We start from the raw sequence: 47477 nt of genomic DNA on the forward strand, positions 1-47477 counted from the left end.
GGGTCAACCCGCTTGGGGGGTGCCTGCCGCTCTTGATTCAAATGCCAGTGCTATTTGCTCTCTTTGCCACGCTGCGGGGATCGCCGTTTGCAGCGGTAACCTATGACGTCAACCTGCAGATCTTGCCGGCGGAGGTGGCAGCTGAGGTGGTGCCCACCCCCTACGTCAGCCCCAGCAAGAACATCTTCGTTGCCGACTCAGTCCACAAGCCAGTGGTGCTGGTGGTACCTAAGGGTACCAAGATTGCGGTGGGGGAGCAGGTGCAGTGGAGGTTGCAGGGGCCGGGGGGCAAGCCCTTCGAGCAGCTGGTTACAGAAGCAGGGGGAGACCCCAAGCTGTTGCAGCCAACTTGGAAGGTGGTTAAGGGGGAGGAGCGGGTCCAGCTCCAGCCGGATGGCAGCCTGCTGGCGCTGCAGCCAGGGGAGGTAACGCTGCAGATCTCAATTCCTGGCTTGGCCTCAGATACTGGCTTTTTGTTTATCGATAAACTAGGCCGCGTTGGCGCCTTTGACCCAGATGGGACCATCCACTGGGATATCATTGCCATGATTGTCCTCTTTGGCCTTTCCATCTACCTAAACCAGGCCCTGACCAGTACCGGCCAGGAGGATCCCAGCCAGAGCTCGATGGCCCGCATTACCCCGGTGCTGTTTTCAGCGATGTTTCTGTTTTTCCCATTGCCGGCGGGAGTTTTGCTTTATATCCTCATTTCCAGCCTTTTCCAGACACTGCAAACTTTCTTGCTCTCGCGAGAGCCTTTGCCAGAGAGCTTGCAGCAGTTGGTGGAAGAGGAACGTCGCCGTACTGCCCAGGTCAGTGCTGACCGAGTAGCAAAACCCAAAGCAGCTGGGGGAGGTCGCGAATCTTTGCCCTTTGAGCCCTAAGCAATCCTCTGGCTGCTCAGGGGGTGGGCTTACAGTTGACTGGTTGATAGTCTCTCAGCAAGTGGAAGCTGTTCAGGATGAGCCACCCTGAGTCTTCTACAGGTTCCCCCAAAGGAGCCGCTGCCGCTAGGAAGTCCCACCAGCAGTCTGAGGGAACCGCTGCCCCTTCCCAGATTAAGCTTTCTCCCGCTGAGCAGCGAGAACGGGCTAGAGAGTGGTTGCAGCAGGTACTGGCGGCAATGGGAATACCAGCAGTGGTGCGGGTGGTGGGGGAGGTCATTGAAATTGAGGCCAGTTCTCTCACGCCTGCCCAAAAACAAGTTCTGCTTTCCAAGGTGCTCCCAGGGCCCCTCCCTAAGGAGACTAAAGTTGACGAAGAGCGGACTCCAGTCGTTCTAGATGCTTTGCAATATCTAGCCAACACAATTCTCAACCTCAACCAGCCAGAAGACCAGCAACAACCCTATATCCTGGATTTAGACGGCTATCGGGAGCGCCGTTTGCAGGAGTTGAAGGCTTTGGTTGCGGCAGCTGTGGAGAAGGTAAGAGGGAGCGGACGGGAGTATGAGTTTCCTGAGCATCTTTCGGCTGCCGACCGGCGGCAAATCCACACGCTCCTCAAGGACCCTGCCTATGCCGACCTGGAAACTTTCAGCCGCGGAAAAGAGCCGGATCGCCGCTTGGTAATCCGGCGGGCCTCGCGCCGAGGGTAGGCTGTGGAGCTCGGGGCAGCTAAGAGATCCCACTCGAGGGGAACAATGCCATGCTAAAGCCAATTCGTCTATCCGATCTGCGACAACTGCCTGGCCAAACTCAGGAGGTACGGTTTAGGCAGTTTTTTGCTGGCTTTGAGAGCCTGACACCGGTGGAGGGATCCCTGCAGGTCAGCCACCGAGGGCACTTTGTTGAGGTCAGTGCCCAGGCCCGCACCATCGTGACGCTAACTTGTCACCGCTGCCTGCAACAGTTTAACCACCGGCTGGAGTTGGACGTTGAGGAGATCATTCTCATTCGTGAGCCCAGCCCTGGCCCTCCCCCCCTGGAGCTGGAACTGCGGGATGAGGAGGATCTGCTGGAAAGCTTGCCTCCTGACGGCGAGCTGGATGTGGAAGACTGGATGTACCAATACCTGCATTTGGAGATGCCCAGCCAGTTGCCCTGCCGCCCTGACTGCCCAGGCATTGTGGTGGAACCGGCTGCGCCGGCAGGGGATCCCCGCTGGGCGCCGCTGGCAGCTCTTCTCAAAGAGATCTCCTAGTCCTAGACCTTTTGCTGGCCTGAGGCCAGAGCCCTAGAAATACCGCTTCATTTGGATGCGAAAGCGGCCTTTTTTTGTCTCGGCTACCTCTTCAATTTGCAGCCGACCGCGGCCGCGGATGGCAATCCAATCCTGGGGCCTAAGGAGGTAACTGGCTTGGGTAACCGGCTTCCAGTTGACCCGCACTTCTCCTTGTTGGATCTCTTCCACCATTTTGCTGCGGGAGATGCCGAATCCCGCCGAGGCCACTGCGTCCAGGCGCAAAGAGGCTTCCACAGTGGTAATGGACTTGACCCGTGGCGGTTGGACCTTTAGTTGACTAAGAGGGATGGGGCTGACCTTGACGGGCACGCTGCGCACTTGGGTCAGGTTGAGGCTGAGATAGTCCACCAGTTCGGGTACCACGATAGCCTGCGCGCCTGACTCCCCAATTACGAGGATGTCTCCCACCTTCTCGCGGGCAATTCCCGTTGCCAAAAGGGCTCCTAAAAAGTCGCGGTGAGTGGCGGGGTCGAAAAGAAAGTTCCCCTCAATTTCAATAGCGGCCAGGGGGATCCCTTCCGCCTCCACACCAACCTCGGGGCGAGCCAGGGCCAGGCGCTGGCGTTCTGCCTGGGCATAGCCCCCCCAGGCCACCACCTGCAGTTCAGCCAAGTTATGCAAGCGGCTTTGCACCTCGGCTACCTCTGGGGGGGAGAGAAAATCGCTGCAGACCACTTGCCAGGTTTTGAGGGCTTGCTCCCCCAGATCCAGAATGCGCGCCAAGGTTTCTCGGTACTCGGCACCTTTGAGGAGATCGGCTCTGGGCAGCATGGGAGAGCACTTCCAGCTCTAGGGTTTTGTTCCCTTTCTCCCATGCTAAGCTAGATGTCTAGAGCTTGGCGGGCGTAGCCAAGTGGTTAAGGCAGAGGATTGTGGTTCCTCCACTCGTGGGTTCGAATCCCATCGTCCGCCCTACTCCTCTAGTTGCAGCTTAAAACCAGGGTGCCCACGGCGTCGATGCTGCCCGTCCAACCCGGCTCGATTACGGCGGTGGCCTCTGGCATCTCGACAATGGCTGGTCCGCGCAGCTGAAACCCCACGTCCATGCACCGCCGATCGTAAACCGGTACTGGGCGCAGCCGACCGGCAAACCAGGCCTTGCGCTCTCCTTTGAAGGGATCCCCTGGCAGGGGGAGCGGCGCCTTTAAAGGCACAGGGGGCAAAGCTTGTACCGCCCGCAGACGCAGCTGGATCACCTCCACCTCTTGGTCGGGATCCTGCCAGCCGTAGCGCCGCTGGTGGGCCTGGTGAAACCGCTGCTCTAGGAGGGCAACTGGATCCGCCAACTGGGCCGGGATCTCCAGCTCAAAGGACTGGCCGCGGTAGCGCAGGTCCAAGCTAAAGTACAGCTCCGGCTCCTGCAGGTCGGCTTTCGCCTGGCGGATGAGGGGGGCTGCCCATTGGGCCAAAAGGGATCCCTCGGCAGCCGACTCCAGTTGCCGCAGCGGCTGCAGGAGGGCCCGCCGGTAATCCCGCTGTAGGTTGGCCACAGCCATACCTAGCGCGGAGAGGACACCGGCAAAGGCCGGGATCAAGATGCGGCGGATCCCCAGCTCCTCTGCCAGGGCACAGGCATGCATGGGCCCGGCTCCGCCAAAGGCCAGCAGGGCAAAATCGGCGGGATCCAAGCCCCGCTCCACGCTGATGACCCGCAAAGCCTGCGCCATGGCCCCATTGGCCAGGGTGCGAATGCCAACAGCTGTCTCCTCCAAACTCAAACCCAAGGGCTCCGCCAGCGTCGCAATGGCCTGGCCAGCCAGATCCCGTCGCAGGCAAACAGAGTCCCCCAGCCAGCCCCCATCCGGCAGGTAGCCCAGCCAAAGGTTGGCGTCGGTTACTGTGGGAGCCGTTCCTCCCCGCCCGTAGCAGGCCGGCCCAGGGTTGGAGCCGGCACTTTCCGGCCCCACCTGCAGCCCCCCGCCGGGTAGCAGGTAGGCCAGGGATCCGCCCCCGGCACTGACCGTGTGGATGTCAATCTGGGGCTGCTGCACCGGCAGGCCGCACACTACCGCTGACGAGGTAACCTGAGGGAGGCCGTCTTGAATGAGGGCCACATCGGTGCTGGTTCCTCCCATGTCCAGGCTGAGCAGATGGGAATAGCCGCTCAGACGGCCCACATAGGCCGCCCCGTAAACGCCGCCCGCCGGCCCCGAAAGCAGTGCCACCGAGGCGTGGGCTGCCGCCTGAGCAAGGGAGGTGACGCCGCCGGAAGATTGCATGATTAGGGGGGCGGGGATCCCTCTCTCCCGACAACCCTGGGCCAAGCGGTGCAGGTAGCCCGCCAGGGCCGGGCTGAGGTAGGCATCAATGGCTGTGGTGCTAAAGCGCTCGTATTCCCGAAACTCCGGCGCCACCTCGCAGGAGAGGGAAACGTGCAAGCCGGGAAAGGCCTTGCGCAAAGCCGCCCCCAGGCGCTGCTCGTGCTCCGGGTAGAGGAAAGAAAACAAAAACCCTACCCCCACGGCGCGGATCCCCTCCCGCTGCACCCGCTCTCCCACCTCCCGGATGACGCGCTGGATCTCCTCCTCCGTCAGCGGCTCCAACACGCCGCTTACGCTGCAGCGCTCCTTTACCTCTAGGCAGTGGTGGCGGGGCACCACTGGCTCCGGCTTGGGCTGGGTGAGGTCGTAGAGGGAGGGGCGGTTTTGGCGACCAATGGCCAGCACATCTCGGAAACCCGCCGTGGTCAAAAAGAGGGTAGGGGATCCCTTGCGCTCCAGGAGGGCGTTGGTGGCCACCGTCATGCCATGGCAGAACACATCCACCTTGACCGCGCCCAGCTTGTCCAAGGCGGCAAAGACCCCCTCTTCCGGGCTGGGGGTGGAGAGCACCTTGGCCGTCCGGATCTGGCCTTCCTGAAGGAGCACTAAATCGGTGAAGGTCCCCCCCACATCGATCCCCAGACGGACCAAGCCCTCCTGCCTCCAGTCCTGTTGCTCGGCTTGCTCGCTGCTGGTGTTGAACATTGCTCAATAAGGCTCTCCTGCAGGTCCGCCCCTGCGCTTCTCATTTCAACCCCTCCCTAGAGACGACGCCGGGGCATCTCTTCCGACTCAGTTGCCAGGGGTTGCTCCTGCTGCAACAGCTGGCGAAAGGCCGGCTCGTCCAGCCGGTAGTCCCGCTGCTCGATCAAATCCCGATCTGTAGAGTAGATGGTGTCCGCCTCCTGCACCACCTCTTGGCGGCGGAAGCGGCGGGCAAAGTCGAGCTTGCGCAGCAGCGCCTCGGAGGGACGCTTCAGCCGCTCTTGCCAGAACCGCCGGCTGCGGTTGCGCCGCTCCACCCCCTGGTTGCGAAATTGCAACGTCAGCCACCGCACCGCAGGCACCGCCAAAAACAGCGTGCCATAGAGGAAGAGGAAGCCAATCAGCGGGTAGATAAACGCCAAAAAGGCGTTGCTCCCGGCGGCGGCGGCCACCTCCTCCCGCGCCCCGTAGAGAATGGCTGCCAGGAAGAAATTGAGCACCCCTAGGCCAGCAGCCAGGGTCAGTTGCTCAGGGGTGGCGCGGCTAAACACCCAGGGTTTTTCCTGCAACATCCCAGGAAGCTGCTGTTGGGGGCTTTCTGTGGCCGTTACCTGCAGCTCTGGGAAACGATAGACGATATCGCCGTCCTCGCTTACCTCCGGCTGGCCGTCGAACTTGAGCAGAATCGGCAGCATGTAGTCTTCATACTCCAGGGCCGGGGATCCCGGCTCCACATCCAGGTAGGGCAGCACCTGCTCGGCGGCAATCACCCCCCCGTTGGCGCGGATAAGCTGGCCAATCAAGGCATAGCGCTCCTCTTCCAGGTTGGCGTTGGGATCCCCGTCCCCAAACAGGAAGCTGTACACCGCTTCCAAAAAGTTCATCTCGGATTTTTCCCGGCGGGGTCGCGCCTGACCGGAATAGCCCCCGTAGGGACTCCAGAAGGGGTTGCCCACCCAGAGGTCGGGGAAATAGAAGAAGACCCCCCCTCCCCGCGAGCGGCTGCGGTTGTCCTCCTCACGGCTGCTGGCCATCTGCAGAGCCATCAACGCTAGGGTGATGAGGACAATCGACACCACCAACAGGATGCCGAAGGAGATGCGCAGCCCGTAGAGAAAGCCGCCCCAGAGCTTGCGTCGCAGAACCGCCAGCCGATCCTGCTGCTCCTTGCGCTTGAGAATGTCGCGAAAGTCGGGCGGAAAAACGTAGGCAATCTCCCCCTGCCGCGAAACCTGGAGATGACCCCCCGCCTTTTGGGCTAACTTCAGCACCTCCTGCTTTGCCTCCTCTAGGGCCAGGCCAGTGCTGGAGGCAATGTCTCCCAGCGTCACTCGCAGGCCCAACCGCTCCACTGCGTCTATAACCAAAGTCTGTGCCGCCACCGTTAACCTCCGCTTTTGCCTGCTGTAAACTCCCATCCCGCTAGGAGGGATCGCGGGGGATCTGCCCCTGTTTCCAGTATCTCTCCTCGGCTGGGCAGCGACGAGAGGATCCCCTGCCTTGGTGGCCCTAGGGTAGCCAGGCCATCACCGCCAGCAGGGCGAGGAGGATCCCGATCAATCCCCACGTCAGCCGTTGGGTATTCAAAGGGGGAGTAGCCTCGCGGCGGATAGGAGCAGTAACTTTTGGCAGGGAAGCTGGACGGCGGAGGCGCTCATAGACCCGGCGGCGTTCCCCTGGCTTGGCCTCTTCCAGGTGGCTGAGATCTGGGATTTCGAGCAACCACTCCGCTGGCCGCTGCAGACGAGGTGCCTGCCAGATGCCCAACACGTAGCGGGCCTGCTGAGCGACCTCCGGATCCGGGTTGCCCAGCAAGGTTTGCACCAAGCGGATTGCCTCCTGGGTCTCTCCAAGGGCATCCTGGGCTAGGGCCTGCCAGAGCCGCAGCTTGCTTGCTTGCGGGTAGCGGCTCTGGGCCTGTTTCACCTGTTCCAGAGCCTGGCGGTAGTGTCCCCGCTCAAAGCTGGCCTGAATCCGGGCCAAATGCTGGGGCAAGCGCAAGTCTTCAGAAGGGATCAACTCTGGCTCCACCGATCAACTCCCCTAGGTAAGCTTTTGTTCCACCCCGAACCCCACCAGAAGCACCTCCTGCGGCGGCTGACCGTGAGGGGGGCGTTGGTAGGTGAGGATCTGCCGCAGGCGCAGGCGCGGGTTGAGCAGAGTGATGGTATCCACGGCAACGACGCGCGTGTAGGTGGTGGTCATCACCAGTTGCAGGGATTGCGGATCGAAGCGGAAGTCGGCCACCATGGGCCGCTCCTCTTCATAGGCGCGATCGCGCAGATAGTCGCCTTCAAGACCGCGGGCGCTCTCTCGCCGGGGCACAAACAGCATGTTCAGCTCTTGCCCCACCTCCTCTCCCTTTTCGGAGACAGTCTCAAAGGCAAGGTGGAAGCCCAAGAAGCCGTCGACGCCGTGGTTGGGGTAGTTGTTGTCCCTCAGCACCTTCTCCTTAAGCTCAGGGGTGAGGGTGCGAATGGTGAACTCCGTGCGGGAGCGCTCCACCTCCCCGCGATCCAAGTAGTGGTAGGTGCGCTCGGTGTGCCAGGCACCAATGCAGCAGTTAAAGAAGTAGTGAAATTGCTGAAGGGCATTCATGCCAGAGGGATCGACAGCAAGGCTGAGTTGACAGCTAAGCCCGATCCTAAAACGAATCGCAGACAAACAGGCACCCCAATTCAGACCTCCTGCCCCTCTTCCCTACCTCAGGTAGTGGCTGCCGCTGGGATCCCCTGGGCCACGGCCAAAGTTGACCCCAACACCTCCAAAGCCCGCTGCAACTGCCCATCCTCAGGGCCGCCCAGGGTTTCTGCCGTCAGGGGAACAGGGCCCTCGGCCACCACCACATCGGGCTGGATCCCTTGGCGGTGGATATCGCGACCGTTGGGGGTGAGGTATTTGGCAGTGGTTACGGCCAGCCCGGAGCCGTCTGCCAGCTCCAGCAGGGATTGGATCAGCCCCTTGCCGAAGGTGCGCGTCCCCACCAGTTGCGCCCGCCCGCTGTCCTGCAGGGCTCCTGCCAAGACTTCGCTGGCACTGGCGCTGCCCTGGTTGACCAAGACCACCAGCGGCGCCTGGGTGAGGATGTCGCCGGTGGCGGGAATGCTCTCTTGAATGCCGTGGCGGTCTGTAACCAACACGATGTCGCCTTTGGGGATCCAGAAGCGGGCAATTTCAATGGCTGCCTGCAGCAACCCCCCTGGGTTGTTGCGCAGATCAAGGAGGTAGCCCCGCACCCCTCGCGCTTCTGCATTCTGGATGGCCTGGCGCACTTGGGCGGCGGCGTTGCCGTTAAACTGGCTGAGGCGAATGTAAGCCACTAAGCCCTGGGGCAGCTGGAAAAAGGCGGTGCGCACCGGGTTGATGAGAATCGACTGCCGCACCAGCTCCACCTCCCAGATGCGATCCTGCCGCCTTAGCCGCAGGCTAACAGTGGTGCCGCTGGGGCCCCGCATGCGCTCTGCTACCTCGTCTAGGCTCAGCCCTACCACTGGCACCTGATCCACTGCCAGGATCTCATCCTGGGGTTGGATCCCAGCCCGTTCGGCAGGAGTCCCCTCCATCGGGGCAATGACCCGCACTGCTCCCTGCTCGTCGATGGCAATCTGCAAGCCGACACCACTCAGCTCCCCAGCCGTAGAAGTCTGCAGGCTAAGGTAGTGCTCCCGATCCAAAAAGCGGGTGTAGGGATCCCCCAGGGTTGCCAGCATCTCCTCAATGGCCCGGTAGGTTTCCTGGCGATCCTGCAGGGGCCGAGAGAGAAAGCGCTGCCGCACTTGCCACCAGTTTTGTCCATTGAACCCTGGATCCACGTAGGCCCGATCCACATAGGCCCACGCCTGCGCCAACAGTTGCTGCTCCTCCCCCCAACGGCTGGCCTGCACCTGACAGGCGCCAAGGCTCAGGCCTGCCCAGAGCAAGCAACTCAGCACGAGAACGCGCAGGGCCCAGCGGATCCCCCACCCCTTGCGACGGATTTCTCCTTCTCTCGACTGCTGTGCCAGCATTGCCTCCCAAAATGCTAAGAAAAATTAACAAAGCGCAATATTAGAAGCTGCTTTGCCGGCGGAGAGGCGGATCCCTGAGCTGCAGCTGAGCCTGGTTTGAGGAGGGTGTTAACAAACTGTGTTACAGTGCTGGTGGGAGTGGGCTTGTCCCCTCCTGGATATCCAGCTTCAAACTCTTTAAAGATTGCAGGTATCATGAGCAAGGTTTACGACTGGCTAGACGAGCGGCTAGAGATCACGCCTTTCGTCGACGACGCAACCGGGAAATTCATTCCGCCCCACGTTAACATCTTCTACTGCCTTGGCGGCATCACGCTGGTGTGCTTCCTCATTCAGTTTGCCACCGGCTTTGCCATGACGTTTTACTACCGTCCGACGGTGGCTGAGGCTTTTGAATCGGTTAACTACATCATGACCCAGGTCAATTTTGGCTGGCTGCTGCGCTCCATCCACCGCTGGAGTGCTTCCATGATGGTGTTGATGATGATCCTACACACCTTCCGGGTTTACCTAACCGGTGGGTTCAAGAAGCCCCGCGAGCTGACCTGGGTAACCGGTGTAATCTTGGCGGTGCTGACGGTTTCCTTTGGGGTTACGGGTTACTCGCTGCCCTGGGATCAGGTGGGCTATTGGGCGGTCAAAATTGTTTCAGGAGTGCCCAGCGCTATCCCAGTGGTGGGTGATGCCCTGGTCCAGCTTATCCGCGGCGGCGAGGCGGTTGGCCAAGCCACCCTCACCCGTTTCTACAGCCTGCACACCTTTGTGTTGCCTTGGCTGACGGCGGTCTTCATGACTATGCACTTTCTGATGATCCGCCGCCAGGGCATTTCTGGACCCTTGTGAATCCTAGCCGGTTCGCTCCCCAAGTTTCTCTTCTAACCCTTTTCCCCCAGACAAGGAGAACGGCTATGCCTGTCTCGAAGCAAGTAATAGCAACTGAGGTCATTACACGCAAAGTTGACCTGGACAACCCCAAAGTTTTGGCCAAGCTGAAGAAGAACATGGGCCACATGACCTACGGTGAGCCCGCTTGGCCCAACGACTTGCTCTTTATGTTCCCGGTGGTCATCCTGGGTACGATTGGGGTGATTGTCGGCCTGGCGGTCATGGATCCGGCGGGGGTGGGCGAGCCGGCGGATCCCTTTGCCACACCGCTGGAAATTCTGCCGGAGTGGTACCTCTACCCTGTCTTTCACATTTTGCGCGTGGTTCCCAATAAGCTCCTGGGCATTGCTCTGATGTTAGCTATTCCCGTAGGTCTCCTGTTTGTGCCTTTCATTGAAAATGTCAATAAGTTCCAGAATCCACTGCGCCGTCCAGTGGCAACAACGGTGTTTTTGCTTGGCACGTTGGTAACCCTCTACCTAGGCATTGGTGCCACCCTGCCTCTGGACAAGTGGGTTACTCTGGGCTTGTTCTAGAGCTGCGGGTAGGTTGACACCGCACAAGTGCAGCAGGCCAAAGGCTGGGCTGCACTTTTTTGTGGGTACTGCTGGGCCGAGTGGTGGTAATATCGCTACGCATTCCTTTTACCGCGATCCCGCATGAGTACTCCCCCTCCTGCTCCCCGCATCTACCGGATTACTGCTCTAGCCGGCGATGGCATCGGCCCCGAAATCATGCAGGTGGGGCGGGCGGTTTTGGATGCAGTGGCCGCTCAGATGGGGTTTTCCATCCAGTGGCAGGAGGGCCTCATTGGTGGAGCAGCCTACGAAGCCACTGGGGATCCCTTGCCCCCAGAGACCTTGAAAATGGCCCAGGAGAGCGATGCTGTTTACCTGGCAGCAGTTGGCGACTTCAAGTACGACGCCCTGCCGCGGGAGAAGCGCCCTGAGCAGGCTTTGCTGGGCTTGCGGGCTGGCTTGGGGCTGTTTGCCAACTTGCGTCCGGTGAAGATCTTTCCGCCCCTGGTGGAGGCCTCTTCCCTCAAGCCGGAGGTGGTGGCCGGGATCGACCTGGTGGTGGTGCGCGAGCTCACCGGTGGCATCTACTTTGGTCAGCCCCGCGGGATCTTCGTCGATGCCCAAGGATCCCGACGCGGCGTAAACACCATGGTCTACACTGAGGCCGAGGTGGACCGCATTGCCCGCATGGCTTTTGAACTGGCCCGCAAGCGGCGGCGCAAGCTCTGCTCGGTGGATAAGGCCAATGTGCTGGAAGTGTCGCAACTGTGGCGGGAGCGGGTCAATGCCGTGGCAGCGGAATACCCTGACGTGGAGCTGTCCCATCTGTATGTTGATAACGCCGCTATGCAGTTGGTGCGCTGGCCGAAGCAGTTTGACGTCATCCTGACAGAGAACCTCTTTGGGGATATCCTCTCCGATGAGGCAGCCATGCTAACTGGCTCCATTGGCATGTTGCCTTCCGCCTCTTTGGGAGCTGCCGGCCCTGGTCTATACGAGCCAGTCCATGGCTCAGCTCCCGATATTGCCGGTCAAGACAAGGCCAACCCTCTTGCCCAGGTGCTCTCTGGGGCAATGCTGCTGCGCTACTCTTTGGATCAGCCCCAAGCTGCCGACCGCATCGAACAGGCCGTTGAGACAGTTTTGGCCCAGGGCTACCGCACCGCCGACATCTACTCGGAGGGGATGACCCTTGTAGGCTGCCGCGAGATGGGAGAAAAGATCCTGGCCGCCTTGGCTCAACAGCAAGCCTCTCCCCAAGAACCGCCCTCAGCCGCCGGCGGTTAAGTAGGGGTTTGCTTGCTGCTGCCTCCCTCTCCTGCAGGGAGGGATCACCCCGCCAACCAGTGGTGCGGCCATTCCCGGAAACGGCCGTGGGGCCAGGTCCTCCTCCTAGGCAAAGCGATAGCTTAGCTGGATTGGGTCGTGGACAGTGATCTTTTTCTTGTGGATGGAAATGTAGTTCTTCTTGCGCAACTCTCCCAAGAGACGGGTAATGGTGACGCGGGTTGAGCCAATGGCTTCGGCAATGGCCTGGTGAGAGAGCTTGAGGTCGATGGTCACGCCATTGGGACCGGGCACGCCGAAGTCGCGGCAGAGGATCAGCAAAAAGCTAACCAGCCGGGAGGCCATGTCGCGGTGGGCCAGTGTTTCAATCATCATCTCTGTCTGCAGGATGCGAGAAGCCAAGCTCTTGAGCAGCAGCATGGCCAGCTCAGCGTTCTCCCGCACAGACTTTTCCACCTGCTCGATGGGCAGAGAGAGCAGCTCGACGCGAGTGAAGGCTACGGCATGATAGAAGCGGTCGGAGCGCTGCCCGGTAATGAAGGAGAGCACCCCAAAAATGCTGTTTTCCCGCAGGAGGGCGACAGTAATTTCCTCCCCCATTTCGTACACCCGCGACAGCTTAACAGCTCCCTTGACCAAAAAGTAAACCCGCTCCGCCGGATCGCCGGGGAGGAAAATGGTCTTGCCACGTTCAAAGGTTTCGATAACTGGAGGATGGTGAGGCCCTCCTAGCTGTTTAAAGGCTGCAATGAGAGATTTTTCTGCAACGGCCACCACGGGATTCGACAACCTCTCAAGGTCAGTTTATCTCTAGGATCAACTCCTAAACCCAGATCAAGCTGCCTACGATTCGAAGACTACCCTAGACTCTGGATATCTTTGTAGCAATAGCTACATTTCTCTTGTTGCGGTAGGGGAAGATCGTATGGGGATTGCCACCCTCTCTCGCCATAGCCGCCAGCACTTTACAGTACGGATGCCAGAGCCAGCCAACCACCTTTTGGAGGTGGAGCTGCAGATTCGCGAAGTGGAACCGGAGGTGCCTCTGCGGCTGCGGCTGCCAGTGTGGACGCCGGGATCCTACCTAGTGCGGGAGTATGCCCGCCATGTGCAGGAGTTTCAAGCCCTGAGCGAGCAAGGGAGCCCTTTGGCCTGGCGAAAGGTTGATAAAAACACCTGGGAGGTCAATCCAGCGGGGTGTTCGGCGGTCACCATCCGCTATCGGGTCTATGCCTATGAGCTGACGGTGCGCACCAACCATCTGGATCTCACCCATGCCTATTTCAACGGGGCAGCGCTCTTTCTCTACGTGCTCGGCCGCGAGCGGGAACCCTACACCTTGACGGTGATCCCTCCTCAACCCGACTGGCGTGTCGCCACCAGCTTGCAGCCCTTGCCCGCCGCTGAGGATCCCAATGCCGGCTGGTCGTTCCTGGCGGCAGACTACGACGAGCTGGTGGATAGTCCGGTGGAGGTGGGCCTGCACCAGTTGCGGTCGTTTGCAGTGGAAGGGATCCCGCATTACTTCGTGGTCTGGGGAGCAGGCACCCTGGATTTGGAGCAAGCGGTGGCCGATGCTGAGAAAATTGTCCGGGCCACTGCAGCGTTTTTTGGCGGGTTGCCCTACGACCGCTACTGGTTTATTGTGCATTTGTCCCCAGGGGGATTTGGCGGCCTAGAGCACAAGTACAGTGCTACCCTCAACTATTCTGGCCTGGAGCTGCATCAGCCCCAGTCCTACCGCCGCTTTTTGGCGCTGCTGGCCCATGAGCTTTTCCATGCTTGGAACGTCAAGCGGCTGCGCCCTCTGGCTTTGGAGAAAATTGACTACAACCAAGAAAACTATGTGGACTGTCTGTGGTTTTGCGAGGGGGCGACCAGCTACTACGAAAACGTGATCTTGCTGCGGGCAGGGCTCCTCACCGCCAAAGAGTTTTTACAGATCCTATCTGAGCGAATTGGCCAGCTGCAGCGTACTCCGGGTCGGGCCGTGCAATCGCTGCAGGAGTCCAGTTTCGACGCTTGGATCAAGCTCTACCGTCCCCACGAAAATAGCCTCAACAGCCAGGTTTCCTATTACCTAAAGGGCGCTTTGGTCTGCTGGCTGCTGGATCTGCACATTCGCCACCTTTCGGGGGGCCAGGGATCCCTGGACACAGCCATGCGGGATTTGTGGCAGCGCTTTGGCCGGTTTGAGAAAGGCTACACCCACCAAGACCTGCGGGAGGCCTTCGAGCGGGCAGCCGGCGCCGATCTTGGCCACTTTTTCTCTGCCTACGTGGAAGGTACGGAAGAGCTGGACTACAACGCTTACCTCCACCCTTTTGGCCTCACCCTTAAAGCCCACTTCAGCCGCCCCAACCCTAGCCCTTACCTGGGTCTCCACTTCAATGGGGAAGGCAACCGCATCAGCGCCGTCGAGATGGGATCCCCCGCCCAAAAAGCAGGCATCTGGGCTGGCGACGAGCTCGTAGCCCTAGACGGCTTTCGGGTGAGCGCCACCACCTTGCCGGAGCGCCTGGCAGCCTACCAGCCCCACCAGGTGATCTGCCTAAGCGTCTTCCAAGGTGATCAGTTGAAACACTTCTGGATCCCCCTGGATCCACCCCGCCCGGATGTTTACACCCTCGAAGCTTTGCCTGAACTTACCCCTGAACAAGAGTCTCTCCAGCGAGACTGGCTGGGATCCCTTCTGGCTCAAGAGTAAGCAGGAGGTAGCAATGCTTTAAAATCTTCCTAGCTGTTCTGCTTTTAGGTCTTCTAATTGGATCGGCTATTGGTTTCTCCCTGGGCGTTTATACCTGTAGGCGATCTGAAGTGAACCGCTACGAATCGAGGTTTGAGAAAAGAAACTGAGAGGGCAATAGCTTTGCAACTTCACCGGTTCACTCAAAGAGCTAATAGTCAGTTACTGGATGAGATTCTAAGAAAGTTACAAGCTGACCTTGAGGGCTTCAAACTTCATATCTCAGAAAGTCTGTCCGAAAGTTACCAAAACTTCCTTCAGCATTTAGCTGAGTACAGAAATCAGCTAGTTAAGAACATAAGTAACCAGCAGAATATCCTGAGCAGGTTAGAAAGTACAGAAAAAATTTCCCAGAATCTAAGCTCAAGTTCTAGCCTTCAAAAGACGAAGGAAACTAACGAGCGAACTGCTGACGCGCGACTCAAGAGTTTGCCGCCAGAGACGATTAGCCGTGAACAGGTGAAAATAGGGGTATTTCTGTGGTCTAGGAACATAAGGATGAAGAACCTGATCCCATCTAGTAAAAAAGCCGATGCAGAAGGAGAACTCGATAACAAGCTGAACTGGATATCAAACCTTATGGGTCAGAGGTACTCGCTGATCGAGAAGCTTTACAAAGAAATTAAATCTGGCATTGGAGAAGAAAAGGCCTTAAATCTTTGCTTAAAAGGCAACCCCCCGGAAGTGATAAGTTATAGCTGCCAACTTGCTTCCACTCTACATAAGGTTAATTTCTTAGAGGAATATAACTACTCAAAATCCTCCAAAACTCTGAGGGTAAAGCTAAGCAAGTCTCCAGAGGCAATCAAGTTCCTATCTGGAGATTGGCTGGAGAGATATGTCAAACAGCAACTGATCAAGTTTGCTAGAGAGCAGGGACAGAAGATCGATTTTTCCTACATCGCAAATGCGGAAGTTACTTTGCCCAACGGTAGCGACTTTGAGATCGATCTCTTCTTCCACATTAACAACCGATTCTACTGGATAGAGTCGAAGACCGGCAGCTACAGGGACTGTATAGAGAAGTACTCTTGGCTCGCCTCCGAAATGGGTCTCGGCCCAGATCAAGTCTTCCTGGTCTTGGCAGATGCTGATCAAGAGACGAGAAGTAGGATCTCCTCGTCCTATAATCTTTCAGCAATTAGTGTCGAGGAGGTTGAGTCTCTGCTGTACAGAATTGTGAGGAGGTAGGCCCAGTCTAAGCTACCACTTTGACAGCCTGCTCCATACACCACCAGGGATCCTCGGCAAAAGCCGGCATGGGCGTGCTGCCTGCTCTACCCAAAATGGCCAGCCGAACTTCCCGATCCAGACGGGATCCTGATCCATAGGGATCTTCGGAGGGGGGCTCCAGTCTTTGCCCTAAAGGGGGCATTGCCATGATGCCGGGCTGCATGCCAGTACTGCTGACCCAGATTTTGAAGCGATCCACCGTTGTCTCGGCGTCTTCGGGCAGTTGCATCTGCAGCAGATAGCGAGGGCCAGAGCCGACTAACACGCTTTCGCCAGGGCGCAGGCGGGCAGGAAAGTCCGGCTGGTAGGGATAGACTAAACCGACGCTGCACTGCCGTTCGTCAAAGACTGTTACATAGACATGCACCGGGGTGAGGGCCCTATTCCGCAAGGCAATAGCCAGGTTGCGTCCTGCCTGGATTTGCACTTGGCCCTGAGGATCCCGCGGCAGGGGGCTAACTTCGGCAGGCCTGGAGCCGCTGGCTGGCGTTTCCAGTTGCAGAAACTCCACTTCCAGGACGTTGCTTAAGGCATCGCTGGCAGGTTGCAGGTTGAGGAGGTTGTCGAAGGCAGCCACGTGCTCCAACAGCCGCACCAGCTTGCGGGGCAGAGCCTGCGGCTTTTTCACTGGGATCCGGAAAGCAGCCAGAGCCACCGCCTCTCCGCGGCGGTAAAAGTAATAAGTGGCATCCGGCAAAATCTCCACCCGCAGAGCTGCTGTTTCCGGCTCAGTATAGGTCAGAAGTGGCGAGGCCGGCAGAGCCGTTACTAACTCGGCAACAGGGATCGGCACTTGACTGGAATCTGCGCAGGTGAAGGCCACCCGCAACGGCTGGAACTGGAAGGATGACATGGGCAATAATCCTAGAACTTCGCTCCAGAACCTCCAGAGGGCAGGCTAAGCTTTATGCTACCTGTTTAAAAGCCAATCCTAGCCGCTGGGGATCCTGAACACCTCCCAGAGAATCCCGCCTGCAAGTGATCCCGCAATAGTCTATCCTTAGATCCTGGTGGCGGGTTTGTCACTGGAGCAGAGCCGACTCCCTTTCTTTTTGAGGTCATTGATTGGTGGAGAACCATGTTTAGCAAGTCCTTTTCTTTCCAGAAGGCGCTGGTGGCAGTGCGGCGGTTTTTGGCTTGGATCCTGGCTTTAGGGCTGGCTGGGTTTGCCTGGGGGCCAGCCCTGGCAGCCAGGCAGATCCCTCCGGTTCCCCTGTCGCCCACTGAAACTATTACTTTTACCGAGGCGCAACTGGCCCGCGGCAAGCAGCTCTTTAACAAAACCTGTGCCCAGTGCCACGTAGGAGGCCAGACCCTTCCCAACCCAGATGTTACCTTGAGCCTTTCGGATCTAGCGGGGGCAACACCTCCTCGTGACAACGTGCTGGCAATTGTGGACTACATTAAAAACCCAGTTACCTATGATGGAGTAGAGTCCCTGGTGGAATACCATCCCAACACCCAGCTCCTAAGTGAGTATCCTCGCCTGCGCAACCTCACTGATGAGGATCTAAAGTTAATTGCCGGCTACATCTTGGTTCAAGCTAAGACGGTGCCCGGTTGGGGCGGCACTAAGAGTGAATCCCACAGTGATCTTTCGGCCTATCTCTGATGTCTAGGCAAGCTCAAGTGGCAAACCGGTGGCGGATCCCGAGCTGGAGATAGGCCGGGATCCTGCTTTTGGTATGGCTAGGGCTAGCTAGCCTAGTGGCAGCCCGTATTGATCCCTACGTGAGCCAGTATCTGCGGGCCACTGAGCCGGTGGTAACCCTCCGTCCCGCTAGCGCGATTTGTACAGGGCGGAAAAGCCCGCTTGCGTTAGCGGGACGTAGTCCTTGAGGGACTTGAGTCGTTCGCCAATGCTCAAGCACCCACCCCTGTGAAAGAGCCGGACAGTGCTAAGCGGAACCTTGAGACTTGGTTCCAAGGAACTGTCTAGGTGTGGCTTGACACAGCGCCTTTACGAGTTCGTCGGTGGACTGCGTTAGTCGGTGGGCATGCTCTCGTGGAGTACCCCGCAGCTACGATGGCAGCGAGCCCAGCTACGGCTGCCGTCCTGTACCTTCCTCCTGGATGGATGAGGAAGCTCTGCGTAACCTAGCTGCCTTTATCCTTAGAGCTGCTCAAGTGGCCCCCACCTGGGGCTCCAACACTTCAATTGACCCTGGCTGGAGGCTCTCTGCCCCCTGCTAGGGGATTGATGGTAGCCTAAGGGAGAGGAAAGGTTGAGGCCATGCTCCAGAACATCCGCTCCCTGCTCCTAGGCCTGTGGATCCTGGCCTTGCTCATCTTCCTTGTCCAAAACTGGGGATCTGCAGCGGTGGTTATTGTCGCTGGGCAGGCCAGCCCAGCTCTGCCCCTGTCGCTGGTGCTTTTGACTGCCTATGGAGTAGGAGTGGGCTTGGGATTTCTGTACGTGGGATCTTGGCAGCTACACCAGCGGGCGTTGGAGCGACAGGCAATCCGCAAGCTTAATCAACTCCTCGAGCGGGTGCGTTTTTTGGAAGCGCAGCTGCTTCCCCCTGACCACTATTTGCCCCCAGATCTGCCGGATCCCCAAGCAGGCCGCTATTCCTATTCCAATATCCCGCCGGAACGCATTCGCGATCCCGCCCCCGAACCCAGTGAAGCTGAGGACGACACCGCAGCTCCCAGCTGGCGGATCGTCCGGCGGCCTTACGCTGCCGAGGAGGAGGAAGAATGGGATTCCTAAACTGGTGGAGAGCATCTGCAGCCCCTGCCTCTGAGCCCACCCCTCGCCCCGAGCCTCAAGGGCAGAATAACTACCTGCTCATCGTGCTGGACAGTTGCCGCTTCGACAGCCTGCTGGCGGCTAAGCCCAAGCACTTGCTGAAGTTAGGCCCTCTGGAAAAGCGCTGGAGCTACGCTTCCTGGACAGCTCCTGCCCACTACAACCTCCTCATGGGCCTGCTGCCCCATACTAGCCCCACCCACGTCTTTGCTTCCGAACACTACAAGCAGGAGTATTTGCGCTACAACGAGCGCCTTGGCACTCGGCAGCCAATTGAGTTCAAGCATCTGCTGCCGCACCTCTATTTGCCAACGCTACTGAAGCATCAACTGGGCTACACCACCCACGCCCTAGTCTCCATGCCGGTGCTCAACCCCAGCACCCTGCTCAATCGCGACTTTGATTCCTACCGTCTCATGCCCCGCCACAACGACATGGCGGCTATGGTGGAGCAGTTGCGCTTTGATCCGGATCGCCCTAGCTTTTACCTGCTGAATGTGGGCGAAACTCACTATCCCTACGCTCTGCCCGACGAGGACCCCAGCTCGTGGCCCCACCTTTCGGGGGTCAATGGGGTGCTCAAGCGGCTGGATGAAGGGGAAGAGGACGGGATCCCCTTTTTCAGTGCCGCCCAGGTGGAGGAGCTGCGCCAGCGGCAGATTGAGGCAGTGCGCTACCTAGACGGGGTCTTTGAGCAGCTGTTCGATCTGGTTCCCAAAAACACCTACATTACAGTGACTGCCGACCACGGCGAGTTGTTTGGGGAAGGGGGCTACTTTGGCCATGGCCCCATCCAGCACGAAAAGGTGCTGGAAGTGCCTTTTATCGAGGGAAAAATTCGCTAACAACGCCCCCAGCTTCTCTCTGTTAGGGACAGGAAAAATGGGGATCGGGGCTAGGTTGCTGCCTGAAAGGGCCGTCTCTGAGAAAGGGGTTAGACTTGCTGAGTCTCTGGCTTGGGCAGGGTGGGATCCCGGCGAGTTTCCCTTTCGCCATCTTCGGCGGCCAAGTCAGCGGAACGGGCCACCTCGTAGAGACTTTTCACCACGCTGCTGAGGGGAATGGCAACAATCACGCCCAGGATGCCCCCCAGCTGGGCTCCCACCAACAGGGCAATCAAGATCCACACTGGGTTAAGGCCAATTAGCTCCCCCATTAGCCGGGGAGCGATGACCCGATCCTTAATCTGCTGCACAATCAAGGAGACCAGCACCACCTTAAGGCTAAGCCAGATATCTTGGAAGGCCAGCAGCACTGCTGCCGCACCAATGCCAATGAAGCCCCCCACCAGCGGGATCACCTCCAGCAGGCCAATCAAGAGGCCAAACAAAAGCCCAAAGGGCACTCGCAGGAGCCCAAACGCTGGCACCAGCATCAGGGCCATAATGAACCCCAACACCAACTGGCTGATGAGAAAGTTCTGAAAACTCAGCACCAGGGCTTCGCCAATGCGTGGCCCCCAGGGCTTGGGAAAGAGGCTGAGCAACCCCTGCCAGAACTGGCCCCCGTAGAGCAGCATGTAGAGGGCCAAGACCAAAACCAACACCAGGTCAACCACCTGGTTAAAGGTGCCCAGGAGGAGGTCCAGGGACTGGCCGGCAATTTTTTCGGCACTGGCCTGCAGGCGGTTAAGGAGAGTGTTCACCAGCTCCGGCTGCCCAAGGTTGATGCCGCGCTCGGCAGCCCAGAGGCTAATCTGGTCAAGCCAGTGTTGTAAAGTATCCACCCACTCCGGGATCCGCGCTCCCAACTGCACCACCTGCCTGGCTAGGATGGGCACAACGGCGATCCCCACCAAGACCAGCAGCACCACCGAGAGGGCAAAGACTAAGGCCACCGCTACAACGCGGTTGACCCGATAGCGCTGCAGGACCCGTACCGGGTAGTTGAGCAAAAAAGCCAGTACCGCCGCCGTCAGGAGGGTGGTGAGTAGATGGCCAAACAGCCGGCCCACTTGCAGGGCCAGCCAGCCGCTAATGACAATCAAAATCCAAGTCAGCAGCAGCCGCTGCAAGGGGGAGAAGCGGTTCATGCCAGGGGGATCCCACTGAGCTTAAAAACCTAGGATGCTATATCCACTATCTACGTAGATCACCTGGCCGGTAATACCACTGGCTAGGTCGCTGGCCAGAAAAGCAGCCACATTCCCCACCTCAAGCTGCGTGATGTTGCGCCGCAGCGGGGCTTTCTCCTCGACGGCGTGCAGCATGGCATGAAAATCAGCAATGGCCGAGGAAGCCAATGTACGGATGGGCCCAGCAGAGATGGCATTCACCCGGATCCCGGCGGGGCCCAGCTCGGCCGCCAGGTAGCGAACACAGGTTTCCAGGCCCGCTTTGGTGACAGCGGCCATGTTGTAGTTAGGCACCACCCGCACACTCCCCAAGTAGGTGAGGGTAAGGACGCTGCTGCCAGGTCTTAGAAGAGGCTTGGCGGCTCGGCAGAGGGCAATGAGGGAGTAGGTGCTCACATCCATGGCCAGGGCAAACCCCTCCCGAGAAATATCGCTAAAATTGCCGCTCAGCTCTTCTTTTTTGACGTAGGCTAGGCAGTGAACCAAGATATCGACCTGACCCCATTTCTGGGCTACTGCCTGAAACAGATCGTTGATTTGCTGATCGCTTTGCACGTCGCAGGGGAGGAGAAAATCCGGCTGCAGGGGCTCCGTCAATTGCTGGACTCTGGTTTTGAAGCGATCCCGCTCGTCGGGCAAGTAGGTAACCCCCAACGTAGCTCCCGCTTTGTGCAGCTGCTGGGCAATGCCCCAGGCGATGGAGCGCTCGTTGGCAATGCCGGTTACCAAGGCTTTCTTTCCGGTCAGATCTAGCATAGGGAGACCCAAAGGTAGGGGTACATGCCTATCCATCCTCCCACACAGGTGGAGGGATCCCTTAGCTGGGCTGATAGGTGGAAGCCACGTGCAATTCTTTGAGCTGCTTGGGCTCAACGCCAGAGGGGGCGCCGGTGAGCAAACACCTAGCCTGCTGCGTTTTGGGAAAGGCAATGACATCGCGGATGGAATCTTCCCCTGCCAGCAGCATGACCAGCCGGTCCAGGCCGTAGGCAATGCCGCCGTGGGGCGGCGTGCCGTACTCAAAGGCTTCTAGCAAAAAGCCAAACTTGTCCCGCGCCTGCTCAGGGGTAAGGCCGATGATCTGGAAAACCTGCTCCTGGATCTCCCGCTGGTAGATGCGCAGGGATCCCCCGCCCACTTCCACGCCGTTCCAGACCAGGTCGTAGGCCTGGGCCCGCGCCGTTTTTAGGTCGGCCAAGTCCTCCGGATGAGGGGCGGTAAAGGGGTGGTGCAGGGCTTCCAGGCGGTTTTCCTCGGCGTTGAATTCAAACATGGGGAAATCGGTGATCCAGAGAAGATTCAAGGCGTTCTCCGGGATCAAGCCTAGCTCCTGGCCCAGGTGCAGCCGCAGGCGGCCCAGCGACTCGTTGACCACGGCAGCTGGCCCCGCCCCAAACAGCAGCAGATCCCCTGGCTTGGCGTTGGTAAGCTGCAGCAACTGCTTCTCCTGCTCAGGGCTAAGGCTTTCCTTGAGGGCACCAATGGTGTCGAGGCTGTCAGGCCGCACCCGGATGAAGGCCAGGCCGCCTGCCCCGTACTGGGTGACCAGCTTGAACAGGTCGCCGCCGGGTTTGATGCGGGTGTTGGAGATCCTCTCGTCGCCGCCGGGTACCGGCAGAACTTTGACTACTCCTCCCTGCTGCAGGGCTTTGGCAAAGACTTGAAAGCGAGATCCCTGAAACACCGTTGAAACGTCCACCAACTCCAGCCCAAAGCGGGTGTCGGGCTTGTCGGAGCCGTAGCGGGCCATGGCCTCGGCGTAGGTTAACCGCGGGAAAGGACGGGGGAGGTCGATCCCTTTGACGGTTTTGAAGATGTGGCAGAGGAGCCGCTCGTTGAGCTCCAGGATTGCCTCCTGATCCATGAAGCTCATCTCCATGTCCAACTGGGTAAACTCCGGCTGGCGATCTGCCCGCAGATCCTCATCCCGAAAGCAGCGGGCAATTTGGTAGTAGCGATCCACCCCAGCCACCATCAGCAACTGCTTAAAAAGCTGGGGCGACTGCGGCAGGGCAAACCACTCGCCAGGATTGAGGCGGCTGGGCACCAGGTAGTCCCTGGCCCCTTCGGGGGTGGAGCGGGTGAGGATGGGGGTCTCCACCTCGATAAAGCCTTCCTCATCCTCCAGGAAGCGGCGGATGGCCTTGATGACCTGGTGGCGCAGCTGCAGGTTGCGAGACAAGCGCTCTCGCCTCAAGTCCAAGTAGCGGTAGCGCAGGCGGATCTCCTCCCGCACCTCTTCCCCTTCCTCCCCAGAAACACTAAAGGGAAGCTGCTTGCCCACACGGCTGAGAATTTCCAACTCCTCCGCGTAGACCTCCACTTCGCCGGTGGCCAGGCGGGGGTTAAAGGCGTCTTCAGGCCGCCGCTGAACCCTGCCTGTGACCCGCACCACGTATTCATTGCGCACCTCCTTAGCCAGCTCATAGGAGAGGGGGGTTTTCTGGGGATCAGCCACCAGTTGTACGATGCCAGAGCGATCCCGCAGATCCAGGAAGATCACGCCCCCGTGGTCGCGGCGGCGGTCGATCCAGCCGTAGAGGGTAACCCTCTGGCCGATGTGGGCCGGGCGCACTTGGCCACAGTAGAGGGAACGGGGAGGACGACGGATGGCAGCAGGCATGGACAACGTGAGAAAACGAGGGTCTGAGCCCCTATCATACAAAACTCAGCCCCCTTGCCTGGAATCCCCTCCAGCTTCCAGGCGGGGGCCTAGCTCCCCCAGACAGCTCCCAGGCGGCCACCCGTTGGACGACCAGCGCTCCGTCGGGCTAAGGACTACTCCAAGCGGGCGCCACGGCAACTTGCCGCTGCAAGACCCACCTCATGGCTGTTTTGGGGCTCAACCGAGCCAGCAAAAGTGGGGAGCTACCCAGCTATCCTTCCGGTACTCCAGAGCGGCTCTCCTGCTCTTCCTTGGTTTGGCTGAGCCTGTTGAACCCCCACCTTTGGGGTTGAAGCTAGGGATCCCCACCAGCGGTGCAGCAACCTAAGGATCTAGAAGCGAGCGGAACGATTCCCTCGGCTACTGCTTGTGCTAACCTGCCGCGGCAGGGCCTTGTTGACTCTTAGATCGCGGCCCATCCAAGTGGCCCCATCCAGTTCTTCGATAGCCTTTTGCTCGTCGGCTTCGTTTTCCAGCTCCACAAAAGCAAAGCCCCGCTTGCGGCCCGTTTCGCGATCTACTGGCATCTTGATTTGCTTGACAGTGCCGTATTCAGCAAAAACCCGCCGTAGGTCTTCTTCACTGGCCTTGAAGGACAGGTTGCCGACAAAAATGGTCATAACCTAGCGAACTCCGAACTTTACCCTTTAGCGCTCAGTTCGGAAGCTCGCCTGGTTAGACCCTTGGCTTGATCCGAAACTGATGCCCCCACCATCATAGTCTTGGCAGCAGCATTTGCAAACTCCCCCTCCTCGATTTTCTGCAGACATCTTTGGGGAAGCTTGCTCCGCCCTAAGGGTTGGCGTTGGGGAACGCCAGGCGGGCGGGGATAGAGAGCCGGTGTGGGGGCCACTTTCTCTAGCAGCAGACAGTGGCGCACGCTGTGGCTGTGGGGAGTGGTGAAGGCTTCAACGTGAACCAATTTCCCTCCTAGAAGGGAGAGGGCCCGCTCCAGGACTTGGGCTTCGGCCTGGGTCCAATGGCCGCGGTAGAGGATGGCGCGTCCCCCCACCTTGAGGAGGGGCAGACAATACTCGGCGCAGATCTCCGCGGCGGCTAGAGCCCTGGCTAGGGCCAGATCATAGCTGCCGCGTTCCTGCGGGTCTTGCCCCCAAACTTCCGCCCGCTGAGCCACTGGCCGTGCCTGGGGGAGGGAAAGCTGCTGCAAAACGCCTTGCACAAAGGCAATCTTGCGCTGGGTGCTATCTAGCAGGGTAAAGCTGGCTTGGGGTAGGGCAATTTGGGCTGGGATCCCTGGGAAGCCTGCTCCCGTGCCAACGTCGATCCCCCGCCAGGGCTGGGTTTGGATGACCTCCCAGGGACCCAGGAGGCAGAGGCCCCGCAGCGAGTCCCACAGGTGTTTTTCCCAGAAGTCGATGGGGTCGGTGATGCGGGTGAGGTTTTGGGTGCGGTTGCCGGCCATCACCAGGGGGTAGAGTTGCTGCAGTTGCTGTTGCTGGCGCTCCGTGGGTTGCCAACCGAGATCTGCCAGCCACCTTGCCCACAGCGCTTTGAGATCTGGGGGCTCCGGTGGGAACAGGGGGGTCTGCTTGGCTTTGGTCATCCTGGCAGGCCCAGCTTCAAGGCAGCAGGGATGGCTTTTTCGGCCCAACCCTTGAGTTCCTGGGTTAAGCCCTGCAAAGAGCGATCCGCCCCCACCAGTTCCTGATTCAAGCAAACCAGCTCCTGCAAATCCAGCTCCTGATAGGGGATCCCCTCCTCCAGCCAGAGGTTAATGGGTTGCGACTGCGCCGGGAAGGGCTGACGGGAGGCCAACTCCAGTTCCACCTCCAAAAGCACCTGCTCCAGCCGCTCGACCTGCTCTTGCATCCGCGCCAGCAGGGCTGCTAGCTGCTGACAACAGTGGTGAACCCGTTGGGCGTAGACTTTGAGGGGTAAGGTCAGCGGCAGCAGGGATTCAGACAGCAATTGGATCAGGTGCTGGGCTTCCAGCTCTTCCAGTTGTAGGTCTTGCCAAATAGCCTGGTAGAGCTGCAACGCCTGGCGACAGGCCTCCAGGCGGCGGTAGCAGGGCTGTAACAGGGAAGCCCGCAACTCCTGCAGGTAATCGGCCCACAGTTGTCCCACCTCCCCCATCGAGGTGGGACGCAGAAAACTCCACCCCTGGGCCACCAGCCAACTAATCACCAGGCCGGCCAACAGTTGGTTTCTTTGGCCTAGTAGGAAAGGGGAAAGCTGCTCTCCCCAAGTAGCCAGCCCCAGCCAGATCAGGGCGGCCAAAGCCAAATGGGGCAAGCTAATCATCTCGGCCAAAAGCTGGGTAGACCAGCGCTGGCGCAGTCTCCAGATCATCGCGGCCCCTAGGCTGTAGAGCCCTCCCCCCAGCAGCGGGATCGCCACTAACCACGGCAGCGGCAGCAGTTTATTCTTGCCCAGTACATCCCAACTGAGCAAGTACAAGGCCAAGAGAGCCAAAACCACAACCCATCCCTGCTGGTGCTTGAAACGGCGGGCCAGCAAACGACGGCGGCGACGTAGGTAGGTTTGGAAGGATTCGGCAACCATGGACACACTAGGGCCCCCTGTCGCTCTACCCACTCCTTTGGAGCCCTATCATCATTCTGCCTACTTCTCTAGGGGGAGGGTTGCCTAGCCGGGGGCCAACTTTTCCAGGGATCCGGGGCGCGGTTTGTTTCCAGAAAGGCCTTCCTGCTACGATGGAAGGATACTTAACGTTTCTTATCCACAGCCAAGTTTTGGCCCTGCTTTCTCTCCGGCCCTGGGTGAGGCTTGGGGGTCTCTTCTGCTTCTCTCCTCCCTTCCGACAGTGCCCGATGATCGTCATTCTTGATTTTGGCTCCCAGTACTCGGAGCTGATTGCCCGCCGTATTCGCGAAACCCACGTCTATTCGGAAATCCTTTCCTATCGCACCACTGCTCAACAACTGCGGCAACTGCGGCCCCAAGGCATTATCCTCTCCGGCGGACCCAACTCGGTCTATGAGCCGGGCGCTCCTACTTGTGACCCTGAGATCTGGAAGTTGGGGATCCCCATCCTGGGCGTGTGCTACGGCATGCAGCTCATGGTGCAACAGTTGGGGGGCAGGGTGGAGCCAGCCCAAAAAGGCGAATATGGCCGTGCTGCCCTCCACATTTTGGATCCCACCAACCTGCTCACCAACTTGCCGGAAAACAGCATTATGTGGATGAGCCATGGGGATGCGGTTACTGAGTTGCCGCCAGGCTTTCACACCCTGGCTGCCACGGACAATACCCCCTTTGCCGCCATTGCCGATCCCGTTCGCCGTCTGTACGGAGTGCAATTTCACCCAGAAGTGGCCCACTCCGAGGGCGGCGCCTTCTTGATCCGCAATTTTGTCTATCACATCTGTGGCTGCGAGCCCACCTGGACCACGGAAGCCTTTTTGGAGCAAGCAATTCGTGAGGTTCGCGCCCAGGTGGGCAACAAAAGGGTGTTGCTGGCCCTTTCTGGGGGGGTGGACAGCTCCACCCTGGCTTTTTTGCTGCACAAGGCCATCGGCGACCAGCTCACCTGCGTGTTTATCGACCAAGGGTTCATGCGCAAGGGCGAGCCGCAGCGGCTGCTGCGTCTTTTCCAGGAACAATTTCACATCCCCGTTCACTACGTAGATGGCCAGGAGCGCTTCCTCCAACAGTTGAAGGGAGTCACCGACCCGGAAGAAAAACGCAAGCGCATTGGGGCAGAGTTCATTCGCGTCTTTGAGGAAGAATCCCAGCGGCTAGGCCCCTTCGAGTACCTAGCCCAGGGCACCCTCTACCCCGATGTCATCGAGTCGGCCAACACCAACGTGGATCCGGTGACTGGAGAGCGCATCGCTGTCAAGATCAAAAGCCACCACAACGTCGGTGGCCTGCCAGAAAATCTGCGCTTTAAGCTGGTAGAACCTTTGCGCAAGCTCTTCAAAGACGAAGTGCGGCAACTGGCCCGCTCCTTGGGTTTGCCGGAAGAAATTGTTGGCCGCCATCCCTTCCCAGGACCGGGATTGGCCATCCGCATTGTAGGGGAGGTTACCAAGGAGCGCTTGGAGATCCTGCGTGAGGCCGACATGATTGTCCGCCAGGAGATCAACCGCTCTGGCTACTACTCCCAGCTCTGGCAGGCCTTTGCTGTGTTGCTGCCGGAGGTGCGCTCAGTGGGGGTAATGGGGGACAAGCGCACCTACGCTTGCCCAGTGGTCGTGCGATTGGTAACCAGCGAAGATGGCATGACAGCGGACTGGGCCAGGGTGCCCTACGACCTCTTGGCCACCATCTCCAACCGCATTGTCAACGAGGTGCCAGGCGTCAACCGTGTGGTTTACGACATCACCTCCAAGCCGCCGGCCACCATTGAGTGGGAGTAAGAGTCTCCTGCCCTGGGGGTGCGGAGCGGGACAAGCCTTGTCCTTGTAGCGTCAGGGCCGGGATCCAGACACCCCCGTGAAGATAGGGTAGGGTGCTCCCTTCGATAGCTGCCAGCTTTGGGGGAGCAGGAGGCTACAGCCTTTTTTCCACAGAAACTTGGGTGTTCAGCAGCACCCGCTCCGGCTCAAGGTAAGTAAATGTTACCAAAACAACTTCGTCGACTGTCCTGATGGCAACTGGGCAGGTGGCTCTTGGCGGTTCCACTCGCTCGTGCCGTACTCCCACAGTGTACTTTCCAATAGGCAGGTCATCAAAGCCGGCATCGGCGTAGATTAACTCGATGGTTTCTTCCGCAATCTGTTTCCCCTCCTGTTCCAAGAAGGCGACAAAAGGGATCCCCTCAATAGAAGCGAGGGCGTTGTTGGCCTGGTTGCGGATCATCACAAAGATGTCGGACATAGGTGGAATGGCCTCTCTCGAGGCCCCCCTTGGGAGGCTGCTCGGGAGCAGGGCCTAACTCTTCCTAGGCTGCCACCCAGCCCTTAGCCCTGGACGGGGGCAGGGACAAGACAGGCTTCCAACTTTTGCCGCAGCTTGACCGTATCGAGGTGCTGGCCGATGAGCACCAACTGGTTTTTGGGCTGGCGAGGCCACTCATCGCTACTGAGGGTGTAGCGTCGACCGCTGAGGTGGAAGATATACCGCTCTGGGCTTTCTTCAAACCACAGGATCCCTTTGGCTCGAAAGACCGCCTCGGGCAACTCATTGAGAAAGTTTTGGAAGGCATCTAGAGAAAAAGGCCGATCACTCTCAAAGGAGAGGGAGTTAAAGCCATCGGCCTCGATGTGGCTGCGGTGCGAGTGGTCATGCTCGTGGCCGTGTTCGGGGTCGTGCTCAGGCTCAGTGCCGTGAGTCTCCTGCTGGGGCAGGGAGCTGGACTGAAACAGATCCGTATCCAGGATGAGCTCTAGGGGAACAACACTGTTGACCGTGCGCAAGATGCGGGCATCTTCCTTGATCTCGCGGATGCGTTTTTCCAAGCGCTCGACCTCTGCCGGCTCGACCAGGTCGATTTTGTTGAGGAGGATGACGTCTCCATAGGCAATTTGGCTGTAGGCGACGTCGCTGTCAAATAGGTCAGGGGCGAAGTTACTGGCATCCACAAGGGTGATGATCGAGTCCAGTCGTGTTAGATCCCGCAGTTCTGGCCCCAAAAAGGTGAGGGCAACCGGCAAGGGATCCGCCAGCCCTGTGGTCTCCACCACCAGGTAGTCGATTTTGTCGGAGCGCTCCATCAGGCGCAGCACGCTCTCGACAATGTCATCGCGGATGGTGCAGCAGATGCAGCCGTTGTTGAGCTCTACAAGGTCTTCTTCGCTGGAGACAATCAGCTCGCCGTCGATGCCAATCTCGCCAAATTCGTTGACCAGTACCGCCGTGCGCATCCCCTTTTGATTCCTGAGGATGTGGTTTAAGAGGGTGGTTTTCCCACTCCCCAGGAAGCCGGTGATGATGGTGACGGGTAAGCCTCGCTTAGGTACTTCAAGGGTGGTGGTCATAGCGCGCCGGTAAAGTGGATCCCCTCTTTCTATCTTACTCTCCGCGGGGCTGCCAGGAAGCTAAGCGGCTAGGCGATGCAGTAAGCTGGCGCTAAGCTAAGTGAGGGCGGTTGCAGAGGCGGAGGCTATGGCTTTACTGCGCTTTTGGCTGGAGCAGTTGGGGCTAAGTACCTTGGGGTTAGCCCTGCCGCCGCCTCTTGTAAGCTTTGCTCCTGAGAACAACTTGGCGGAGGGATCGCCGCTGCAACTGTGGCTGGTAACCTTTTTAACCGTTTTTGTGGCGGAAATGGGCGACAAGACTCAGTTGGCAACCTTGCTTCTAAGCGCCCAATCCCAGTCTCCCTGGGCAATTTTCTTGGGCTCGGCCAGTGCCCTGGTTACCGCCAGTTTGCTCAGCGTATTGTTGGGGGGGTGGCTGGGTCAGGTGATCCCGGCAGCCTGGATAGAATGGTTGGCGGGTGTGGGTTTTCTGATGATTGGAGTCTACGTGCTGTGGCGAGAATGGCAGGGTGCTCACCTTCGCCAGGGCTAGCTTTTCTAGACAACCACCCCCAAGTTCGGAGGATCAGCCAAGGAACGTGGTGAACCAAGAAAACAGTAGCCAGGCCTCCTCTTTTTCCCTCAGGCAAATAGCCAGTCGGGCTGCTCTGGTCAGCTTTGGCTCAATCCTGCTGGCCGAAATGGGCGACAAAACCCAATTGGCTACCCTGCTCCTCAGTGCCCGCTCGCAAGACCTAACGGTGATCTTTTGTGGGGCTGCCGCTGCCCTCATTAGCACCAGCTTTATCGGGGTTTGGGCAGGGGCCTGGGTGGCGCGGCTTATCCCCCCGCGTTGGATGAAAACCTTGGCCGGCGTGGGGTTTGTGCTGATTGGCCTAGGCTTGCTGGGAGAATCCCTAGCTGCCGGCAGCTAAGAGGCTTGGAACGGCCCTACCCTAGGAGCGCTCTGCCCTCTGGGTGGCAGCCTGGACGCTGCCCAGGGAGCTAGCCGCGCAAACCTGCTATTGTATTGCAGGGGTGGGCTGGAGCGGACGAGTATGAAATACCGACGGATTCTCCTGAAGCTAAGTGGCGAAGCCCTGATGGGGGAGCGTTCCTATGGGATCGACCCCAAAGTTTTGAACTTCATTGCCAACGAGGTAGCCGCGGTAGTGCAAGCCGGGGTCCAGGTGGCCATCGTGGTGGGAGGGGGCAACATCTGGCGCGGGCGCCAAGAGGCGGCTGCCCAGGGAATGGATCAAGCCTCTGCGGACTACGTGGGCATGTTGGCCACTGTCATCAACGCCCTGGCCTTGCAGGATGCCATCGAGCGGGCCGGGATCCCGACGCGAGTGCAGACGGCCATTGCCATGCAGGAGGTGGCCGAGCCTTACATTCGTCGCCGTGCTATTCGTCACCTGGAAAAAGGGCGAGTGGTGATTTTCGGGGCAGGCTCCGGCAACCCCTTTTTTACCACTGACACCACGGCCGCCTTGCGGGCAGCCGAGATCGAGGCAGAAGTCATTTTCAAAGCTACCAAGGTGGACGGGGTTTACGATGCAGATCCCAAAACTCACCCTCAGGCTCGCCGCTACGATGTCCTTAGCTACCAAGAGGTGTTGACCCGCGATCTGCGGGTGATGGATAGTACTGCCATTGCCCTCTGCAAGGAAAATCAACTCCCTATCGTTGTCTTTGACCTGACCACTCCTGGCAACATTTACCGTGCAGTGCAGGGGGAGCCCATTGGCACCTGGATTGGCCAAAGGGGTTCTGGAAGCAACGGCATCCCTGTTTGCCAGCAGGAGAAGTCATGAGCAAAAGGGGCAAGAGTCCCAGCGCTTCGCGCCGCTGGTGCAGGCAGAGCAGATAGCACGTACGATGGTTTTGCTGCCAACAACCAGAGAACGGGGTACTCTTCCCACCTCTCAGGGCAGGGAGGATGTCAACCCAACGCTCACGCCAGCGCCTAGAGTTTACGCCATTGGAAGATGACAGATTGGCTTCACCGGGATCCCCTCTCTGCTAGGCAAAGCGCTAGGGCACCCCGAGTGGCTGGGCAGCGCCTTTGCCAGAGCTTGATGGTTCTGCTAGTGCTGGCAGCAGGATTGGGCTACTGGCGATGGCAGACCTGGCTCCAGCCAGTAGGGGGTTTAGAGCCAATCCAAGTGACGATTCAGCCGGGCAGCAGTAGCCGCCAGATTGGGAGACAACTCCAGCAGGCGGGAGTGATCCGCTCGGCTCTAGCCTGGGAGCTGTGGAGCCGCACCTTTGGGCGCAACTGGGTGTTTCAGGCAGGCACCTACGCTCTGGATCCCAACCAAGACATGCTGGCAGTGGCTCAGCAACTGCGGCAGGGCCGCATTCTGCAGCGGCGGCTCACCATCCCGGAGGGCTGGCGGATTCAACAAATTGCAGAGGCTTTGGCGGAGCGCAACTGGGTGTCAGCTGAGGTTTTCATTGCTACGGCTCGCGTGATCCCTCCCCTGGATTGGCTGCCTCCCAACCTCAGCTCCCTAGAAGGCTACCTCTTCCCCGACACCTATTTCTTCCCCGCTGAGCAGCTGGAGGGATCCCTGCCGGATCGCCAGAAGGCTGAGCTAGTCATCAACGCGATGCTGCAGCGCTTTGCCACGGTGGCCCTGCCCCTGTTTCGGCAGCACGTCACCCCTCTCTCGTTGCACGAATGGGTCACCCTGGCCAGCATTGTGGAGCGGGAGGCTGTAGTGCCAGAAGAGCGCGCCCTAATTGCAGGCGTCTTTTTGAACCGCCTCAAAGCGGGAATGCCCCTGGCTGCCGACCCAACCGTAGAATATGCCCTCAACATCCGGCAAACGCCGACGCGCCGTCTTACCCTCGCCGAGGTGCGCACCCCCTCCCCCTACAACACCTACCTTAACCGCGGCCTGCCTCCCGGCCCCATTGCCAACCCTGGGCTGGCCAGCCTGAAGGCGGTTTTGGAGCCTGAGGAGACTGACTACCTCTATTTTGTGGCCCGCTACGATGGCACCCACGTTTTCAGCAAAACCCTAGCGGAGCACGAGGCGGCCCAACGGCAAATTCTTAGCCAGCTCTCCCAGCCCCCCTCGCCAACAGGTCCCTAGAAAGATGGTCCGCAAGCCTTGGTTTAAGCTGCTGCAGCCGGATGTGGTTGTGAAGGGCACTGTCCTGCAGCTGCGGGCGGAAGAGCTGCGGGCTTGGCAGGTGAGGGGCATTATCTTTGATGTGGACGACACGCTGGTGCCGATCCGTCAGACTGAGGTGGATCCAGCAGTAGCTGCTTGGCTAGAGCAGTTGCGCCCCCACTTTCAAATTTGGCTGGTGAGCAACAACCTCAACGGCAACCGGATTCGGCAAATTGGCGAGAGCTTAAACCTCCCTTTCATTCACAGGGCGGGCAAACCCTCACGGCGCGCCCTGCGGCGAGCTGTGGCGCAAATGGGCTTGCCGGTGGAGGCGGTAGCCATAGTGGGCGATCGCCTCTGGACGGATATTCTGGCAGGCAACCGGCTGGGCTTGGTGACCGTGCTGGTCAATGCCCTCTGGCCTGGCCCAGGGGAACGGCAGCAAATCCTGCCAAGCTGACCCCTTGGCCCCTGTTTTTTGTAAAGTAACGAGGTGAGCCACCCCTGGCTGGCGGTGAAGAGCAGTGTGAAAGGCAAAGCCGACCATGCGATCCCTTTCTCTCGTCAAATCTGCCCTGCAACGGGTAAAGTCAGTTCCCCACCGCTCCAAGTCCCAGGGACGGCGTTGGCTGAGCAGCCTGCTGGCTGTGCCCTTGCTGGTTGTGGCCTGTCCTGGCTGGGCCTTGACCCTGGTGGCCCGCCCTGATCTGCGCAGCCTCAAACGGGCAGAAGTCCTTCGGATAGTGAACTCCAACACCCTGGCTGTGCAAATCGAAGGGGACTTGCAGGTGCGGCTAGTGCAGCTGATTGGGGTTGATCCCTTGCCGGCGGGGATCAACCCCACTTGGACGAAGCTGCGGGGGCAAACCCCCTTGCCAATCGACAACGCCGGCCAATACCTGCAGACAACTTTGCTGGAGCGCGAGGTGTTCTTGGAGTTGGATCCAACCCTGGCTCCTGGGCCGACCCTGCCTGCCTACGTCTGGCGGGCCCATACCCTCATCAACCAGGAGATGCTGTTTTTGGGGCATGGCCTGCTAGCCCAGCAAACGGATGGCCTCAAGTACGGACCTATTCTCAGGGAAGCCGCCAATGCCGCAAAGCAACAAGGTCGCGGCTATTGGGCGCCCTATGGCCCCCGCTAGGAGTTTCTTTGCCAAACAGAGGGCGGCTATTTACCTGCCCTAGCCACTGATTACTCTGGCTTATGGGTCGCATATAGTGGGATCTCGAGGGGGCTCTTGGCGCCGACAGCCAGGTTCTTAGAGGATCCACGCCGGCATTTGGAGTTCTCTATGGCCGATGGATTGCCGTTTACCCTAGATCAGCTTCTCATTCTCCAGGCCATTGCCCAGGAGGGAAGTTTTCGCCGGGCGGCTGACAGTCTGTTTATCTCCCAGCCAGCGGTTAGCTTACAAGTGCAGAACCTAGAGCGCCAGCTGGGGGTAATGCTGTTTGACCGGGGCGGGCGTAGGGTGGAGCTGACGGATGCGGGACAAGTGTTGCTGCAGTACAGCGAGCGCATCCTCAAGCTTTGCCGGGAGGCCGTTCAGGCGCTGGCAGAGGTGCGGGAGATGGGAAGGGGGCGCTTGGTGTTGGGGGCTAGCCAAACGGTAGGCACCTATGTGATGCCTTTTTTGATTGCCCAGTACCACCGCTGCTACCCCGGCATAGCTGTGCAACTTTTGGTGCAATCCACTCGGCGAATTGCTCAAAAGCTGGTCGACGGGCGCTTGGATCTGGCCGTAGTTGGGGGGGAAATCCCGTTTGAGTTGCAGCAGCATTTGAAGGTAATCGCGGTGGCGGAAGATGAATACGTGTTGGTTGGTGCCCCCGGCTGCACCCCTGCCGCTGCTGCCCTAACAGAGCTGGTGACGCTGCCTTTTATTACCCTGGATCCCCAGTCCTCCACGCGGCAGACTATCGACCGAGCCCTCAGTCGCCACGGCATTAACCCTGCCCAGTTGCAGGTGCGCCTAGAGCTCAGTTCAATTGAGGCCATTAAAAATGCCATCCAGGCAGGCTTAGGGGTGGCCTTTCTGTCAATGGTGGCCGTGGGATCTGACCTGGAGCAGGGGCGGCTGCGCAAGCTAGAGGTGGAAGGGCTGCAGATACGGCGCACCCTTTGGCTAGCCTACAACCCTGAGCGCTACCAGTCGCAAGCAGCCACCCGCTTCCGCGAGGGTTTGCTGGGCTACCAGGACTGGCTAAAAACGCCTCCGCGCTACCTGCAGTTGCTGGCTTGAGGTGTAGCGTTTTCCAAGCGGCTCAGGGGGATCGAAGCGGATGAAAGAGCAGGAGCTGTTGGAACGACTGCCCTTGGCGCGGCGTTTGGCGGAGTTAAGGGCCTGCATTCAAGAAATACCGCTGCAGAGGGTGAAGTTGGAGGGACTCAAGATTGCGGGAGCAGAGTCCTGCTGGGCTGCCTATCGGGAGTGGGGAGAAGGGGAACCCCCCCTGCTGTTTTTACATGGCTTCATGGCCACCCACGCCAACTGGTGGCCGCTGATGCAGGGACTGGGCGAACAGTACCACTGCCTTGCCCTGGATTTACTGGGGTTTGGACAGTCCAGCCAACCAGCCCTGCGCTACGATATTGCCACCGAAGTGGAGTTTGTGCGGGGGTTTGTCCAGGCGCTGGGTTTGCCCAAGCCCGTATTGGTGGGTCATTCTTTTGGGGGGTGGGTGGCGGCAGCCTATGCCATCCGCTACCCCCTGCGGGGGTTGGTCTTGCTGGCGCCTGCCGGGATCCGCGACGACAGCTTTGTCAAACGCTACCGCCACCTACGACTTTTGCTGCGGGAAGGCGCCTGGGTTGATAGGCTGCTGCGGGCTGCCATCCCCTTGGCTCACTGGGGACGCTGGGAACAGAAGCTGGCTTGGCTGCTGTGGCTGCGGGGATCCCTGCGCCAACAGCCGGTGGCCCGCCAATTTCTCCGCCAGCGGCTGCGCCCCCAAGCGGCTCTCGATACGGTCGAGCGTCAGCTGCAGGCCATTCAGGTTCCCACCCTGGTGGTGGCCGCCGAGCGGGACGAGACCATTCCCCTTTGGCACTGCCAGACCTATGCCGCGGGGATCCCTGGCGCCCAGCTCCGGATCCTGCCAGGGGCCAGCCACGCTATTCCTGCTCTCCATGCCGAGCAAGTTCTGCCTTTGCTGCGAGAGTTTCTGGAGGGCCTAAGCAGATCTCAGGAGTAGGCCCCACCTCCCCTCCGGCTTCCCCCAACGGACAGCTCTAGGCAGGGCACGGTCTGCCGCAGGGGAGATGCCTGTAGACTTAAGGGGTAGATGAACGGGCCTAAAGGCTGCAGGGAGAGCGGATTGGTGAAGAGACGCATCTGGCTGCAGGGTGTGAGCTATGCTACCTACGGCTTTCTCTACCTGCCGATTTTGCTCATTGCCATCTATTCCTTTAACCGCGCCCGCTTTGGCCTGGTGTGGACGGGCTTTACCTTCGATTGGTACCTGGCTCTCTTTCGCAATGCTGCCATCTGGCAGGCAATGCAAAATACCGTTGTCTTGGCGGGGGTCAGCACCCTAGTTAGCACCCTACTGGGATCCCTGTTGGGCTACGGCCTCTACCGCTATCATTTCCCCGCCAAAACGATGGTGCAAGGGCTGCTGCTGTTGCCGGTAGCCATCCCCGATATTGTGATGGCCGTTGGGCTGCTGCTGTTTTACCAGCTAGTGCGCGCCTACACTGGCTGGTTTGAGCTGGGCCTGGGAACGATGATCGTGGCTCACATTACGTTTCAGATTGCCTTTGTGGCCATTGTGGTGCGCAGCCGCCTCCAGCTTCTGGATCCCGCCTTGGAAGAAGCTGCCTACGACCTCTACGCCAACACCTGGCAAAAGCTGCGCCACGTTACCCTGCCGTTGGCCATGCCAGGGATCCTAGCTGCCGCTTTGCTGAGCTTTACCCTTTCGATAGATGACTTTGTTATCTCCTTTTTCACCAGTGGCCCCGAAAGCCAGACTCTGCCCATTCTGATCTACAGCATGGCGCGGCGGGGGGTAACGCCCGAGATCAACGCCCTCTCCACCGTGATCATCTTGGTAACCTTAGTTGCGGTGATAGGATTTCCCCTGCTCAACCGCTCGCGCCAGCAGCGAGGCCGCTAAAGAGGGGCTACAGCACGCGGCCAAGAGCGCTGCCTGGCCCCTGAAAGGCCAGCCAAGAGATAAGGAAGTTGGTTACAAACACTCCCAGCAACGCCGTCACCACTGCATCGGTGGTGGAGCGCCCCACCCCCTTGGCCCCCCCGCTCGTGGAAAGGCCCCAGCTGGAGCCGACGATGGCAATGAGAGCGCCGAACACCATCGCCTTCAAGCAGCAGACAATTAAATCCCAAGCATTGAGGAGGGTCTGGGCCGAGGTCAGGAAGACGGAAGAAGAAATGTTGTAAACCGAAGCGCAGATGACCATTCCCCCAAGCAGCCCCGTCAGGAGGGAGAGGATGGCGAGCACCGGCAGCATCAGCCCCGCTGCCAACACCCGTGGGATCACCAAGTAGTCCACCGGATCAGTGCGCAACAGGTAAAGGGCGTCGATCTGTTCAGTTACCTTCATCGTGCCCAGCTCAGCAGCAAAGGCAGACCCCACTCGTCCGGCTAGAATTACCGCCGTTACCACTGGCGTCAGCTCGCGGGCAAGGGCAATGGCCAAAACCCCCCCCACTAGAGAAGAGGCCCCAAAGTTGAGGAATTCTCGAGCTACCTGGATGGTGAAAACGCCGCTAATCACCACCGCCGTAATCAGGACAATTAGCAGCGACTCCAACCCCACTGCTGCCAGTTGCTCTAGAGTGTTGCGGCGATGGATACGGCCCTGTAGGAGGTGCAGGGTCACCTGACCAGCCAGAAGAAAACTGCTGCCGAGCCGCTGGAACCAATCCATTCTGCCTGGAAGGGGGAAATGCCTTGCTTCAGCTTAGTCACAGAGCTGCAGCTGGGACTGCAGCTGCCGCACAGCAGGATCTGGCTCATAGATTAGCTCAAAGTTAATCACTCGCCAGCGCTGCGGGGAGCCGCCTGCCCCTTCGGGGAGCTGGGAGCTAAAGCTGACCGGCAAGCCGTAGAGGCGAGGGGGGCCGGGGCGACGCTGGGATCCCTGCTCCAGGTAGGGGGTGAGGAGGGGACGGTAGCGCTCGGCTACAATGACCTGGGTGGCCCGCATTCCCTGCATGCGCAGGCGATCCAGCTCCTCGTGGATCTCAAAGCGAATCCCATCGGCGTGGGTGTGTTGACGATACCAGCGGCCTTCCCAGAGGCGCCAACGCCGCCCTGACTGGAGGTGGATCAGCTCCTCCTGCTCAGGGTCTGCCTCAAAAGCGCCGTGGCGATGGCAGAGGTAGGTATCGGTCAGGGTGAGGGCCGCAATCGTCTGCCCACAGTGGGGGCACTGGATGCTAGGGCCAAAGATGGGATAGGAAAAGGCAACTGTCATGAGAAATTCCCCCCCGTGGAGGGTTGGGCACATACGGGGCTGTCCACATTATAGAGGTTGCCCTTTTGCAGATCTGGCCTCGGGGATCCCAATGGCAGAATTGGATGAGATCGCCTAGAATGGTCCTAGGGAAAAAGCCTGCCGAGCTCAGGAGGGGGAGTAGGCCTTTCCCGGGAAAGCTCCGTGAAAGAACCGGGGAGTGGGTTGTGCCCACTTTTTTGCTTTTTCTAGGGAAGATTCTCCCTACCAGCTCCTCCAAGAGGCTGGCCTCTGGCTGTTTACTGAGTTAGCGAAAGTTGGCTATGGTTCATCCTCTGATTCCACAGTTGGAGAGCTTGGCCCGTCCTCTGGCCGCGCGACTGGGGTACCAACTGGTGCAGCTGGTTTTTCAAACAAACCAGTATCCGCCAGTTCTGCGGGTAGATATCCGCCCCTTGAACCCAGAGCAGGAAACCAGCCATGCCGATTGCGAAGTCATGAGCCAAGCCCTGGAAGTGGAGCTGGATCGGGTGGATCTCATCCCTGGGCACTACATCCTGGAGGTCTCCAGCCCGGGTATCAGCAACCTCCTGCTCAGTGACCGCGACTTTACAGTTTTTAAAGGGTTTGCGGTGGAGGTGACAGTAGATCCCCCCTACAAGGGCAAAACCCTCTGGGCAGGGCAGCTGGTGGGTCGGGATGAGGAGAAGGTTATCCTCTCCCTCAAAGGGCGACGCGTCCAGTTGCCCCGCGCCTTGGTGCAGCGGGTTGTCCTTTCTGAGGCGGAAACCGAGTGAGGTCGTAGAGCTGTCGGCTGGACCCTTGCTTTTCCCCTGCAAATGGCGGAGCAACAGCCAGAGTCAGTTGGATTCTTTCAGGAGGACAGTCTATGGCAATGGTGCCTCTGCCAGGTTTGGCAGAAATGGTGGAGATGATCTCGCGGGAGCGCAACTTGCCCCGCCACGTGGTTACTGAAGCCCTGCGAGAGGCGCTGCTCAAGGGCTACGAACGCTACCGCAAGACCATTCAGCGGGACGTCGTTTTCCCAGAAGACCACTTCCGCAACTTCGAGGTGGAGCTGGATGTGGAAGCAGGGGGCTTCCGCATTTTGGCCACCAAAACTATCGTCGAGCAGGTACGGGACCCGGATCACGAGATCTCGCTGTACGAGGTCCGGCAGGATTACCCAGAAGCCGAAGTTGGCTGGGAAGTCACCAACGACGTCACCCCCCAACAGGCGGAGTTTGGCCGCATGGCAGCTATCCAAACCAAGCAGGTGCTGGCCCAGAGGTTGCGCGACCAGCAGCGCCGCCATATCCAGGAGGAGTTTCGCGACCTGGAAAAAACGGTGTTGCAGGCGCGGGTGCTGCGCACAGAAGGGCAGACGGTGATCATGGCAGTATCTAGCGGTTTTGGGCGGCCCGAGGTGGAAGCCGAGCTACCCAAGAAGGAGCAGCTGGCCAGTGACCGCTACGTCCCTAACGCCGTGATGAAGGTCTATCTCAAAAAGGTCTATGAGGGATCCCGAAGGGGGCCCCAGCTTTTGGTTTCCCGGGCTGATGCTGGCCTAGTGGTCAACCTATTCGCCAATGAGGTGCCAGAGATTGAAGAGGACATCGTGCGCATCGTGGCAGTGGCCCGAGAGGCCAACCCCCCTTCCCGCAACGTGGGGCCGCGCACCAAGATTGCCGTCGATACCCTAGAGCGAGATGTGGATCCGGTGGGGGCCTGCATTGGCGCAAAGGGATCCCGCATCCAGGCGGTGGTGGCGGAGCTGCGCAACGAGAAAATTGACGTTATCCGCTGGTCGCCGGATCCGGCTACCTACATTGCCAACGCCCTCAGTCCGGCCAAGGTGGTGGAAGTACGCTTGGTGGATCCGGAGATCCAACAGGCCCACGTGCTGGTAACCAGTGACCAGCTTAGCCTAGCCATTGGCAAAGAGGGGCAAAATGTCCGTCTGGCTGCCCGCCTCACTGGCTGGAAAATTGACATCAAAGAAGTGGAGAGCTACCGAGCGGCTCTGGAAGAGGCGCAGGTCCAAGGACTGCCCTATCCCTTCATCACGCCAGCTGCTTTGGAACGCTTCCGACGGCGGGAAAAGCAGGCTGCTCTGGAAGTGGAAGAGGAGTACCCTGAGAAGCTCCCCCTGGCGGAGCTGGAAGAGGACGAGAGACTGGAGGACGAGTGGGTTGAGGAAGATGAGGACTTCGACTATGATGCCGAGTTTGACATTGCCCAGCCCAAGGCTTAGAACGGGGGATCTGGGCAGTCGATAAACTTAACTTAAGCAGAAGGCTTTCCTGACCTAACCCTTGAACTCCTCCCAACCGATCATCCTGGGTATATCGGGCGCCTCGGGGATGCTCTACGCCGTGCGCGCCCTGCACGTTCTGCTGAGCCTGGATTACCGCGTCGAAGTCGTGGTCTCCAGGGCCGCCTACCAGGTGTGGCAAGGAGAGCAGGGAGTGCCCCTACCGGCGGATCCCCAGCAGCAGGCCCAATTTTGGCGACAGCAGGCTGAAAGCGAGGGCGGCTCCCTGGTCTGTTACCGCTGGCAAGATTTAGGGGCAGCCATTGCCAGCGGCTCCTACCGCACCCAGGGGATGTTGGTGATCCCTTGCAGCATGGGCACGGTGGCCAAGCTAGCTGCCGGCTTGAGTTCGGATCTGCTGGAGCGGGCTGCCGATGTGCAGCTCAAGGAAGGTCGCCGCCTGGTCATCGTGCCGCGGGAAACCCCCTTTAGCCTAATTCACCTGCGCAACCTGACCACCCTGGCAGAGGCGGGGGCACGCATTGTTCCAGCCATTCCGGCCTGGTACCACCAGCCACGCACCATCCTAGATTTGGTGGACTTTGTCGTGGTAAAGGCGTTGGATCAGTTTGGCATCGACAGCAACCTCATCCAGCGCTGGCAAGGGATGCGTCAGCGCCAGATCCTCAAGTTCCCCTCTGAGGAGTGACCCTTGGCCAATCCTTGATGGTCTTCTTCTTCCCTCCAGAGAGGAGTGGGTTAGCCCCTTTGGATTGAGGGCTCATAGATCCTGGTTTATGATTCAAGAGCAAGTCATTGTACTCTCCTAATCCTCTCATGAAGAGTATCACGCTACACCAGCTGCAAATCTTCGAGGTTGCTGCCCGTCACCTAAGCTTTACCCGCGCTGCCGAGGAGTTGTACCTGACCCAGCCCACGATTTCAATGCAGATCAAGCAGCTCAGTAAAGTCGTGGGGCTGCCTCTGTTTGAGCAGGTAGGCAAGCGGCTCTATCTTACAGAAGCCGGCCGGGCTCTGTACCAGACTTGCCAGAAAATCTTTGAGCAGTTGAATGAATTGGAAATGACCCTCGCCGACCTGAAGGGATTAAAACAGGGACGGCTGAGCATTGGGGTTGTCACCACTGCCAAGTACTTTATTCCTCGCCTGCTGGGGGCGTTTTGTCAGCAGTATCCCGGTATCGATGTATCCCTAAAGGTGCTGAACCGGCAGCAAGTTCTGGAGCGGCTAAGTAGCAACATGGACGATCTCTATGTGATGGGGATGCCGCCGGAGGATCTGGATGTGGTAGCCCAGCCTTTTCTGGAAAATCCCTTGGTGGTGATAGCCCCCATTCACCACCCCTTGGTGGGCCAGAAGCGGATCCCTTTGGCCCGCATTGCCCAAGAGCCCTTCTTGGTCCGCGAGCCGGGTTCCGGCACCCGCATGGCGGTGGAGCGGCTCTTTGGCAAGCACAACCTAAAGCTCAACATTCGCATGGAAATAGGCAGCAGCGAAGCCATTCGCCAAGGTGTTATCGGCGGGTTAGGGATTTCGGTTTTGTCCCAGCACGTGTTGGCTCTAGGGGGATGGCAACAGCATTTGGCCATTTTGGATGTGGAGGAGTTTCCCATCCAGGGGTTTTGGTATTTGGTCTATTTGCGCTCCAAGCACCTTTCGGTGGTGGCTAAGACTTTTGCTGATTTCCTGCTGGCTCAGGTTCCTCGAATGGAGATGGATTTTCTGGCAAAAAAACAGCACAGATCCCCTTTAGATCCCAATCCAAATCATCTGCTTTCTGGCAGAGGGGATGAAAAGCATTCACCAGCTCCTGTTGCAATCCCTGGAGGTTCTGAAAATCATGGGTAAAAAAGATCCGTAAAAACGCCAAGTAGGCGCGTGCCCAGTTGTCCTGGGGATCCAACTCGACAATCTGTTCAAAGTGCCGCTGGGCTGCTTGTGGCCGCAATAGGGCCACCTCCAGCAGCGCCAGCTCGTAGTAGCTTTGTATCTCTTGCTCCCTCTGCCCCGCTGCCCCCCTTCGCTCCCCTTCCAAGAGTTGGCGGATCACGACCCGATCCGGATCGGTGAGGAAAGTCTGGTACTGCAACGTCGTCCAGGCGTTGAGGTAAAGGGACAGGGCTTCTAGATCTCCCCGTGCAGCCGCTTGGGCTGCCTGCCGCAGAGGAAAGAGGGGATCTCCTAGACTGACAGGGGATCCTCCTTCCCCGCCGTGGGATCCCTTCCAGGGCTGACTGAAAGACCGGCGCCCTCCCTGGGGAGGTTGCCACTCCAGGTGGAGGATCCCTTCTTTTGCAGCCAGCTCTGGCCAGGCCAAGATTTCCTCCACCTGCCAACTGCCGGGGGTGTGGGGCTGCAGGCGGTTTTGCCCCACCACCCAAGCCCGCTTGGCCAAGACCTGCCCCTGGGGACCTTCCAGGCGCGCCCAGACTAGCGTTTGGGCTAAGTCTTGGGCCGGGCCCTGCCAGCGCAGGCGCCAGGCCGGGATCCCTTCCTCTGGGAAGACCTTGAGCTGCAGCAGCTCCACTTCCTCTACTGGAGCAGGCACCTCTTGCAGCACAACCCTGGGCTGGGTGGGGAAGTAGGTGTACAACCGGCCCACCGCTTGTAGATCAAAATGCTCTTGCTGCCAGTCCGGACTCTTGTCTAGGAGTTGCCGAATTTGCTCCTTAGCTGGACCGTAGGGGCCGACAATTCCCTGCTCCCCTGCCGCATCCACAAACCCATCCAAGAGCACCAGCTCCAGCTCCGGCCAGGGAGTCTGGCCAGCCCCCCGGAAGGTAATGGGCCAGCGCTGCAGAGCCGCCAGGTAGCTGAGCGTCTCGGACGAAACCAGCTCAGTGTTGGGAAGAACGCCTAGGGTGGTGGCCAAACCTGGCTGCACCAGGGATCCAATCCACCGCGTCAGCTCCTGCTGGGGGTGCTGCCCCTGCCAGTGCATTTGGATCCCCTTCCAGAGAGGGGCCACGCCAGGGGTGAGGGGCTGCCCCAGGTTGAGCAGGGCCAGGGATCCCAAGGCTAGGCTCAGGCCAACTCCCTGCCGCAGTGCCCTTTGCCCCCAGCGCGCCCCCAGCCACCGCCAGCCTTTGTCCAGCCCACCCGCTGATAGGATGGCCAGCAGGGGCAACAGCGGCAGCGTAAAGCGCACATCCTTAATGGCTACCAGGGTGTAGAGCAAGTAGCCCGAGCCGTAGAGGCCCCACAGGAGAGTCTCCCGCCGGCTTGGGGATCCCCAGAGCGAAAGCAGCGGCAAGGGGCACAAAAAAGGGCTCATCTGCAGGGGCAAAACGCGCAAGTAGGCTGTCCACCAGCAGAGGGATCCCGCTGGGCAGGTGACGTAGTAATGGGCAGTCTCGGCATAGGCCCAGCCGTTGCTGAAGACAAACAGCCAATTGGCTCCATACCAGGGCCAGCACAAGAGCAGCGTCACCCCCATCCCCAGCGCCAGGTGGGCCAGCCGCACCGGCCAAGGGAGCTTCACCCCCAGGGGCACAGCCAGCAGTGGCGGCAGCAAAAACAGCACCCCTGTCCACTTGGCCAGCAACACCGCCGCCACCCCCGCCCCCACCCCCATCGCCCCCCACCAGGACGGTTCCTCCCCGTAGGCCCAGAGCGCCCAAAAAGCCAGCGTCACCGCCACCAGCAGCGGCAGCTCCAACATGTAGACATGGGCCAGAGCCGCGATCCCTGGGTAAAGGAGGAGCAGCGCTGCCGCCAACCAGCCCACCTCCTGAGAGTGGTAAATCCGCTGGCCCAGCCGCTGGGTTGCCAGGGTCAGGATCCCCAGCAACACCCAATTGAGCAACTGCCCATCGGCACGGCTAAAGGGGTGCAAAGCGGCCAACGGGATCCCCAGCCAATAGGCCAGAGGTGGGTAGCGCTGGTTTAAGTGCAAAAACTGCTGCCACCACACCCCTTCCCAGCGAAACCGCCGCAGGTGATCCCCAAATGCCTGGGCCTGCAACAGGTGCTGCGCCTCATCCCAGGCTGGCGGCAGGGGATCCGTCCAGTTCCAAACCAGCAACAGCAGTAGGGCCACCATCCCCAGGCCCGCCCAGGCGGGGAGAAAGGGGATCCCCAACCCCCCTCTTGCTGCCGCTAGCCAACTGGAGGTCGTCTTCATGGCCTCAGCCCTGTTTCCTGGCGCTACACTCAACTTGGGCTGCCCTTAGAGATCCTCGAGGCCGCGATATTCCCCCCCCCATGACCCTTCCACCCTCTGGCCCCACAGGTGTCTGGATCCTCCCCGACCAACTGCACCCCCAGCAAGCTGCCCTTGCCTCCCTCTCAACCCTACCTCCCCACCGCGTCCCCATCCTTTTTATCGAATCCCACGCTTGGGCCAGCTCCCGCAACCATCACCAGCAGAAGTTGGTGCTGGTGTGGTCAGCCATGCGTCACTTTGCCCAAGAATTGCAACAGCGCGGCCACCCCGTTACCTATGTGGAAGCCGAGGACTCTGCTGAACCCCTGCAGGCCTGGGCCAGGCAACATCAATTACAACAAATCCGCCTCATGCAGCCTGCCGACATTCCCGTCCGAGCGGAGGTGGAAAAGCTGAGATCCGCTCTCCCCTGCCCCCTCCTGGTCTTGGAAAATAACCACTTCCTCTGGACAGCCTCCCAGTTTATCGACTGGGCCTCAGGCCGCAAGCGCCTGCTTCTGGAAGACTTTTACCGCCAAGGGCGCAGACGCTTCCGCCTCCTCATGGACGGCTCCCAACCCCTGGGCGGGCGCTGGAACTACGACCGGGAAAACCGGCAGCCTCCTCAGCCTGGCCGGCGCTACCCACCTCCTCTGAGGTTTCCTCCCGACGCCATCACGCAAGCGGTGATGGAGAAAGTGCGGCGACGTTACGGCCACCACTTTGGATCCCTAGAGGGCTTTGGCTGGGCAGTCACCCGTGCCCAAGCCCTGCAGGTGCTCGAAGACTTTATCCAGCACCGCCTGCCCCATTTCGGTCCCTGGCAAGATGCCATGCAGGCTGGGGAGGACTTCCTCTACCACTCCCTCCTTTCTCCCTACCTCAATCTTGGGCTTCTCACCCCCCAAGAAGTCCTCGCCGCCGCCGAACAGGCCTACCATCGCGGCGGGATCCCTCTTCCTTCGGCGGAAGGCTTCATCCGTCAGATCCTGGGCTGGCGGGAATACCTGCGCGGCTTCTACGAATACCAGATGCCCCAGGGCTATGCCCAGAAGAACTTCTTTGGCCACCACCGCCCCCTGCCGGACTTTTTTTGGACGGGCGAAACCGACATGGCCTGCCTACGGCACACCCTAGGGCAAATTCGCCGCCACGGCTATGCCCACCACATCCAGCGGCTGATGGTGCTCAGCAATTTTGCCCTCATCAGCGGCATCCAACCCCAGGCAGTGGAAGCGTGGTTTCACGACGTCTTCATCGACAGCTACGACTGGGTGATGCAGCCCAACGTCATCGGCATGGGCCTTTTTGCCGACGGGGGCATGCTTTCCACCAAACCCTACGCGGCCTCTGCCCAGTACATCCGCAGAATGAGTGACTACTGCCGCCATTGCCGCTACAATCCCAGCGAAAAGGTTGGCGAACGCGCCTGTCCCTTTAATACCTTCTATTGGGATTTCCTCTTGCGCCACCGCCCCCTCTTGACCCCCCTAGGGAGGATGAAATGGGTATTGGCCCACCTGGATCGCTTGCAGCCGGAGCTAAAAGCCCAAATCCAAGCGCAAGCTGCCGCTTGGTGGGATCCCTGGCCTAGGAGCAACTCCCTGGACCAGCCGTCTGGCTAAAATTGGAGCACCTTCCCTTTCTGTGCTACTTGGTTCAAGGAGCCCACGTCATGAAATGTCCCCGCTGCGGCAAGCAAGAAATTCGCGTTTTAGAGTCCCGTTCGGCAGAAGGTGGCCAAAGCGTGCGGCGGCGGCGGGAATGCATGTCCTGTGGCTATCGCTTCACCACCTATGAGCGCATTGAATTCATGCCCATCATGGTCATTAAACGGGATGGATCCCGGGAGAGCTTTAACCGCAACAAGATCTTGCAGGGGGTGATGCGCGCCTGTCAGAAAACCCCTGTGACCCTCAAGCAGATGGAAGAGTTGGTTAACGAGATTGAAGAGAGACTCCAATTAGAAGATGTGCAGGAGGTAACCACCCTCCGCATTGGCGAGATGGTTTTGGAGCGGCTGCGGCACTTGAGCGAGGTAGCCTACCTGCGCTTCGCCTCGGTGTATCGCCGCTTTCGAGACATCAAAGACTTCGCTAACGAGTTGGAACAGTTAGAGCAGCTGGAGCAACCGCCACGCCAGGATCTAGAGCGCCTTCTGCAGAACTCCCTCACCTCAGAAGGGCTCCCAAAATAGCGCTAAAAAAATGCTCTCCCCCACCTCCCATTGGCAAAGCTTGGCGCTATGCTTGGGGTAGCAATCTCTGCCTGCACCAAGCCTAGGGCTAAGGCAGGGGGGTAAGCGGTGTTTAGCCCTACCCTTAGGAGATCCCTCTAGCAACATCTACGGGTGATCCCTTGCGGCCTCACTTTCACAGCTTTTCACTGTCAACGCTATCTATGCAACACGACGTTTGGGGTTCTAGCCCCTCTGCAACTCACAACGACAACTCCAGTGGTTTGCCAGGCAACAACTGCTTTCCTTCCCCTACCGGCCTAGAGGTGGGAAAAGGGACGGTACCCCTCCGGGTATATCAACAAGCGGCTGAAGAGCTGGAGTCTGCCCGTCAGCAGATGAGCCGCCTCTCTCTAGAAAATCAGCACTTGCGCGCCCTGCAGCAGCAGTTGTCTGGAGAAATTGCCGCCCTCGAGCAAGAGTTTCAGGAGCACCTGAACCAGATCCTCAAGCGTCTGCAGCAACTTAAGCTGCAGCTTGCCGACTCAAGCCAACAAGCAGCTACTTCCCAAGGGGGGACTACCGCAGCCCCTTGGCAAAGGGATAACCCAACCTCCTCTCCCTACGACTTTCTCGATCGCCTCAAGCAACGCCAAGGCCCCAGGGAGACTTCTTCCTTCCCTGGCAACAGCTACTCTCCTACCCCAGGTTTGGCTACACCCCCCTTCAATCTGCTCCGCCGAGCCTACTCCTTTACCTCTCCTCTCTACCGCCGTCAGGAAACTCCAGCAGAGCCTCCTTCACACCAGGCCGGCTACCAGGTTCCCTGCCTGGAGGAGTTGATACAAGAGACGGGAGGCCGAGATCTCCACCCCTCCACTGGAGTTTATCAGCGGATACGGGAGCAGCATCATAGCTCCCAGGGATCCCCCTTACTGTGGATGGCAGCAGCCATCCTCCTAGTGGTTGGATCTTTTGGATTGGGATTCGTGGCAGTACAGCCCTTCTTGCGCGGTAGTTCTCCTTCTTTGCAAGCGCCGCGGTGAGTTGGTGGGGGAAAAAGAATCCCCCTAGTGGGGGCTGAGGGTAGGTGGGCTGGCACCGAGCTATTTTTCCAGAGGGTCGCCCCT

Annotated in this window: 46 protein-coding genes, 1 tRNA gene and 1 pseudogene (1 of these 48 cut by a window edge); 30 read left to right on the forward strand and 18 right to left on the reverse strand. The window is 59.3% G+C overall.

Translation table 11 applies throughout. The annotated features are described in order from the left end of the window. The 3 genes from yidC to NW830_RS05430 all read left to right on the forward strand — a co-directional run. Positions 1 to 884, forward strand: the 3' portion of a protein-coding gene (gene yidC / locus NW830_RS05420; RefSeq protein ID WP_414360192.1) for a membrane protein insertase YidC. Its footprint begins 277 nt before the window's first position; the window shows 884 of its 1161 coding nt (coding positions 278–1161); the start codon falls outside the window, past its left edge; it ends in the stop codon at positions 882 to 884. Between the two features lie 77 nt (positions 885 to 961). Next, entirely contained in the window at positions 962 to 1597 is a 636-nt protein-coding gene (locus NW830_RS05425) for a protein jag (protein ID WP_414360190.1), read from the forward strand. Between the two features lie 50 nt (positions 1598 to 1647). Beyond that, positions 1648 to 2142 (forward strand): YceD family protein, encoded by a 495-nt coding sequence (locus NW830_RS05430; protein WP_414360187.1) that lies wholly within the window; start codon positions 1648 to 1650, stop codon positions 2140 to 2142. Between the two features lie 33 nt (positions 2143 to 2175). Here NW830_RS05430 and NW830_RS05435 read toward each other — a convergent pair whose 3' ends face one another. After that, entirely contained in the window at positions 2176 to 2955 is a 780-nt protein-coding gene (locus tag NW830_RS05435; protein ID WP_414360185.1) for a photosystem II S4 domain protein, read from the reverse strand. 68 nt (positions 2956 to 3023) lie between these two features. Here NW830_RS05435 and NW830_RS05440 point away from each other — a divergent pair. Further along, positions 3024 to 3096 (forward strand) — tRNA-His (locus NW830_RS05440). Positions 3097 to 3104: 8 nt separating this feature from the next. On the opposite strand, the gene NW830_RS05445 is transcribed toward NW830_RS05440, so the two are convergent. The 5 genes from NW830_RS05445 to NW830_RS05465 form a co-directional block, all read right to left on the reverse strand. Then, entirely contained in the window at positions 3105 to 5150 is a 2046-nt protein-coding gene (locus NW830_RS05445) for a hydantoinase/oxoprolinase family protein (RefSeq protein ID WP_414360183.1), read from the reverse strand. A 56-nt stretch (positions 5151 to 5206) separates the two neighbouring features. Then, positions 5207 to 6532, reverse strand: a complete 1326-nt coding sequence (locus NW830_RS05450; protein WP_414360181.1) for a hypothetical protein — start codon at positions 6530 to 6532, stop codon at positions 5207 to 5209. Positions 6533 to 6659: 127 nt separating this feature from the next. Continuing rightward, entirely contained in the window at positions 6660 to 7181 is a 522-nt protein-coding gene (locus tag NW830_RS05455) for a hypothetical protein (protein WP_414360180.1), read from the reverse strand. Between the two features lie 12 nt (positions 7182 to 7193). After that, positions 7194 to 7748 carry a phycobiliprotein lyase gene (locus NW830_RS05460; protein WP_414360179.1) on the reverse strand — a complete coding sequence of 185 codons (555 nt, stop codon included), beginning with the start codon at positions 7746 to 7748 and terminating at the stop codon, positions 7194 to 7196. A 107-nt stretch (positions 7749 to 7855) separates the two neighbouring features. Continuing rightward, a complete protein-coding gene (locus NW830_RS05465) occupies positions 7856 to 9157 on the reverse strand; it encodes a S41 family peptidase (protein ID WP_414360178.1) in 1302 nt (433 codons plus the stop codon). A 195-nt stretch (positions 9158 to 9352) separates the two neighbouring features. Here NW830_RS05465 and petB point away from each other — a divergent pair, with 195 nt between their 5' ends. From petB to leuB, 3 genes are all read left to right on the forward strand, one after another. Continuing rightward, positions 9353 to 10000, forward strand: a complete 648-nt coding sequence (gene petB, locus NW830_RS05470) for a cytochrome b6 (protein WP_011430625.1) — start codon at positions 9353 to 9355, stop codon at positions 9998 to 10000. 65 nt (positions 10001 to 10065) lie between these two features. Then, a complete protein-coding gene (gene petD, locus NW830_RS05475; RefSeq protein ID WP_414360175.1) occupies positions 10066 to 10578 on the forward strand; it encodes a cytochrome b6-f complex subunit IV in 513 nt (170 codons plus the stop codon). A 123-nt stretch (positions 10579 to 10701) separates the two neighbouring features. Next, the gene (leuB, locus tag NW830_RS05480) at positions 10702 to 11847 is read left to right on the forward strand and encodes a 3-isopropylmalate dehydrogenase (protein WP_414360173.1); all 1146 of its coding nucleotides are present in this window, start codon (positions 10702 to 10704) and stop codon (positions 11845 to 11847) included. A 105-nt stretch (positions 11848 to 11952) separates the two neighbouring features. Here the strand turns inward: leuB and ntcA are convergent, their stop codons facing one another. Beyond that, positions 11953 to 12624, reverse strand: coding sequence for a global nitrogen regulator NtcA (gene ntcA / locus NW830_RS05485; protein WP_414360797.1), 672 nt, complete (start codon positions 12622 to 12624; stop codon positions 11953 to 11955). A 148-nt stretch (positions 12625 to 12772) separates the two neighbouring features. Between ntcA and NW830_RS05490 the strand changes: the two genes are divergently transcribed. Next, positions 12773 to 14554 (forward strand): M61 family metallopeptidase, encoded by a 1782-nt coding sequence (locus NW830_RS05490; protein ID WP_414360170.1) that lies wholly within the window; start codon positions 12773 to 12775, stop codon positions 14552 to 14554. Between the two features lie 132 nt (positions 14555 to 14686). Then, positions 14687 to 15784, forward strand: a complete 1098-nt coding sequence (locus NW830_RS05495; RefSeq protein ID WP_414360167.1) for a hypothetical protein — start codon at positions 14687 to 14689, stop codon at positions 15782 to 15784. Positions 15785 to 15791: 7 nt separating this feature from the next. Here NW830_RS05495 and NW830_RS05500 read toward each other — a convergent pair whose 3' ends face one another. Beyond that, the gene (locus NW830_RS05500) at positions 15792 to 16679 is read right to left on the reverse strand and encodes a hypothetical protein (RefSeq protein ID WP_414360165.1); all 888 of its coding nucleotides are present in this window, start codon (positions 16677 to 16679) and stop codon (positions 15792 to 15794) included. A gap of 225 nt (positions 16680 to 16904) precedes the next feature. On the opposite strand from NW830_RS05500, the gene psbV reads away from it, so the two are divergent. The 4 genes from psbV to NW830_RS05520 all read left to right on the forward strand — a co-directional run bounded on the left by psbV (position 16905) and on the right by NW830_RS05520 (position 19423). Beyond that, on the forward strand, positions 16905 to 17438 hold the full coding sequence (gene psbV, locus NW830_RS05505; protein ID WP_414360162.1) for a photosystem II cytochrome c-550: 534 nt from the start codon (positions 16905 to 16907) through the stop codon (positions 17436 to 17438). A 362-nt stretch (positions 17439 to 17800) separates the two neighbouring features. Then, complete coding sequence (locus NW830_RS05510) at positions 17801 to 18019, forward strand: hypothetical protein (protein WP_414360160.1); 219 nt, start codon at positions 17801 to 17803, stop codon at positions 18017 to 18019. Between the two features lie 40 nt (positions 18020 to 18059). Beyond that, positions 18060 to 18539, forward strand: coding sequence for a LapA family protein (locus NW830_RS05515; RefSeq protein ID WP_414360157.1), 480 nt, complete (start codon positions 18060 to 18062; stop codon positions 18537 to 18539). After that, positions 18527 to 19423, forward strand: coding sequence for a sulfatase-like hydrolase/transferase (locus tag NW830_RS05520; RefSeq protein WP_414360155.1), 897 nt, complete (start codon positions 18527 to 18529; stop codon positions 19421 to 19423). The genes NW830_RS05515 and NW830_RS05520 overlap by 13 nt, the downstream gene beginning before the upstream one ends. A gap of 89 nt (positions 19424 to 19512) precedes the next feature. Here NW830_RS05520 and NW830_RS05525 read toward each other — a convergent pair whose 3' ends face one another. The 6 genes and pseudogenes from NW830_RS05525 to NW830_RS05550 all read right to left on the reverse strand — a co-directional run bounded on the left by NW830_RS05525 (position 19513) and on the right by NW830_RS05550 (position 25843). After that, entirely contained in the window at positions 19513 to 20610 is a 1098-nt protein-coding gene (locus tag NW830_RS05525; RefSeq protein WP_414360152.1) for an AI-2E family transporter, read from the reverse strand. Positions 20611 to 20631: 21 nt separating this feature from the next. After that, complete coding sequence (gene fabI, locus NW830_RS05530; protein ID WP_414360150.1) at positions 20632 to 21408, reverse strand: enoyl-ACP reductase FabI; 777 nt, start codon at positions 21406 to 21408, stop codon at positions 20632 to 20634. Between the two features lie 61 nt (positions 21409 to 21469). Continuing rightward, positions 21470 to 23275, reverse strand: a complete 1806-nt coding sequence (gene aspS, locus NW830_RS05535) for an aspartate--tRNA ligase (RefSeq protein WP_414360149.1) — start codon at positions 23273 to 23275, stop codon at positions 21470 to 21472. A gap of 374 nt (positions 23276 to 23649) precedes the next feature. After that, on the reverse strand, positions 23650 to 23937 hold the full coding sequence (locus NW830_RS05540) for an RNA recognition motif domain-containing protein (RefSeq protein WP_414360146.1): 288 nt from the start codon (positions 23935 to 23937) through the stop codon (positions 23650 to 23652). A gap of 170 nt (positions 23938 to 24107) precedes the next feature. After that, a pseudogene (gene rsmG, locus NW830_RS05545) lies at positions 24108 to 24881 on the reverse strand (16S rRNA (guanine(527)-N(7))-methyltransferase RsmG); the annotation flags it as partial. After that, a complete protein-coding gene (locus tag NW830_RS05550) occupies positions 24878 to 25843 on the reverse strand; it encodes a hypothetical protein (protein ID WP_414360144.1) in 966 nt (321 codons plus the stop codon). The gene NW830_RS05550 and the pseudogene rsmG, both read right to left, overlap by 4 nt. 269 nt (positions 25844 to 26112) lie before the next feature. Here NW830_RS05550 and guaA point away from each other — a divergent pair, with 269 nt between their 5' ends. Further along, complete coding sequence (guaA, locus tag NW830_RS05555) at positions 26113 to 27663, forward strand: glutamine-hydrolyzing GMP synthase (RefSeq protein WP_414360141.1); 1551 nt, start codon at positions 26113 to 26115, stop codon at positions 27661 to 27663. A 133-nt stretch (positions 27664 to 27796) separates the two neighbouring features. Here guaA and NW830_RS05560 read toward each other — a convergent pair whose 3' ends face one another. Next, positions 27797 to 28123 (reverse strand): hypothetical protein, encoded by a 327-nt coding sequence (locus tag NW830_RS05560; RefSeq protein WP_414360139.1) that lies wholly within the window; start codon positions 28121 to 28123, stop codon positions 27797 to 27799. Positions 28124 to 28206: 83 nt separating this feature from the next. Next, on the reverse strand, positions 28207 to 29223 hold the full coding sequence (locus tag NW830_RS05565) for a CobW family GTP-binding protein (RefSeq protein WP_414360138.1): 1017 nt from the start codon (positions 29221 to 29223) through the stop codon (positions 28207 to 28209). Positions 29224 to 29350: 127 nt separating this feature from the next. Between NW830_RS05565 and NW830_RS05570 the strand changes: the two genes are divergently transcribed. From NW830_RS05570 to NW830_RS05610, 9 genes are all read left to right on the forward strand, one after another. Beyond that, positions 29351 to 29755 (forward strand): TMEM165/GDT1 family protein, encoded by a 405-nt coding sequence (locus NW830_RS05570; protein ID WP_414360136.1) that lies wholly within the window; start codon positions 29351 to 29353, stop codon positions 29753 to 29755. Between the two features lie 49 nt (positions 29756 to 29804). Beyond that, on the forward strand, positions 29805 to 30137 hold the full coding sequence (locus tag NW830_RS05575) for a TMEM165/GDT1 family protein (protein ID WP_414360133.1): 333 nt from the start codon (positions 29805 to 29807) through the stop codon (positions 30135 to 30137). Positions 30138 to 30260: 123 nt separating this feature from the next. Further along, positions 30261 to 31019, forward strand: a complete 759-nt coding sequence (gene pyrH, locus NW830_RS05580; RefSeq protein ID WP_414360130.1) for a UMP kinase — start codon at positions 30261 to 30263, stop codon at positions 31017 to 31019. A 264-nt stretch (positions 31020 to 31283) separates the two neighbouring features. Next, entirely contained in the window at positions 31284 to 32306 is a 1023-nt protein-coding gene (gene mltG / locus NW830_RS05585) for an endolytic transglycosylase MltG (RefSeq protein WP_414360795.1), read from the forward strand. A 4-nt stretch (positions 32307 to 32310) separates the two neighbouring features. Beyond that, positions 32311 to 32787, forward strand: a complete 477-nt coding sequence (locus NW830_RS05590; RefSeq protein WP_414360128.1) for a YqeG family HAD IIIA-type phosphatase — start codon at positions 32311 to 32313, stop codon at positions 32785 to 32787. 85 nt (positions 32788 to 32872) lie between these two features. After that, complete coding sequence (locus tag NW830_RS05595; RefSeq protein ID WP_414360125.1) at positions 32873 to 33472, forward strand: thermonuclease family protein; 600 nt, start codon at positions 32873 to 32875, stop codon at positions 33470 to 33472. A 150-nt stretch (positions 33473 to 33622) separates the two neighbouring features. After that, the gene (locus NW830_RS05600) at positions 33623 to 34573 is read left to right on the forward strand and encodes a LysR substrate-binding domain-containing protein (RefSeq protein ID WP_414360123.1); all 951 of its coding nucleotides are present in this window, start codon (positions 33623 to 33625) and stop codon (positions 34571 to 34573) included. A gap of 40 nt (positions 34574 to 34613) precedes the next feature. Further along, positions 34614 to 35525: an alpha/beta fold hydrolase gene (locus NW830_RS05605; protein WP_414360121.1), complete on the forward strand. Its 912-nt coding sequence runs from the start codon at positions 34614 to 34616 to the stop codon at positions 35523 to 35525. A gap of 126 nt (positions 35526 to 35651) precedes the next feature. Beyond that, the gene (locus NW830_RS05610; RefSeq protein ID WP_414360118.1) at positions 35652 to 36449 is read left to right on the forward strand and encodes an ABC transporter permease; all 798 of its coding nucleotides are present in this window, start codon (positions 35652 to 35654) and stop codon (positions 36447 to 36449) included. Positions 36450 to 36456: 7 nt separating this feature from the next. Here the strand turns inward: NW830_RS05610 and NW830_RS05615 are convergent, their stop codons facing one another. Both NW830_RS05615 and NW830_RS05620 read right to left on the reverse strand, forming a co-directional pair. Further along, on the reverse strand, positions 36457 to 37224 hold the full coding sequence (locus NW830_RS05615) for an MlaE family lipid ABC transporter permease subunit (RefSeq protein ID WP_414360116.1): 768 nt from the start codon (positions 37222 to 37224) through the stop codon (positions 36457 to 36459). 33 nt (positions 37225 to 37257) lie between these two features. Beyond that, the gene (locus tag NW830_RS05620; RefSeq protein WP_414360114.1) at positions 37258 to 37773 is read right to left on the reverse strand and encodes a TIGR02652 family protein; all 516 of its coding nucleotides are present in this window, start codon (positions 37771 to 37773) and stop codon (positions 37258 to 37260) included. 302 nt (positions 37774 to 38075) lie between these two features. Between NW830_RS05620 and rimP the strand changes: the two genes are divergently transcribed. The 7 genes from rimP to NW830_RS05655 all read left to right on the forward strand — a co-directional run bounded on the left by rimP (position 38076) and on the right by NW830_RS05655 (position 47393). Further along, positions 38076 to 38549 carry a ribosome maturation factor RimP gene (rimP, locus tag NW830_RS05625; protein WP_414360111.1) on the forward strand — a complete coding sequence of 158 codons (474 nt, stop codon included), beginning with the start codon at positions 38076 to 38078 and terminating at the stop codon, positions 38547 to 38549. A 92-nt stretch (positions 38550 to 38641) separates the two neighbouring features. After that, positions 38642 to 40006, forward strand: a complete 1365-nt coding sequence (gene nusA / locus NW830_RS05630; RefSeq protein WP_414360108.1) for a transcription termination factor NusA — start codon at positions 38642 to 38644, stop codon at positions 40004 to 40006. Positions 40007 to 40067: 61 nt separating this feature from the next. Beyond that, the gene (locus tag NW830_RS05635; protein WP_414360105.1) at positions 40068 to 40715 is read left to right on the forward strand and encodes a flavin prenyltransferase UbiX; all 648 of its coding nucleotides are present in this window, start codon (positions 40068 to 40070) and stop codon (positions 40713 to 40715) included. A 128-nt stretch (positions 40716 to 40843) separates the two neighbouring features. Then, positions 40844 to 41875 carry a LysR substrate-binding domain-containing protein gene (locus tag NW830_RS05640; protein ID WP_414360103.1) on the forward strand — a complete coding sequence of 344 codons (1032 nt, stop codon included), beginning with the start codon at positions 40844 to 40846 and terminating at the stop codon, positions 41873 to 41875. Between the two features lie 2355 nt (positions 41876 to 44230). Then, positions 44231 to 45796: a cryptochrome/photolyase family protein gene (locus NW830_RS05645; RefSeq protein ID WP_414360100.1), complete on the forward strand. Its 1566-nt coding sequence runs from the start codon at positions 44231 to 44233 to the stop codon at positions 45794 to 45796. Positions 45797 to 45846: 50 nt separating this feature from the next. After that, entirely contained in the window at positions 45847 to 46368 is a 522-nt protein-coding gene (gene nrdR, locus NW830_RS05650) for a transcriptional regulator NrdR (RefSeq protein ID WP_414360098.1), read from the forward strand. 203 nt (positions 46369 to 46571) lie between these two features. After that, positions 46572 to 47393, forward strand: a complete 822-nt coding sequence (locus tag NW830_RS05655) for a hypothetical protein (RefSeq protein ID WP_414360096.1) — start codon at positions 46572 to 46574, stop codon at positions 47391 to 47393. Positions 47394 to 47477 lie beyond the last annotated feature (84 nt).

This window comes from Synechococcus sp. OH30 (assembly GCF_047462175.1).
Taxonomy (GTDB): Bacteria; Cyanobacteriota; Cyanobacteriia; order Thermostichales; family Thermostichaceae; genus Thermostichus.

What these genes read in the sequence shown, in the direction of transcription:
- NW830_RS05550 (WP_414360144.1), bottom strand. Translation starts at nt 25,843, where the DNA reads ATGGTTGCCGAATCCTTCCAAACCTACCTACGTCGCCGCCGTCGTTTG.
- NW830_RS05540 (WP_414360146.1), bottom strand. Translation starts at nt 23,937, where the DNA reads ATGACCATTTTTGTCGGCAACCTGTCCTTCAAGGCCAGTGAAGAAGAC.
- nusA (WP_414360108.1), top strand. Translation starts at nt 38,642, where the DNA reads ATGGCAATGGTGCCTCTGCCAGGTTTGGCAGAAATGGTGGAGATGATC.
- NW830_RS05655 (WP_414360096.1), top strand. Translation starts at nt 46,572, where the DNA reads ATGCAACACGACGTTTGGGGTTCTAGCCCCTCTGCAACTCACAACGAC.
- psbV (WP_414360162.1), top strand. Translation starts at nt 16,905, where the DNA reads ATGTTTAGCAAGTCCTTTTCTTTCCAGAAGGCGCTGGTGGCAGTGCGG.
- NW830_RS05525 (WP_414360152.1), bottom strand. Translation starts at nt 20,610, where the DNA reads ATGAACCGCTTCTCCCCCTTGCAGCGGCTGCTGCTGACTTGGATTTTG.
- NW830_RS05430 (WP_414360187.1), top strand. Translation starts at nt 1,648, where the DNA reads ATGCTAAAGCCAATTCGTCTATCCGATCTGCGACAACTGCCTGGCCAA.
- petD (WP_414360175.1), top strand. Translation starts at nt 10,066, where the DNA reads ATGCCTGTCTCGAAGCAAGTAATAGCAACTGAGGTCATTACACGCAAA.
- NW830_RS05570 (WP_414360136.1), top strand. Translation starts at nt 29,351, where the DNA reads ATGGCTTTACTGCGCTTTTGGCTGGAGCAGTTGGGGCTAAGTACCTTG.
- fabI (WP_414360150.1), bottom strand. Translation starts at nt 21,408, where the DNA reads ATGCTAGATCTGACCGGAAAGAAAGCCTTGGTAACCGGCATTGCCAAC.
- rimP (WP_414360111.1), top strand. Translation starts at nt 38,076, where the DNA reads ATGGTTCATCCTCTGATTCCACAGTTGGAGAGCTTGGCCCGTCCTCTG.
- NW830_RS05620 (WP_414360114.1), bottom strand. Translation starts at nt 37,773, where the DNA reads ATGACAGTTGCCTTTTCCTATCCCATCTTTGGCCCTAGCATCCAGTGC.
- NW830_RS05520 (WP_414360155.1), top strand. Translation starts at nt 18,527, where the DNA reads ATGGGATTCCTAAACTGGTGGAGAGCATCTGCAGCCCCTGCCTCTGAG.
- NW830_RS05640 (WP_414360103.1), top strand. Translation starts at nt 40,844, where the DNA reads ATGAAGAGTATCACGCTACACCAGCTGCAAATCTTCGAGGTTGCTGCC.
- NW830_RS05445 (WP_414360183.1), bottom strand. Translation starts at nt 5,150, where the DNA reads ATGTTCAACACCAGCAGCGAGCAAGCCGAGCAACAGGACTGGAGGCAG.
- NW830_RS05500 (WP_414360165.1), bottom strand. Translation starts at nt 16,679, where the DNA reads ATGTCATCCTTCCAGTTCCAGCCGTTGCGGGTGGCCTTCACCTGCGCA.
- guaA (WP_414360141.1), top strand. Translation starts at nt 26,113, where the DNA reads ATGATCGTCATTCTTGATTTTGGCTCCCAGTACTCGGAGCTGATTGCC.
- nrdR (WP_414360098.1), top strand. Translation starts at nt 45,847, where the DNA reads ATGAAATGTCCCCGCTGCGGCAAGCAAGAAATTCGCGTTTTAGAGTCC.
- mltG (WP_414360795.1), top strand. Translation starts at nt 31,284, where the DNA reads ATGGTTCTGCTAGTGCTGGCAGCAGGATTGGGCTACTGGCGATGGCAG.
- aspS (WP_414360149.1), bottom strand. Translation starts at nt 23,275, where the DNA reads ATGCCTGCTGCCATCCGTCGTCCTCCCCGTTCCCTCTACTGTGGCCAA.
- NW830_RS05560 (WP_414360139.1), bottom strand. Translation starts at nt 28,123, where the DNA reads ATGTCCGACATCTTTGTGATGATCCGCAACCAGGCCAACAACGCCCTC.
- NW830_RS05490 (WP_414360170.1), top strand. Translation starts at nt 12,773, where the DNA reads ATGGGGATTGCCACCCTCTCTCGCCATAGCCGCCAGCACTTTACAGTA.
- pyrH (WP_414360130.1), top strand. Translation starts at nt 30,261, where the DNA reads ATGAAATACCGACGGATTCTCCTGAAGCTAAGTGGCGAAGCCCTGATG.
- leuB (WP_414360173.1), top strand. Translation starts at nt 10,702, where the DNA reads ATGAGTACTCCCCCTCCTGCTCCCCGCATCTACCGGATTACTGCTCTA.
- NW830_RS05605 (WP_414360121.1), top strand. Translation starts at nt 34,614, where the DNA reads ATGAAAGAGCAGGAGCTGTTGGAACGACTGCCCTTGGCGCGGCGTTTG.
- NW830_RS05465 (WP_414360178.1), bottom strand. Translation starts at nt 9,157, where the DNA reads ATGCTGGCACAGCAGTCGAGAGAAGGAGAAATCCGTCGCAAGGGGTGG.
- NW830_RS05565 (WP_414360138.1), bottom strand. Translation starts at nt 29,223, where the DNA reads ATGACCACCACCCTTGAAGTACCTAAGCGAGGCTTACCCGTCACCATC.
- NW830_RS05515 (WP_414360157.1), top strand. Translation starts at nt 18,060, where the DNA reads ATGCTCCAGAACATCCGCTCCCTGCTCCTAGGCCTGTGGATCCTGGCC.
- NW830_RS05435 (WP_414360185.1), bottom strand. Translation starts at nt 2,955, where the DNA reads ATGCTGCCCAGAGCCGATCTCCTCAAAGGTGCCGAGTACCGAGAAACC.
- NW830_RS05595 (WP_414360125.1), top strand. Translation starts at nt 32,873, where the DNA reads ATGCGATCCCTTTCTCTCGTCAAATCTGCCCTGCAACGGGTAAAGTCA.
- NW830_RS05645 (WP_414360100.1), top strand. Translation starts at nt 44,231, where the DNA reads ATGACCCTTCCACCCTCTGGCCCCACAGGTGTCTGGATCCTCCCCGAC.
- NW830_RS05425 (WP_414360190.1), top strand. Translation starts at nt 962, where the DNA reads ATGAGCCACCCTGAGTCTTCTACAGGTTCCCCCAAAGGAGCCGCTGCC.
- NW830_RS05600 (WP_414360123.1), top strand. Translation starts at nt 33,623, where the DNA reads ATGGCCGATGGATTGCCGTTTACCCTAGATCAGCTTCTCATTCTCCAG.
- NW830_RS05590 (WP_414360128.1), top strand. Translation starts at nt 32,311, where the DNA reads ATGGTCCGCAAGCCTTGGTTTAAGCTGCTGCAGCCGGATGTGGTTGTG.
- NW830_RS05460 (WP_414360179.1), bottom strand. Translation starts at nt 7,748, where the DNA reads ATGAATGCCCTTCAGCAATTTCACTACTTCTTTAACTGCTGCATTGGT.
- petB (WP_011430625.1), top strand. Translation starts at nt 9,353, where the DNA reads ATGAGCAAGGTTTACGACTGGCTAGACGAGCGGCTAGAGATCACGCCT.
- NW830_RS05615 (WP_414360116.1), bottom strand. Translation starts at nt 37,224, where the DNA reads ATGGATTGGTTCCAGCGGCTCGGCAGCAGTTTTCTTCTGGCTGGTCAG.